The sequence below is a fragment of the Flavobacterium sp. CF136 genome (assembly GCF_000282055.1).
In the GTDB taxonomy this organism is placed as follows: Bacteria; Bacteroidota; Bacteroidia; order Flavobacteriales; family Flavobacteriaceae; genus Flavobacterium.
This window is the reverse complement of record NZ_AKJZ01000061.1, coordinates 1-57,671: the sequence shown is the minus strand read 5'-3', so window position 1 is coordinate 57,671 and position 57,671 is coordinate 1. Positions and strand designations below refer to the sequence as shown.

Here is a 57,671-nt window from a genome sequence, read left to right as displayed (position 1 = left end):
TCTAAAGAGAGTTTTCTTTTTAGCCCTGACATTACTGTCGTTTCAAAGCGGTTTCAGTACAACAAATGTTCTTAAAAATTTAAAAGTAGAAAATAAAATAGAAAAAGCAACTTTAGTTTCTATTTTTTCAAAATTGAGCCAGCAAACAGATTATAAATTTAGTTACGGACAAGCCATTATTACTGACAATACGGTTTATACGGTGAATTATACCAATGAGTCTGTTGCTTTAATTTTGAGCGATCTTTCTAAAAAAGCTAATTTCAATTACAGCATCAATGGTAAATTAGTTTTGATTCAGAAAACAGTGGTAAAAGCTGAGACAGGTGTTAAAGCAGCTGATAAAATTAAAGTAAAAGGGAAAATTGTAGATGAAAACGGTGTGCCAATGCCGGGAGTAACGATAATGGAAGCTACTACTAAAAATGCTGCTATTAGTAATTTTGACGGAGAATTTGAACTTTCAGTTACAGAAGGAAGGAGTCTTGAGGTTTCTTACTTAGGCTATAAAACTAAAACGGTAGCAGTTCAAAGGAATTTCATGACGATTCAGTTAGAGCCAAATACATCAGAATTAAGCGAAGTATTAGTAGTTGGTTATGGTAAACAATCCAAAAAAGACGTTACAGGAGCAGTTACTCAGTTAGAAGCGGCAAATTTTAAACAGGGAGTTAACGTTTCTGTAGATAATTTAATTCAGGGAAAAGTTGCCGGTGTTCGTGTTGTGAATACAAGTGGAGAGCCCGGAGCAGGTGTAAACGTTACGATTCGTGGAGTTGGATCTATCAGAAGCGGTAGTACGCCTTTGTTTGTTGTTGATGGTTTACCATTATCAAATGATGATGTGAGTCCTTCCGGAAGCAATGTTGGTTTTGGAACTTCATCAGCAAAAAATCCATTAAATTTTTTGAATACAAATGATATCGAATCGATTACCGTTTTAAAAGACGCTTCTGCAGCTGCTATTTACGGAGCGAGAGGATCTAACGGAGTTGTACTGGTTACCACTAAAAAAGGCTCTAAAGGGGAGGGAACATTAACTTTTGATTCTTATATGGGTGTTTCGACAGTAGCTCATAAATTAGATGTTTTAAGTGCAGATGAATATAGAAAAGCTATTAAAGATCCTGCTTTTGATCATGGTGGAAATACAGACTGGCAAGATGTAATTTACAGATCTGCAATTACTAAAAATAACTCTTTGTCTTTTGCAAAACAAACAGAATCAGGGAATTATTATGCATCCGTTTCGCAAATGGATCAGGAAGGGATTATTCATAACAGTAATTTCAAACGTCTTTCCGGCAGGATTAATGCCGCGGAATCATTTTTAGACAACAAACGTTTAAAATTAAAATTGAACCTTACGGCGAGTCAAACTACAGATAATGGAGTTCCTGTAAGTGATGACGGTGGTTCTAACGGACAATTGATCGTACATACTTTGATGGCAAATCCAACAAGATCTGTTTTTGATGCTAATGGAAATTATACAAACTTCAACATGAATGCGCATTATAACCCTGCTTATTTATTAAGTATTTACGAGGATCAAACGCGTACGTTGAGAGTTTTAGGGAATTTAGAGACTTCTTTCAGAATTATCAATGGATTAGAATATAAATTAAACATTGGTGTGGATCGTTCAACGTCTGAAAGAAACACGACTATTTATCCAAACATAACGGATTTAAATAAAATAGGAAAATATGTTCAGAATAATCTGGACTCAAAAAATTCATTAATAGAGCATTATTTAACCTATAATGTATCATTGGACAAACATAAAATCGAAGCTTTGGGTGGTTTCTCTTATCAAAAATTCGAAAGATCAGGTACAAGTTTTAGTATTGACGGAATCGCTGCTCAGGGAACAGGTGTAAAACCATCAATCAATCCCGGTTATGCAGGAACCCAATCCGGAACAACTGGTTTTGCTCAGGAAAACGAATTGCAATCTTACTTTGGCAGATTGAATTATACTTTCAATGAAAAATACCTTTTAACAGCTTCGATGAGAGCTGATGGTTCGACTCGTTTTGGTGATAATAATAAATACGGATACTTTCCTTCATTTGCTTTAGGATGGAATATTTCTAAAGAAAGTTTCTTAGAAAATGTAACGGCTGTAAGCAACTTAAAATTGAGAGCGAGTTGGGGACAAACCGGAAACCAGGAAGTTCAAAATAAACTTACTAAGGCAAGTTATTCTTTATCTGGCCCGGATGGATATTATTTGTATGATGATTTGAATTTGGTAAACGGAGTTACTGTAACCAGAACAGCAAATCCTGATTTAAAATGGGAGGTTGTTACGCAATACAATTTAGGTTTAGATTTTAGTTTATGGGGTGATAAATTGTACGGAACTTTTGATTATTTCAACAAAACAACTACGGATGCGATCTTAAACATTCCTTCACAGCCTTTAAGCCAAACAAGTGATATATGGGTAAATATTGACGGAGAAATTGTAAACAAAGGTTTTGAGTTTATGTTGGGTACAAAAATAATTAACACTAAAAATTTTAGCTGGAATGTTGATGTGAACGGAGCAACATTAAACAATAAAGTTGAAAACTTACCGGTTTCAGAAATCTTGGCAGGAACTATTTCAGGCCCTGGACAATCCGGAGTAAATGCTAACATTTACAAAAGTGGTTATGCTGCCGGGTCATTCTATTTGTTAAAGCATATTGGTTTTGATGCAAATGGAGCAAATATATTTCAAGATCAAAACGGAGACGGTAATATCGATAACAGCGACAGAATTATTATTGAAGGTGCTTTACCAACTTTTTACTACGGACTTAATAGTGATATGAAGTATAAAAACTTTAGTTTTTCATTCTCAATCATTGGCCAGACAGGCGGTTATTTGTTGAATAATACAGGGTTGAACGCCTTAAATATTAATAATCTGGCTTCTGACAGAAACGTTGCTACAGGTTATTATGAGTCTGGTGCAAATGCAACAAATTCACCAATTTTATCAACGCTTTTCCTAGAAAAATCAGATTTTATCAGATTAAATACGGCTCGTTTAGGTTACAGTTTTGATTTGAAAAATTTGAGATGGTTAAACGGATTGACACTTTATGTAACAGGTCAAAACTTAGTTACGATTACTAATTATACAGGATACGACCCATTGGTTAATAGTCCAAAACCTAACGGAGGAAACCAATCTATAGGTATTGATTACGCTGCTTACCCAACTTCGAGAACGTTCAGTTTCGGAGCAACTTTAAAATTATAAATCATGAAGACAAAGACATTTTTCAGCATAAAAATTTTAACAATATTCTCTTTTATTTTTCTCTTAAACAGCTGTACCGATTTGGATGAAGTTCTTTTAGATGAAAAACCCGGAAATAGTGTTTCAGACCCTGCCGGTTCGCTTGCCGCTGCTTATGACAGACTTGGGGACGGAACTTTTACAGATCACGGAGCTGTTTTTTCAATGCAGGAATATACTACAGATGAAGCTATTTTACCAACCCGCGGAAGTGATTGGGGAGATGGTGGAAAATGGAGGGATATGCACGAATTTACATGGAGTTCAAGTAATGCTATTGTAGTAGGTAACTGGAATTTATTGACAAGCGGAATTACACGTTCTTTGACTGCAATTAGTTCAGCAGAAGCAAATACTTTTCCCGAAAAGGCATTATTTTTGGCTGAAGCAAAAGCACTTTTAGCTTATTACACTTACACCACATTAGATCTTTACGGGCAAGCGCCCTATAGAGACCCAATGGATGCAAAAGCGCCTTTGCAAATATTAAAGGCTGATACTCAGATTGATAAATTAATCAGTGATGTTGAAGCTTTACTACCTGATTTAGCTGATATTGGTACACAGAGAACACATCACGGAAGATTTACCAAACAAGCTGGTTACGCTTTTTTAGCTACGATGTATTTAAATCGTGCGGTATTTAAAGATCGTTACAATGCTGCATCAGGTTTCAATTTTAATGAAGCTGCGGTAACCGGCAGCGCAGGAACAGATATGGACCGTGTAATTTATTATACCTCGTTACTAATCGATTCAGGGAAGTATAGTTTAGAAAGTGATTATTTCAAAAACTTTGCAAGAAATAACGAAAATGGTAAAGAACTTATATTTGCCATTTCTCAGAAGATAGATTATATCAGAAACGGTTCGAATAGTTTCGCCTATGTATCTATGGAACGTAACCAGAGAACATCTGCTGCAAACAGAGGAACAAATGCTGCTTGTATAACTCCGGAATTTTATGCGTCATGGAATGGTAATCATGATGATCCAAGATTTGAACAACATTACCAATATGCGGATGGTACATGGTTTATGAATGATGGTACAGATGTAAGTGTTCCAGCAACAGACATTGTACCTAAAAGTACAAACTTACCATGGTTCCATTTTAATAGAGGAATTCAGGCCGGGCTTCAATATGGTCCATTATTATTACCTTCAGGATCTCTTGAGATGGTTGGTAACCGGATTAAAGTTTCTCCATTATTTATGGAAAAAAAGACGACTTTAAGAATGGATTTTACACCATCATTAACGTTTGCAGATCCTACTAAATCTGTTTTTGCTCAAAATGAAATCAATCAGGGAGCCCGTGTTTTTAAATATGAATTTGATCCTGAAGGAGGAAACGGTAACAGTAATGTTGATATTCCGCTATTCCGTTTAGGTGGAATTTATGCAATGAGAGCTGAGGCTTATTTCAGAAAAGGAAGTGTAGGTCCGGCGATGGATGATTTAAATAAATTACGTACCGGCAGAAAAAGAGAATCATTATATGCAAATGCTCCGGGAAAAGCGCTTACTTCTTTAGATTCAGAGCAATTGTATAAAGAATTAGGTTTCGAATTGTACTGGGAATTACAAAGAAGACCACAAAGTATTCGTTTTGGGAAATTTGATTTAGCCGGAACAGCAAAAGCTGCTTCTCAACCTTTCAGAAGATTATTTCCAATTCCGCAAACAGTTATCGACCAAAAACTTTTTAAACAAAATCAAGGATATAATTAAATTTGTGTTGTTTTTTTTTATTAAAGCCTGTTCTGAAAATGAACAGGCTTTAGTTTTTATCCTGTCTCGTCCTAAAATAAATTGACACAAAACTCAGGATACAATGATTTCCGGAAGTATTTTTAATATTCAAAATAGTACATTTTGTACATTAATAAATTGCTTGCTGTTTTTATTGAAAAGGAGTAAATATTCTTATAAAAAATTATCAAAACGATATTTATCTGTTTTTTTTTAACCCAAACGATGCAATTATTTAAAAAATTAATAATATTGCTAATTCGAAACAAATTATTATACCATGTCATCGAATTCCAGTTTGGACCAAAAAAAACTTCTTCTTGAGTTATCTCAGGGAAGCGAACTGGCATTTACAAAATTATATAACCAGTATAAAAATATTGTTTATTCTACCGCCTTAAAAATAACAAAATCAAAAACTTTGGCTGAAGAAGTTGTACAGGATGTCTTTTTGAAAATTTGGCAAAATCATGAAAATTTAGCCGAAATAACAAATCTTGAAAACTATCTTTTTATCATTTCACGTAATCATATTTTTGATATGATTAAAAAAATAGCAAGAGAAACTAATTTGGTATCTGATATAAATTATAAAAATACTGTCTCAGATGATACTGACAGTGCTATTAAAGATGATCAGTATAATATTATTTTAAATCAAATTATAGAACAGCTTCCGCCTCAGCAGCAAAAAATCTACAAAATGGCGAAATGGGATGGTCTTAGTCATCAAAAAATTGGAGAAAACTTAGGCATCTCTACAGAAACCGTTAAAAAACATATGGCCCAGGCCTTAAAATTTGTTCGTTTTAAAATTTCTCCTTACATGAATCTTTTCATGTCAATCCTGCTTTTTTGGTAACACCTGTTTTTACTTTTAGCAGTATCAATTAGACTGTAAATTTTATTTTTTACGATTTTTTTACATTTTTTTTACTTTCAACTACTCCCTCCTCCTTTTTTAATCGTCTTTATAATAAAGATCATTATTAATTTGGTTTTGCCCCCTAAAATAATAGTGTCTTTTTAGGATAATAAATATTAACCTGCCCCAGGTTTACCATTTAATACATATAACTAAAACAACAAAACAAATGCAGCAAAAAACATTTGAAGAATTATTTGAAAGCTACTTACAGGATAATCTCTCTGAGGAAAACAGGGAGAAACTGATGGATATGATTCAACAGGGCGTCCATGATGATTTTATAAAAGAAAAAATCAGGATGTTATTAAACAAGCATGACAATGTTGAATTATTGGATAAGCAAAAAGGAGATAGTATTCTTAGTTATATTCTTTCAAATCCTTCTGAGAAAGTTATTCCGATTAGAAAAAAATCGTCTGGAAAAAGAGTCCGTCTTTTATTAGCGGCAGCGGCAACAATTACAATTTTATTTGCTGTCAGAAGTGTTTTCTTTTATAACAGCGCACCGGATCCTTTAAAAACCGAATCAGAAAAGGTGGAAGAAATAAACTCTGTATTGACTTTTAACGGAAAACAGCTTATTCATTTGCCTGACGGAAGTACAATTATCCTTAACGATAAGAGCAGCATTACCTATGATCAGAATGATTTTGATAACAAAACCAGAGAAGTTACTTTGTCAGGTGAGGCTTATTTTGATATTAAACGAAATGAGAAGAAACCATTTATTGTTCACACAGGAAAAGTAAACACTAAAGTTTTAGGAACTGCCTTTAATATTAATGCCTACAATACATCTATAAAAGTCACTGTAACTCGTGGTAAAGTTCAGGTTGGAGATTTAAAAAGAGTATATGGTATCATTACTCCTAATCAGCAAATAGTGGTAAATAAAAGCACATTGGCCTATGAGCAAAATAATGTGAATGCAGCAACTGCCGTAGAATGGAAAAGGAATTACCTGATTTTGGACGATCTGAACATGAAAGATGCAGTTGCCCTGATTTCTCAAAAATATAAGGTCCAGATTTTATTATCTAATGAAAAAATCAGGAATTGTAGAATTACTGCCAGTTTTCTTAATGAAGAAGACTTAGATCATGTCCTGAAAGTGGTATGCAGTGTTATTGAAACAGAATATCATTATGACCAAAATGGAGTGATTACCCTTGAAGGGAAAGGCTGTGAGTAAAAACAACTTAAATAATTAGTAACCTTTAAAATAAATATATAGAAACTAACCAATGAAATAAATACAAAAAAGCCATCCAGCTCCTACACCAGATGGCCACGATTCTTAATAATTATACCAGTAACCATTAAAAAACAAGCAAATTTATGAAATTACGCTGTAAAACCACCATGTTTGAAAGGGAAAAGAAAACTTCTTCATTCCGCTTTTCGAAAAAAACACTTATGATCATGCGAATCAGTTTATTCCACATTATTTTACTGACCTGCGGAACCCATATGGTTCTTGCGAATGAAATGAGTAGTCAGAATTTAGAATCAATATCTGTTGAAATAGAACTTCATAATCAGGATATTAAGACTTTATTTAAAACAATAGAAAATAAAACAGGATTGCTGTTTGCTTACCAGCCACAAATAATAAAGGATTTCCCTAAAATTAGTACACCCAAAGGAAGACGTTCTGTTAGTGATATTCTGAATGCTGTTTTTCAGGGCAGTAATTTAGTCTATAAGCAAGTAGATAAAAATGTGGTGATTTACAAAAAGGAGAATAGTGTCAGTAGTTCTTCTATTCCAAAAAAAGAAAACGCAGAGGATATAACCTATAATCTCGCTGGAAAAGTTTTAGATGAAAATGGTATACCGCTGCCTGGTGTTAGTGTTCTGTTGGTAGGCAGTAATAAGCATGGTGTATCTGATTTCGACGGGCAGTTTTATATTGAATTACCATCTGGAAAACATGTGCTTAGAATATCTTACTTAGGGTATAAAACACAAGAAATTACGGTTGAAAACCAAGTATCAATAACCATTAAAATGCAGCCTGATTTAGCAAAATTAGACGAGGTTGTCATTATTGGTTATGGTACGACAACCAAAAGAACTTCTACCGGATCTGTAGTTAAAATTACTTCTCAGGATATTGAAAAACAGCCTATTACTAATATTCTTCAAAGTTTGCAAGGAAGAACTCCGGGCGTTTTTGTTTCACAAACTTCTGGTTATGCAGGAAGTAATATGAACATCAGTATTCGTGGCCGAAATTCTATTGCAGGAGACAACCTGCCTCTTTATATAATCGATGGTGTTCCTTATATTTCAGACGATATAAAAGAGCAGGTACAGACAGATCGTGTAATAAGAGGAGCGCAAAAAAGATCAAGCCCATTAAATATTCTTAACCCAAACGATATTGAGAGTATCGAAATTTTGAAAGATGCTGATGCTACTGCTATCTATGGTTCAAGAGGAGCAAATGGTGTTGTGCTTATTACCACCAAAAAAGGAGAAGCCGGAAAAACAGAGTTTACTGTTAATACTGCTTCAGGTATATCTGATGTGGCACATATGATAAAAACCTTAGATACTCCTACTTATTTAAACATGCTTCGTACAGCTTTGACCAATGCAAATGCAACTCCAAGTAATTTCAGCACCGGAATAGCCCTTACGGATTTTGACCCAAATGCTTATACGGACTGGCAGGAAAAATTAATAGGTGGTTCTGCAACATTTAATGATTTTTCAGGAAGCTTAAAAGGAGGGAATGACACGACAAATTTTTTATTAAGTGCTGCTTATCATAACGAAACTACTGTTTTACCGGGAGATTTTGGCTATAATAAATTTTCTACGAATTTTAATATCAATCATTATACCTTAAACAAAAAACTGAAGATAGGAGCTTCTGTTATGTTTGCTTCTGATAAAAATAAACTTCCATTTTATGACATCACCAATTATGCTGTAAATACGGCACCAAATCATCCTATTTACAACCCTGATGGTACATATTATTGGTCACCTACTTATTCCAGCGACGTAAACCCAATTGCTGCTCTGGACAGAAGAGTAGAAGATAAGGGAACAAATTTAATTACAAATGTAAGTGCTACATTGGATCTGGCTAAGGGATTGTCCCTTAAAACAGATTTAGGGTATGGAAGAGCACAAACGACATCTGAACAATTTTTACCTGGATCAGGTATGAACAATGTTTATTATACAGCCAATAACATTTCGCTTAATGCGTCAAGATCTTATACTGTTTCCATAAACAACACTAATAATTTTACGATTGAGCCGCAATTAAATTACGTTACTTCTTTATGGAAAGGTAATTTTACTGCTTTGGTTGGAGGTTCATGGCAAAACAGAAAGTCAGAAATGCCTTCTTATGTAAGTTCATCAGTATATAGTTCTGATAACCTTATTGGTATCACAGGTTCTGCAGGAAACGTAACTTCTTATAACGGATCGTCTGAATACAAATATATTTCTCTTTTTAGCAGGATAAATTATAATATCTTAAATAAATACATTCTTAACTTAACCTTTAGAAGAGATGGTTCTTCCCGTTTTGGAGAAAACAAGCGTTATGGCAATTTTGGATCTATAGGTGGTGCATGGGTGTTTACAGAGGAAAAATTCTTAAAAGACAACTCATGGTTGAGTTTTGGTAAAATTCGTTCCAGTTACGGTAAAATCGGTAGTGATGATATTGGGGATTATGGTTATGCCTCTACTTATACCACCAGTACTTATGGAGTTGGAAATGCTGCTATGGCATCAGCCCGAATTGCGAATGCAAATTTTCAATGGGAAGTTACCAATAAATTTGAAGCAGCGCTGGAATTGGGCTTTTTGAAAGACAGAATTTCTTTTACGACGGCTTATTACAAAAACGTTTCTTCCAATCAGTTAGTTCCGTATACTCTTAGTCCGCAAGCAGGGTTTCTTAGTTATCAGGCCAATTTAGGTGCCAAAGTTGAAAATAAAGGATTGGAGTTTACCCTAACCACGACTAATATCCACAATAAAAACCTGAACTGGACAACTTCGTTTAATATTTCTAAAAATACAAACACGTTAGTTTCGTTTCCTAATCTGGCAACTTCATCTTATTTCACTACTTATATAGTGGGGAATCCATTAAACAGTTTGTATTTGTTAAATTATACAGGTGTGAATGCAGCTGGTGTTCCGCAATTTGAAGATGTTAACGGTGATGGAAGAATTTCTACAGGATTTGCAGATACAGGGGTTGGAGACAGAAAATACCAGGGGCCTACTTATCCGGAATATTATGGAGGAATCTCAAATTCTATTTCTTACAAAGGGTTTGCACTTGACTTTTTATTCCAATTTGTAAAACAAGAAGGAAGAAGCTTGTTGTCGTCTATTGCTGTACAGCCAGGATATCCGTACGGACTTGCTAATTATCAGGTAGATGAATACAGAGATTATCTGGCTCAGGGAAATGTATTGAGTTCAAATTTTCAGTCTAGTTTCTTTAATTACTTAGGATCCACAGCTACAGTTGTAGATGCATCTTACATCAAACTAAAAAATGTAAGTGCTTCATACACTATTCCTTTGAATGAAAGCACTAAAAAAGTAATACAGAATATTCGTGTTTCGCTACAAGGCCAAAATTTAGTGACGTTTACCAAATACAGAGGGTTTGATCCTGAAACGCAAGGTTTGGCATTACCTCCCTTACGTACTGTAACGCTTGGAACTCAGTTAACATTTTAAATCTAAAAACATGAAAAATAATTCTATAAAATACACGTATATATTTTCGTTTTTTCTTTTATTGGGATTAACGGGCTGTGATGAAATGCTTGAAGTTGAAATCCCTAGGGAACAGTTGGAATCTGAGAATATTTATGTCTCAGACGCTACTGCTGAAGCTACTGTAAACGGAATTTACCAAAGTATGGTAACGGGGTTAAGTTTTGTTAGTAACATACATTATATGCCCGGAGAAACATCAGATGAACTGATATTAAGAACTCAGCTTACAGATGTTTATAATACAAACGAAATCCAGGAGATTGATAGCGGTGTTATTGCTATGTGGACAGACTTTTATAAAACCATTTATAATGCAAATAAAGCTATTGAAGGTCTAAATGCCAGCACAGCACTTAGTCCGGACAAAAAGAAACGCTGGATTGCCGAAGCAAAATTCGTTAGGGCCTATTGCTATTTTTACATGACTAATTTCTGGGGTGATGTTCCTTTGATTTTAACTACAGATGTTGAAAAAACGGCTTTGGCACCACGAAATACTCAAACTGAAATTTATACTCAGATTAACCTTGATTTATCAGATGCTTCCAATGATCTTCCTGTTAATTACAGTAACTATGGTAATCTGCGTATCAGAGCTACAAAATGGGCGGCAGAAGCATTATTGGCAAGGGTAAATCTTTATTTAGGAAAATGGACAGAAGCTGCAGCTTATGCCAGCTCAGTAATTAGCCAAAACGGTACTTATAAAATAATTACCGGCTTAACAGCCAATAACAGTCCTTTTATTGCTGATAATACGGAAGCAATCCTGCAAATTCCGTATTTTAATACAGCTTATGCCTATGAAGGCGGTGGTTTGTTTACTTCGGGAGGAAAATATATACTTAGAAAAGGAACCGCTCTGTTTGAAACAGGCGATGCCAGAAAAACGAATTGGACAGATCCTGTTACGGGAACTACATTTTTAGCACCAAGAAAATATAAAAATGCATTTGTTGCTACTCCTGTAGAACGTTCAACAGTACTTCGTTTAGCCGAACTTTACCTGATAAGAGCCGAAGCAAGGGTAAAACTAAACGATATTACCGGAGCTCAGGAAGATATCAATGTAATCCGAAACAGAGCTTTATTAGGAAATACTACCTTAACAGATCCTAATCAATTGCTGGATTTAATTGCCTTAGAAAGAGAACGTGAACTTTTTGGAGAGTTCGGTCACAGATGGTTCGATCTTAAAAGAACCGGAAAAGCAGATGAGGTTTTAGGAGCAATTACCGGAAAAATATGGGCTGCAACCGATAAACTTTACCCTATACCGGATTCTGCAAGACGCTCTAATCCTTTCTTAAGTCAAAACTTAGGATACAACTAATCATTTAAAAATTTTACTCAGGAATGTTTTATAAGAAACATTCCTGAGATTTTAAAAAAAACTATGGAAACAACAATTGTAAGAGTTGAGGACTTGTCGCATCAATACAGTAAGGATTGGGCAATACAAAATATCAGTTTTGAAATTAAAACAAATAGAATTTTAGGCCTTTTAGGATCTAATGGCGCTGGAAAATCAACCACAATGAATATTCTTTGCGGTGTTTTAAATCAGACTCATGGAAATATATTTATTGACGGAATTAACCTGAAAGAAAACCCTGTTGAAGCTAAAAAACTAATTGGTTTTTTACCGCAGACACCACCTTTACATTTAGATTTAACAGTAAACGAATATTTAATACACTGTGCAGAATTGCGTCATGTTAAAAAAGAAGATTTACATGCTGCTGTTGAAAAAGCCAAAGAAAAATGTGGCATTGCACATTTTAGCAACCGATTAATTAAAAACTTATCCGGCGGCTACAGACAGCGTGTGGGAATTGCACAAGCCATTATTCACGAACCAAAACTGGTAGTTTTAGATGAGCCAACAAACGGATTAGATCCAAATCAAATTTTAGAAGTCAGAAACTTAATCAAGAAAATCGCTAAAGATAAAGCCGTAATATTTTCTTCGCACATTCTGTCTGAAGTTCAGGCAACTTGTCAGGACATCAGAATGATTGAGAACGGACACATGGTTTTTTCGGACACGCTGGATGCTTTCAACAATTATATAGAAGCTGATAAATTAACGGCAAGTTTCGAGAATCCGCCAACAATCGAGGCCTTAACTGCAATCGATGAAGTCACAGCTGCAGTTTATCTTTCTCCTAAAAAAGTACAAATTACTTTTAAAGGAACACAGGAAGTTGCTGAAAAAATTGTAGCACTCAGCGTTTCTAACCATTGGAAATTACGTGAAATTCAGTTCGAGAAAGTATCTCTGGATGAAATTTTCGCTCAATTATCTAAAAAAGCTCCTTCTAAAAATTCTCCTACTTCTTAAAAAATAAATAAATGAAAACAATATATAGAATAGCTAAAACAGAACTCAACACCATGTTTTACTCGCCTGTTGCGTGGGTCGTTTTAGTCATATTTTCAATCCAGTCAAACTGGAAATTCTTCGACTTAATCGATCGTTTTGAAAAATCGCAAAAGCTAGGCAATGGCATGAACAATTTGTCTCAGGTTGTTTTTTCAGGCTTTATGGGGTTGTTTACTGAGATGCAGAATTATTTATACTTGTACGTTCCCTTATTAACAATGGGTTTAGTGAGTCGTGAAATTAACAGCGGTTCTATAAAACTGCTGCTTTCGTCTCCTATAAAAATTAAGGAAATTGTGTTAGGTAAATACCTCGCCATTGCGGCTTACTGCTCGCTCTTTGTGGCCATATTAGGATTGCAGGTAGTGATTGCTTATTTCTCTATTGATAATTTAGATTTAAAATTTGCCATTTCAGGGCTCATTGGGTTGTATTTATTGGTTTGCACCTATGCTGCTATTGGTCTTTTTATGTCTTGTCTTACCTCTTATCAGGTAGTTGCTGCAATCAGTACTTTGGTGGTTTTGGCAGGGTTAAATTTTATCGGGAAATTATGGCAGGATGTTGCGTTTGTTAAAGATATTACCTACTTCCTTTCTATAGCCGGCCGTGCCAACGAAATGCTGCAGGGGCTTATTATTAGTAAGGATGTATTTTATTTTATTCTGGTAAGCATTCTTTTTATTGTTTTGAGTATCTACAAATTACAAACAGGAAGAGATTCACAAACGACTGCTAAAAGAGTTTTAAAATACACTTTGTTGGTTTCTGTTGTATTGTCACTTGGGTATATTACCTCAAGAGCACCTCTGACATTATATAAAGATATGACTCGCACAAAAGACAGAACCCTTACAGCATCAAGTTTGGATATAGTCAAAAAAATAGAGGGTCCGGTTAAGATAATAACATATGTCAACTTATTAGATATAAACTATTCCATGGCTATGCCGTATTCGCAAAATTATGATATGGCCCGCTTTGAACAATATACACGATTTATGCCTCAAATAGAGATGGAATATGTGTACTATTATGATACCTCAAACAATGAAGCTTTGTATGCTCAGAATCCGGGATTGAATGACAAACAGCTTGCCGAAAAAATGATCGAGACACAAGGTATGAAACTCGACAAGTTATATTCGCCTGCAGAAATTAAAAAAATTATTGATTTAGGCCCGGAGCAAAACCGCGTAGTCAGAACGATAGAATACAACGGACAGAAAACATTTTTAAGAATGTATGATGATTTATTCAAAGCGCCGAGTGAAAAAGAAATTTCTGCAGCTTTAAAACGTTTGGTGGTTCCTGCTCCTAAAATTGTTTTTGCAACCGGAAACATGGAACGCAGTGTTGACAAAAACGGAGACAAAAATTACAAAACCGGATTTAATGAAATTACTTTCAGATTTTCCTTGATCAATCAGGGATTTGATGTTTCGTCTGTAGATATCAATGCACAGAATATTCCGGAACAGACTAGTATTTTAGTTATTGCCGATCCAAAAACACAATTGAGCCAGGGTGCCATTGACCGCATCTCTAAATATATCGATCAGGGAAAAAACCTGATGCTTTTGGCTGAACCTGAAACAAATTTGGCATTGTCAGCCATTACAGATAAATTAGGAGTAAGCTTTACCAAACAAACATTGGTACAGGAAAGTGAAATTAATTCTCCTGATTATTTAGTAACCAATCTTCAAAAAAATATTGATTCTACCCTAATTAAATTCAGCCCTAATCCAAATAATAATCCTATTCCGCTTTTAGGAAGCAGTGGTATCAAAACCGTTAAAGATGCAGGATTTAAAGTAACGCCGCTTTTAAAAACAAACAATCAGCCGGCTTGGGAATCGCAAACAGGTATTACATCAGTTTCACCGGAATTGAAAAAACAGCCTTCTGTAACAGCAGTACCTTTAGTGGTTGCTCTAACCAGAAACATAAATGGTAAATCTCAAAAGATAATTGTGGCCGGAGATGCTGATTTTATGGGTAATGCCGAATTAAACAGAGGCGGTTCAGGAACATTCCAATTTGTAACCGATATTTTTAGCTGGTTTAGTAACTATCAATTTCCTATTGATACTACGCGTCCTGAAAACATTGATAAAAAGCTAACGATAACAGCCAATCAGGTTTTCATCAGTAAAATTGTCTTCATCGGACTGTTTCCTTTGTTGATTATATTAAGCGGTGCTTTTATTCTAATCAGAAGAAACAGAAGATAAAAATCAAAAAAATGAATACAAAAAAAAATATCATTATCGGGATTTTAGTATTGTCCTTTCAGGGTGTATTTTCCCAATTTAAAACCAATATTCCACTTAATAAAAATGTTATCAATGGTAAACTTCAAAACGGATTGACTTATTATATTCTGCATAACGAAGAACCAAAAGACCGGGCGAGTTTTTACTTTGTTCAAAATGTGGGTGCCATACTTGAAGATGACAATCAGAATGGATTAGCGCATTTTCTGGAACATATGGCTTTTAATGGAACGGAACATTTTAAAGGAAAAGGAATCATTAAAATGCTGGAAAAAGACGGAGTTAGTTTTGGAAAAGATATCAACGCTTATACTGCTCAGGACGAAACCGTTTACAACATTAGCAATGTTCCCGTAACCAATGAGACATTAATCGATTCTACGCTTTGGGTTTTGCACGACTGGTCCGGATCACTTTCCTTAACAGATGCTGAAATTGATGCAGAAAGAGGCGTTATCAGGGAAGAATGGAGAACCAGAAGAACAAGTGGTTTCCGTTTAAAAATGCAGACCGATCAGGTTTTGTATAAAGGATCAAAATACAGTAAACGTGATGTTATTGGCGATTTGAATATCATCAATAATTTTAAATATGCTGAACTTAGAAACTATTACAAAAAATGGTACAGACCAGATTTGCAAGCAGTAATCATTGTTGGTGATATTGATGTGAAAGTATTGGAACAAAAAGTCAAAACAATATTCTCAGGTATTCCGCTTGCAAAAAAAGCAGATGTAAGAACATATACAGAAATCCCGAAACACGATGAATTGTATTTTGGAACCGCAGCCGATAAAGAAGCTTCATCAACATCAATTACTTTGCAATATGTTCAGGATAAACCTTTTATAAAAGACAGTATCGTTACACGTAAGAACGTAATGAATTCTTTTTATACCAGTATTTTGAATAATCGTTTTAAGGAATTACTCTTAAAAAATCAAGGTTCGAGTTTGAATTTAAAAACATATTTTGAACCAATTTCAAGATTAAATACTTCGTTTAATATTTCGGCGCTATCAAAAAAAGGAAAAGTACTCGAAGCTTTTGAAGAAGCTTACACAGAAGCGGAACGCTTGAGACGTTTTGGAGCTGCACAGGCAGAATTAGACCGGACAAAAAAACTTTTTATCAGCTCGTATGATGATTTTCTGAGCAATAAAGATAAAATTGACAATGAAACATGGGCAGATAAATTAACTGATTATTTCTTAAAAGCAAAACCATTTCTATCGTCGGAAGAGGATTATAAACTGATTGTGGGCATCATTAAAAGCCTTTCACTGGAGGAATTGAACGCTTACGCAAAAACGATTCAGACTCCTGCCAATCAGGTTATTTTGATAACAGGTTCTGAAGATGACAAAAATAGTTTTCCGACTAAAGAAGCCGTTGTCAATGTAATGAAAAAGGTTGAAAGCATGACTTTAGTACCTTACACAAAAAAAGAAAACAACACGCCTTTAATAGAAAAAGAATTAAAACCTGTCGCTATTAAAAAAACATTTGATGTGGCTGGTATAAAAGATGCAAAAGGGTATATTCTTGAAAATGAAGCGAAAGTAATTGTGCTTCCAACAACATATTCTCAAGATCAGATTGTTTTCTCTGCTTTTTCAAAAGGCGGTAAATCTTTGGTCAAAACAGAAGATTTGACTTCGGCCGAAATTGCGGCAACACTGGCAAGGTCCTCCGGACTCGGTAATTTTGACAACATTGGTTTAAAAGAAAAACTAACCGGAAAAGTGGCGCAGTCTGCACCTTTTATTGGTGAAAACACACAAGGTTTTCAGGGGAGTTCAAACAAAGCCGATTTTGAAACCATGCTGCAATTGCTTTATCTCTCTTTTGAAGCACCACGCTTTGATGCGAACATCTTTAATATTCTAAAAGAGCAATATAAAAATCGTTTAGAAACCATCAAAAAAGATAATGGAAGCGCTTTTAAGGACACAGTTGATTTAGCCAATTCAAATCACAATCCGCGTACATTCATTTTCAATGAAAAATTCCTGGAGACTATAGATCTTAAAAAAGCAGAAAAGATCTATCGTGAGCGAATTAAAAATGGATCTGGTTTTACCTTTATTTTTGTTGGAAATATTCCAGACTCTGCTTTGGGATTAATTCAGAAATACATCGGAAATATAAAATCTGGCCCAGCTGTAAAAGAGAATTTTGTTGATCATAATATTGAGCCCGCAAAAGGAAAAACCGTAGTTCATTTTAAACGCCCGATGGAAGTTCCTAAAACAACTGTTTACCTAAACTTAACAGGAAAAACAGAATACAGCAAAGAAAATGCACTTAAAATGTATGTTATTGGGGAATTATTATCCAAACGATTCCTGCAGACCATCAGGGAAGAAGAAGGCGGCAGTTACGGTGTAAACGTTGGCGGTAATCTTGAATTGATTCCTAAACCTACTTTTAGCCTTGCTTTGACTTTTGACTGTAATCCTGATAAGCAGGAAAAATTAATGGAAATTGTCTGGAAAGAATTAAATGATTTAAAAACGATTCCGGTTAATGCAAATGATTTAGAAGACATAAAAAAAGCACTTTTAAAAAACTGGGAAGAATCGCTTAAAACAAATTCTTTTTGGAACAAAACCCTTTACGATAACAGTTTGAATGAGCTTCCGTTTTTACAGGATGATGAATATAAAAATTTAATTTCAAAATTTAATCAGAAAACTATTCAGCAGTTTAGTAAGCACGTTTTGGATAGTTCCAGTAGTGTTGAAGTCATTATGAGCCCGGAGAATTCATCGGGAAAATAAGAACTTAGCAACATTTTTTTTATTTTTAATTAGTTTTAAAGGTTGTCTTGCGAGACAACCTTTTTTGTTATCTCTCACCAAATTACAACAAACTCAAAGTCCAATTTTGTAATATATATAATTAATTATGTAAAGATAAAATCATATTTTTTGTCGAAATTTATAAATTGACCCCAAATAGTTATGCAGAAAAATTTTCCTCAATATCGTATTCTTATATTTAGTAGTGATGTTCAGGAAATTGAACATATGAGCGAATTGATTCATGACAGGATTTCTTCTCCTAAAATCACTATTGCTGCAAATTTTAAAAGTGTCTGCAAAATAATTTCTGCTTTTAACTTTGATGTGATTTTAGTATGTATAAATCATACAGACAGCGGTATCGAAATATTAGATTTTATTGAAAAGAACATAAGCAGAGCAGGAGTAATAGTCATTTCGGATATTATGGCAATTTCGGAAATTGTTGATTCGAAAAATGCAGATAATAGTGCTAATGTATTTGATTATTTGCCAAAAAGTGAGTTAAGTTCTTTGCTGCTGTTTAAAAGCGTTATTTACATTAGTGAAAAAAATAAATTTCATATTAAGTTAAAAAACCTGGAGCGTAAATACAGTAATTTATTTGAGATGAATCCTGTTCCTATGTGGATTTATGATTTAGAATTTTTAAAATTTTGGCGTGTCAATGATGCCGCTGTCCGTAAGTATGGATATACAAAAGATGAATTTAAGGAAATGACATTAAAAGATATACGACCTAAGGAAGATTTAGTAAAGTTGGAAAAAGCTGTAGGTATGGTACGAAAACATAAAAAACTCTTCACTAACGGAATTTACCGACATAAAAAGAAAGATGGTACCATAATGTATGTTGAAGTTGTAAGCAATATAATCTATATTGATAAGGTAAAATATGGACTTGTCCTTGCGAATGATATAACCGAAACCCTGGATTATATTCAGGCAATAGAGGATCAAAATTCTAAGCTGCAGGAAATAGCATTCAATCATTCCCATATAATCAGGGCGCCTCTTACCAATATGATGGGCATATTAAATCTGGTTAAAGAAATGGATCTTAATACTCCGGAAAGTGCCGAATTATTAGAACATCTTTTTACATCTTGTAATCAGTTGGATGAAAAAATTGCTGAAGTTGTAAAAAAAAGTGCTTCATATCCTCTTTCAAAAAATTAAGACGGGAGACTTCTTTGTTTTACTTATTTAAGATAATCAGATATTCCGCTTAGTGATTAAGGATAACCTTTTTTGTTTTTGATTTCGCCTTTGATGTAACTTTTGGGCATTAATAGGTTATGTCAAATTCAACATGTTTAATATACTTTCGATTGTACGTATATAAAACATGAATTTTTCCGTCTGAAGCCTGAATTATTGCCGGATAGCTGAATTCGCCTTCTTTTTGGTTTTCAAGATCAAATAATTTTGTCCAGTATAGTCCGTCTTTTGAATATTCCACGTCCAGTATATTTCTGCCATTGAACCAGTCTTTTCCTTGTTTTAGGGGATTATTCACCAATAAAAAAGATTTTTTTGATAAGGTCAGTGCATCAACACCTGAGTTAGAGTTTACCACATTCAGGGTATCGGTATGGTTCCAATTTTGTCCATTATCTTTAGACCAGCTGGTAATTAGTTTATTGTGTTTACTTCGACACAGCATCTGAATAATTTTATCAGAATGAACCAGAAATGTAGGTTGGATAATATCAAAATTTTTATTGTTTTCAATGTTAATTTTGGTCCACTTATCGGTTGCTTCAGTATAAGTTTCAATATGGCTTCTCCACTGATTATTTTCTATACTTTCTGTACTGCTTCCGCACAAAATAGTTCCCTGAGTTGTTTCTATGGGTTTATTTTTAATGGGACCCAGAATTCCCTCGGGCAGGTATTTCGGATTGCTCCATGTTGTCCCGTCATCATTAGAGGTAATCATGGCACCAAACCATTCCCTCGGATTTTTTCCAACTTTATAAAACAAGTATAATTTTTTGCTTTTACTTTTAAATAATACAGGGTTCCAGCACGGTAAAGTATCACCTTGTTTTATTAAGGGCTTAATAATATTTTGAGGCGATGACCATGTTTTTTCTTTATAAGTCGACAAATAAATCCCTACATCTTTAGCTCCTTCATGTTTTCCGCCAAACCAGGCAGCCATAAGTTGGCCGGGTTTGATTTCAACAAGAGTTGCGGCGTGGCTGTTGTTTGTTATTGGTTCGTTAGAAATATAACTTTGAGTGATATTGGTTGCTTTTGGATTTTTCTCTAACACGGAAGCACAGGAAAAACAGGCTAAAGCTAATAATACCAAGGGATAATTTAATTTAAAAATCATTGTTAATCGTAAGAGTTGATAAGTAGCGGTGTTTTTTACCTGAGATGATGATTAAGTGCTGTAATGAATATTATTTTTTGTCATCTAAGCTATTTAATTTTCCAACAAGTACTCCCGAAATATTCCAATGATTAGTACTGGGACCTTCATTAGGACCTTGTTCAATAACAACCTCCAGGACATGTTTTCCTTTTTTAAACTTAGTTAAAGGAATAATATAAGGAGAAGTCAACATTCCGGGACACCAATTTGACCGGCTTAAATCACTGGAAGAAAGACCGTCAGGGAAATTTCCCGATGCCGGATTAGATAAACGATACGATGCACAATCTGTTCTCCAGGGTATAATTTTAAAAACTTCTTCGCCATCAACAAATAGTTTGTTCATTCTGGGAGTAAATTCATCTCCGTTATCCCAGCCTCCATGCCCCGTAGTGGTATACAAAAGTTGTAGATTTTCAATATTTTCCTCTATTTCAAAATCTACCTTTAAAGTATCATTAGCAAAAAGCCCTCCATAGTTTTGTCCTGACATTTCCAGGGTATTTACCGTTGAGAATAATGGTGCTATATAATTTTTTTTAGCAGTATTCTCGTTTTTATTCATCGAAGGATAAGAGTCCAGTTCGAGACTTATTATATGACCACCTGCATCATAATTACCAATAAAAACGCCAATCCAGATTTCATCTTCATCTGTTGGAATTAAAGAAGTTACTTCTTCTTTATAAATGACATTTTCAGCCCAGTTATAATTATTTATTTTTCTCTTATCATTAAAATAATTAACCCCAAATGGTGTAAAAAAACTTAGTATTTCAATTGAAGGAGAATACTCTTTTTCTTTTATTATTCCCTGGTATTTATTTTTTTTATTGTCTGTGTAAACCGGCAACTTTTCTAAACCATACAAATAAGCGTCTAATGGTGTAGTCATTCCTTTTTTCTTCGTTGGAATAATAAATACAGAACCTGTTCGATCATAAGCGTCTCCATTAGACTTACAAGTTAGTTTTGCAAAAATGGCACTGCTGTTTTTTAATTCCGGAGTAATTTTTATTTTTTTGAGAACTACGCTTCCTTTAGAAAAATGATAAACCTTGTCTGTAATAAGGTCTTTTTCCTGGGGAATTGCAGAATTTGGGTCGAAGTTTAGAACTTCATTCTCAAAAACATGCAATTTATTATATCTGGAATTAATGATAATTTCTTCAAATTCTGACTTATTAACCAGTACTGTTTTGTCATCATAATTAACAAATGGTTTATAATTTTTAACTTTCGTTATAGAATTGGCTGTCAAAGTTTCATTCCCATTATAAACCAATTCAAGAACAAGTGCATTTTTATTTGGCAAAAAATTACTATTAGGTGTTCCTTTTGCAGCAGTCTTTTCAGTATACCAGACATCGATTTTATTTGAGAAATAAGAAAAAGAAACATGTTGGCACTTATATCCAAGTATAATTCGAGTGTCATTTTCTTGCTTGGGAATAGGTAAACTATCAAAAGGAGTTACTTTTTTAAATACTTTTCCCTCGTAATTAATCGCGCTAATATTACAATTATTCTTTAAATCAATGTATTGTTGAACCTTATCCTCTGGTTTTGACAAAAAAAGCATTTGATTTTGAAAAAAAATGGATATATCCTCATTTGTTTTTTTTCCATTGCTATATTGATCATAACTAATTTTAAATACCTCCGATTTATTTTGAGCAGCAAGAATCAAAGGCAAAAAAACTATTATAAATTTAAAAATTCTCATAATCTGTTTTTATAATTTTAAAGCTTAATAAGATTTTGTGGCGATAACTACTATATTTTTCTTTATACGTAAGCACAGGAAAAACGGCTAAAGCTAATAATATCAATGGATAATTTAATTTAAAAATCATTGTTTATGATAAGGATTAATAAGTCAATAATTAATTATTGCTGACGATTCATTTTTTGTTTATGGTTTTCGTACATGGAATCAAAACACAGTTGGCCCAGGCTACTAATCCAAGAATAAAGAAAAGTCCGGCTATAATTATAATGGGTATTAATGTATTATCATTGTTTGGATAAAATAGGATATTGCTATTGGCCATAGTTTTTATTATTAAATGTTTATATAAAACAAAAGGAGAGTGTTACCTCTCCTTTTGCTGTTATAAGTAACGAATCTCTTTATCTTTACTTATTAAATTTATTTTACATCCCACCAAAGTTTCGTTCCTCCTGTGTCCGGACCGCCTAATTTTACGATTCCATCAAGAACAGCGTCTTTGTTGGCAGAGTATTCATTTGTAGTGTAGATAACTCTTTTCATTAGGCTTTTACCAACACCTGCGTCAACGTTATCTGTGTTAAGTATCGGATAAATTACTTTTGCATCACTTCTGCGTAAGTCAGCCCAAGTTTCCCAAGATTCTGGGAACAATGCTAAATACTTTTGCACTGCAATTTGTGTACGTTGATTAGCTTCGGTAGAAGACCAAGCAACCGGAAGTTTTACTGGTACATCTGCTAATTCTGTTAAAGTAGGGTAAGATGCTAAAATTTGAGGTACAACCGGCAGTGTATTTCCTGCGATGTAAGCATTGATATCAGCGGTATTGGTAATACCCCATTGAGCCATAGACAATTTAATACCTGCTTCATATAAACTTTGAGCAGTTCCGCTCATATTCCATCCGTTCAAAGCACCTTCAGCTCTGTTTAAATAACACTCAGAAGCCATGAAAACTTCGATGTTTTTAGTTTCGCTGATAGTTCCTGTAGAACCATTACCTAATACATCATTATTAAATGTAGAGAACTTAGTTGTGCCAAACTGATCGTCTAAACCTCCAATAGGTTTTCCTTGATAACCTCCAGTTTCGATAGGAGAAAACCAAAGCGGTAATCTTGGATCATTATATCCTTTAAGGATACTTTCCATAGATGCAGTCATTGTATAACCCCATCCGTTTACAATCATGTTTAAGTTGTTTGGAGTAATGTTACTAACTTTAAAGTAAGCACTTTGATCGTTAGTTTCGATAACTCCTGCTGCTACAGCAGCTTCTGCTTGTGTTTTAGCTTTAGCGGCATCAACATCAGAAATTCTTAATGCGATACGTAATCTAAGACTGTTTCCAAATCTTCTCCATTTGTCTGTGCTGCCTTGATAAATTCTATCATTTGGTTGTAATAAACCAACTGTTGCAGAAGAACTGCTGCTTAATGTAGCATTAGATTCGTCTAACAATTTAAAGAAGTCTGCATAGATAGTCTCTTGACTGTCGTAAGCCACTTTTTCTTTACCATTTCCAGCTTCTGTATATGGAATTGGTCCGTAAGCATCTGTCATTTGGTTGTACATGAATACTTTCCAAATTTTTAATACAGCAAGTGCCTGCTCATCTCCGGCGGCAGCTTTAACAGCATTATTTAAAGCCGGAACAGCAACTGTGTAAAATCTAGTCCATCCACGAGCTTCAAAACCGCTGAAATCATTTCTTTCTGTACCATATCCGCAGCTTAAGTATTGGATAAAAGTAGATGATAATATCCCGGTAGCAATACCCCAGGTTCCTTGATCATCTACACCTGGTGAAGAGTACGATCCATTATGAATACCTGCATAAAGTGCAGATGCAAATGAAGGACCTGCTAGACTCGCATCTAATTGATCTTCAGTAAGAGAATTTTTATCTGTGTTTACGTCATCAAAATCGCTTGTGCAACTTGAAAAAACAGCAACCATCGATAAGACAACCCCCAGTGTTTTAATTTTATAACTATTTTTCATGATATCTTTTTTATTAATTAAAATCCAAATTTAACATTAACTCCATAATCTCTCGTTGAAGGAATGTTGAAAGATTCTATACCTTGTAAATTTCCTGTACCTGCACCTTGTTCTGGATCAAAATATTTTGCTTTATTCACGAAAAAGAATAAGTTTCTTCCCACTAATGAAAAATCAATATTTGAGAAACCTGAGTTGCCTAATAAACGTTTTGGTAAAGAATATCCAAATACAAGTTCTCTTAATCTAATGTTTGTAGCATCATAAATAAAAGGCTCTGCAATTGGAGTTCTTTGCCCTACAGATGTCCAGTATTGTTCTGCTGTTATACTTGTAGTATTAGGACTATATGTTCCATCTCCGTTAGCAACAACACCACCAACAACAATACCGCCTTCTCTTCCTGCCAATGTAATATCATTTACTCCTAAACCAGCTTGTCTGGCCTGAGTATAAGAAATAACTTCTCCACCGATTCTGAAATCAACTAGGAAACTTAATGAGAAGTTTTTGTATTTGAAATTATTTTTGAAACCTGCAGTCCAATCTGGATTAAAGTTTCCGGCACGAACATCAAAACTATTTGTAGCAAGTGGTAAACCAGCAGCATTTACAATAATTTGGCCATCAGCTGTTCTTTGGAAACCTTTAATATACAAATCTCCGTATTCTCCACCTTCAACAACTTTACTTCTTACTAACCTTCCTTCTCCAAGTACCAATTCATCTCTTCCATCATAGATAGATTTTACTAAAGATTTGTAAGTTGCGAAGTTTGTAGTAATATCCCAAGTAAAGTTTTCTGTCTGGATAGGAGTCGCAGTAAGCACAACCTCGTAACCTTTATTTTGAATTTCACCACCATTAACAACTCTTCTGGAATATGCAGAAGATTCAGGTGTGTTGATATAGAAAATCTGATCTTTTGTATTTGTTTTGAAATAAGTAAAATCTACTCCAATACGGTTTCTTAAGAATCTAATATCAGCACCAAATTCTATAGAATTAGACATCTCTGGTCTAAGATTTGGGTTTGCAGCAGTTGTTTGTCCGTATAACATACCTCCGTTACCACCAATGTATGATAATCTAGAACTTGTTTGGTAAGGATCTGTATCATTACCCACTTTTGCGTAAGAAGCTCTTACTTTTGCAAAACTGATTACTTCCGGCAATGTTGCCATATCTGAAATTACACCAGAAAGACCAACTGAAGGATAAAAGAATGATCTATTATCTGCTGGTAAAGTAGATGACCAGTCATTTCTTCCTGTTATATCTAAAAACAAATAGTTTTTATAACCAATTTGCCCGAATCCGTAAACAGAGTTAATTTGTTTTTCAGAAGCTGTACTAGTAGATGAAATAGTAGAAACATTAGATAGGGCAAAATAATTTCTTTTACTTAAAATACCTCCAGAACCTAAAGAAGAACTGTTTTGTTGCAGCATGTTTGCACCTGCATTAAGACTTACAGAAAAGTCTCCGAATTTCTCATTATAAGCAAGTAAGGCATCAGTATTAAATTCGCTTACTGTCTCATAAGATTCGCTGTAAGAACCTAAGTTATTATTAAATTCAGCAGTAGCATATCTGTTTCTTACTGCTTTATTTGTCATTTGATCCAAACCTGCTCTAACTTGTAAACTTAACGTTTTTGTAAATTCATATTTAAGAGAAGCTAAACCAATAAATCTATTTCTTTTGTCTTTACGAGAATCGTCACGTAATGCAGACCAATATGGATTTCCACCAGGAGCTCCGGTTTCATCTAAGAAGTAATTCTTTTGCAATTGTCCGGCAGCATCTCTATATTCAAAATCTCTGTAATCGTTATATTTAATACTACGAGGCAATAAATAAACTGATGTACCAATAGACTCTTCACCTGTTCTTAATAAATTATCAATGTCTTGAACAATATAATTTGTTTTTACATCTAAAGATAATTTATCAGAAAGTTTGCTTGTCAATCTTAAGTTAAGATTGTGTCTTTCTAATTTATTTCCTCCCACGATACCTTCTGCATGAGTGTTAGTATAAGAGAAATAACCTTGAGCTTTTTCATTTCCTGTAGTTACAGTTAATGTATTGGCTAAGTTATAACCTGTTTTAAAGAAATCCATTGAATTATTTGGCTGTGGTGAGTAACTTGTAGTTGCAGGACCAGAATAATTTGGATTACGAACTAACTGCCAAGCAGATACCTGACTTCCGTCTAATTTTGCTCCCCAGCTTGAGCTAGAGTTTGCAACGTAGTTTCCTTGAGTTCCTTGACCGTACTCATTTTGGAAGTTCGTTAAGTTGTAAGCTGTTGAAGCCATGAAATTAGATGACAACGAAACAGAAGTTTTTCCAGCCTGTCCAGATTTAGTAGTAATAACGATTACACCATTACTTGCTCTGGTACCATAAAGAGCAGCTGCAGACGGTCCTTTAAGAACTGTCATAGAAGCAATATCTTCTGGGTTGATGTTAGAAATACCATCAGGTTGTGTTGTTCCTCCTGTATCAATATCTGGATTTGTAGTCGTTGTTCCGTTACTAATTGGCACACCATCCACAACATACATTGGCTGGTTGTTACCATTAAGAGATCTATTCCCTCTTAAAGTAATTCTGGAAGAACTTCCTACACCATTAGAAGTCGTAGAAAAGTTAAGACCTGCAACTTTACCGGAAAGTGAGTTGGCAACGTTCAATGACCTTGCTTGGGAAATTTCACTAATCCCAACATTTTGAGCGGAATAGGAGATGGCTTTTTTCTCTCTCTTAATACCTAACGCAGTTACTACCACTTCAGATAATTGTTGGTTGTTGGCACTTAATGTTACATTAATACTAGTTAATCCTGCAACAGGAATTTCTTTAGTGGCACTCCCTACATAAGTAAATACCAAAATTGCTGATTGATTTGTAACACTAATACTGTATTTACCATCAAAATCTGATGATGTACTGGTTTTTGTCCCTTTAACAACAACATTTGCTCCCGGGATTGGCATTCCGCCAGCGTCTGTGATTGTTCCTGTTACTGTAGATGTTTGAGCCTGAAGAGTCTGAAATCCTAACAAGCAAAACAAAAACAGTAATTTTAGTACGTTTTGATTCATAGTTTAATTGTTTGTGAGTTAATAACATGTTAAATTTACGCAGAGCATTGTTAATTAAATCATTATTTCGACAAATGACAATTTTGAAAAGGTGTAGGGTAATTTTTTTATTTTAAACTACATTTTTATAATTAAAATCCTTACGTTTCCAATGTTGGCGCCTCATTAACTCACAACAATTATTATTTTCATTAGAATATTATCTGTTTTATACTTAAAAACATAAATTATATGTTTTTGGAATCAATTTACAACCCTGAAGCTTAGTTTTTGCAAATCGACAGAGTTTCCTCCAACCATAACTTCAAAATCACCAGGTTCAACAACTCTTTTCATTTCTCTGTTCCAAAGACTTAATTCTTCCGGAGTTAATACAAATTCTACCTGTTTTGTTTCACCTTTCTTAATAAATAGTCTTTTAAAACCTTTTAATGTTTTTCTCGGAGTTGTTACACTGCTGTAAACATCATTGATGTATAATTGTACCACTTCATCACCATCATAATTTCCTGTGTTTTTAACATCTACACTAACTTTCAGTTCGCCGTCAGGTTTAATTTCTTTAGTGTTCAGGTTAAAATTTGAATATTCGAACTTTGTATAACTCAGGCCATATCCGAAAGTATATAATGGATTTTCACTTTCAGAAACATATCTGTGTATGGCAGAAGGTTTCTGATTGTAATATATAGGTAACTGTCCCACGGATTTAGGAAATGTAACTGGAAGTCTTCCTCCCGGGTTATAATCTCCAAATAAAACATCAGCAACTGCTTTTCCACCAGCTTCACCAGGAAACCATCCTTCTACAATAGCCGGAATATTCTCGCTGATCCAATTTACCGAAAGCGGACGGCCATTTAGCAATACACAAACTACCGGAGTTCCTGTTTTTTGAATCGCTTCAATAAGTTCCTGCTGCATACCATGTAAATCTAAAGTAGCAACATCTCTGTTTTCTTCAACCAATTCATTGGATTCTCCTAAAACTACAATCGCAACATCAGCTTTTTTAGCAGCGTCTATGGCAGGTTGTAAATTGACTTTTTCTAAATTCCAGCGTAAGTGAGCTCTTGCTCCCCAGCCGCCTTCCCACATCTCAATGCGGACTTTGTATTTTTTACCGGCTTCAATATTTTTTGGCGTAGTTACCATATTAGTAGCTCCTTTTGTCCAGTTGTCAATCACTAACTGATCGTCAATCCACATTCTGATTCCGTCATCAGAACTTAAACCCAACCAGCCGTCAAATGCTTTTTCTGATTTTATGAAACCCGTCCAGCGAATAGAAAAATCATCATCTGCAACACCATCTCCGGGAGACCATGGCCAATCGAATTCTAATTGACTGTCAATACGGGTCAGGGCAGGAGTTCCTTCTAAATTCCTATTGTTGAAATATTCTCCTTTTAGTCCGTTTTGAGATTCATCAGGGGTAAACAAATAAGCTTTCGGAATAACCTGTCCCATCACGATCAAAGGCACACCTTCTTCATAAAGTACATTTGTTTTTGCACCCACAACCTGTTTTATACCTTCTAAAACTGTTGTTCCAACCTTATTTTTTACAGAATATCCACCCAATCTTGAAGCATTGGCGTTTGGGCCAATAACAGCGATCGTTTTGATATCCTTTTTTAAGGGCAAAATATTGTTTTCATTTTTTAATAAAACAATAGATTTATGACCTGCTTCTAAAGCGATATCCTGATTTTCTTTCGTATGAAAACGCTCTTTAATCAGGTTTTTATCAGTATACGGATTTTCGAATAAGCCTAATAAAAATTTAAGTCTTAAAACTCCTCCAGCAGCACGGTCTATTTGCTCCATCGTAAGTTTTTTTTCATTCACCAAATCAATAATCGTTTGCTGCCAGAACTCATTTGTGAAATCATAAAATTGCATATCAACCCCGGCAGAAATTGCAGTTCTGATGCTTTCTTTTGGAGAGTCTGTAACATAATGAGTAGTTTGGAGGTATTTGATAGCTCCCAAATCTGAAACCACGATTCCTTTGAAACCCCATTCTTTTCTCAAAACATCAGTCAAAAGCCAGTGATTTGCCGCACAAGGAATACCGTCTAATTCAGAGTAGGCACACATGGTTCCTAAAGCGCCACCTTTTCTAAAAGCTTTTTCAAATGATGGTAAAAAATCCTGACGGGCAGAACGTTCCCCAACCAAAACCGGAGATGCATTTCCTCCTGCCTGTGGGATACCGTGAACTGCAAAATGTTTTGGTTCTGCAATAATAGAACGATCTGATTTCAAATCTTCACCCTGCATTCCTTTTATCATCGCAAGGCCAATTTCACTGTTCAGATAAACATCTTCACCAAATGTCTCGGCAACTCTTCCCCAACGCGGCTCAAGACCAACATCTAAATTAGGGCCTAAACCAAAATGAACTCCGTGGGCTCTGGCTTCAGTTCCGATTACCTTTCCAACTTTATCCATTAGACTGGTATCCCAGGTAGAACCTAAACCAATGCTCATTGGGAAAGCAGTACTTCCGTCGTCTAAATAACCATGAAGCATTTCACACATAATCAGCGCAGGAATACCCCATTTGTTCTTTTTAATAACTTCACTCTGAAGATCATTAATCATTTTCGCCGAACGCGGATAAATATCATGAATAGCCCCAATGCCAAGATTTCCGATTTTAGCATCAGATTTGGTTTTGGAAAAATCTTCTTTGTCTTTAAAATACTCGCCTTTGTACATATCCATCTGACGAACTTTTTCCTCCAGGCTCATTCGGCTTAACAAGTCTTTTACTCTGTCTTCAACAGGCATTTTAGCATCCTGGTATGGATACTTTTTCTGTGCTGAGCTTTGGTTAAAAAAACCTAAAGCCATTACGAAAATAATGGCTGTCTTTTTCATTCTTAATTGTAACATAATCGTGTTTTTTAATTTTGAATCACTTTCAGTGTTTTTCCATTCACAAAATCTTCATGAGAGATAAAAAAACTATTAATCGTTTTTCCGTCTAATTCAATTTTATTGATTTTGCGATCATTATTTTTTTCCCGTTCAATTACAATACTTTTATTTTTATAGTATTTTGAATCTAATTGAATCGTTATTTTATCAAACATTGGGGTAGTAATCGTGTAAATCGGATCTCCGGGAGATATCGGATAAATTCCCATCATTGAATATACTAACCAGGCAGACATAGTTCCGGTGTCGTCATTTCCCGGTAACCCTTTTGGTTTGTTCTGAAAATATTCTTTTACCAGTTTTTTTACCATTTCCTGACTTTTAAATTCGTCTCCTTTGATGTAATTAAACAAATAAGGATAAGCAATATCAGGCTCGTTTGCCATATCAAATTGTTTAATATCGAATACTTTTTGCAATTGATTTGAAAAGCCTTTATCACCGCCCATTAATTTTATAAGCCCTTTGATATCATGCGGAACCATAAAAGCATATTGCCATGCATTACCTTCTATAAAACCAATATTTTCTTCAAAATTGGCTCCCGATACAGGATCAAATGGTTCGTACCATTTTCCGTCAGCTGTTCTTGGGCGAAGTAATTTTAAATTTTTATCGAATAATTTTCGGTAGGATAACGAACGGTTTTTAAAACGTTCCTGATCTTCTTTTTTTCCTAATGCTTTCGCTAAAAGTGAAATCGAATAATCAGATGCATTATATTCCTGTGTTGTAGAAACGGGTCCACGATCACTAGTTGTTAAAAATCCTTTTTCGATATAATCTTTAAGCCCCGGACGTAATGGATTGTTTTCGATTTGGTCGGCACCTTTCAACATCGCTTTGTAGGCTTTTTGCACATCAAAATCCTGAATCCCTTTTAGGTAAGTATCGGCAATAACAATACTTGCAGGATCGCCAACCATAGTAAACGTTTCTGTAGAATTTAATTCCCATTTCGGCAGCCAGCCATTTTCATCATACATTTCCAGCATGCTTTTAACCATATTTGATTGTTGCTGTGGATATACCAATGACATTAACGAATGTAAATTTCTATAGGTATCCCAAAGCGAAAAAACAGTGTATCGCGTTCCGTCTGTTTTACCAATTTTGCCTCTTTTTATTTCAGGATATTCCCCATTGAAATCATTTAAGGTATTTGGATGAATCAAAGTATGATACAATGCCGTGTAAAAAATAGTCTTATCGTCTTTTGAACCGCCTTCTGCCAAAATCTTAGAAAGTTCCTGGTTCCATTCGTTGTACGTTTCCTTATAAACGGTGTCGAATGATTTGTTTCCGGTTTCTTTTTCTAAATTTTCGCGTGCATTTGCGATGCTTACGTACGAAACTCCAATTTTAACTTCAACCGTTTCTGGTTTGTCAAACTGATAGGAAAAATAAGTTCCGATGCTGTCACCAACAACCGTTTTGATTGTATTTTCCATCATTCTGGTTTTTCCGTTATACGTCATCCATTGTGCTTCTGTACCTTCGTATTTTGATGGTTTTTTCCAAACCCCAAACTTGTTGGCAGGTTTAGAAAATTTCGCAACAAAATATACCGGATATGCATCTTCCGGACTGTTGTAACAAAACGAACCAACGCTTCTCATTCCTTCAATTTCAGATGAAGAAACCACTTTTACCATAGCGCCTTCTTCATTTGTCAAACCTAAACCAAGATTTAATAAAATATTAGATTCTCCTTTCGGGAAAGTAAATTTGCTTACACCAACTCTTTTAGATGCTGTAAATTCTGCTTTGATATTATATTTATCAATGTTTACACTATAATAAGCTGTTTTTGCAATTTCGTTTGAATAAACAGAACCATATTTCAAATGATTGGTTTCTACAGCTCCGGTAGTTGGCATCAATAAAATAACACCCAATTCAGGACAGCCGACACCACTTAAATTTACCTGACTGAAACCTGTTAAAAATGTATTTTCGTTTACATATGGATTAGATAACCAGCGGCTGTCTTTTTCTAAGGGCAAATTTTGAGGTCCCGCTACGTTAAACGGACTGATACTCGCCATTCCTCTTGGCGCAATAGGTCCGGGGAATGTAGCTCCGTAATTAGAAGTTCCAATAAACGGATTCACATAATCAGCCGGCTGTTGTGCAAAAATAGTTACGCTAAAAAACAGCATGCAAAATAAGCATGCTGTTTGTATGGTTATCCTTTTATCTAAAAACATATTATTTTGTCTATCTGTTAACAGCTTCAATCTTTAATGTCCAGGCTTCTTTTGCCGGTAAATTATTTCTTAAGCTTTCCGGAATTACAACTTTAAATCCTTCCGCTTCTTTTGTCCATTTTAATGATGTTTTAGAACCTAACATCGAGATTTTTGTTCCTTTTTTAGGGTTGATGGATTTTACGACAACTTCTGCAGGAATTTTAGTTTCTCCTTCTTTAGCCAAATAAAACAAGAAAACATTTCCTTCTTTATTTTGAGTCATACAAATGTTGTTTTCTTTGTAAGGAGCAATTGGTTTTGTATTATAAATTGCTGTGCTGTTTACTTTCATCCAGTCTCCGTAGGCTGTCAATAAATCATAAGCGCCTTGCTGCCATTCACCTTCCGGGCTTGGAGCTACATTTAATAATAAATTTCCACCTTTGGCCACAACATCAATAAGCATATGAATACCTTCTCTGCCGGTTAAATATTTGGCATCCGGAGTATAAGACCAGCCACCGCCGGAAGTAATACAGGATTCCCAAGGATAAGGTAATGTTTTTTCGGGAACTCTGTTTTCCGGAGTTAAGTAGTTTTGGTTTTTACCATGAACTGCTCTGTCAACTACAATTAAACCAGGTTGTTTTTGGCGCGCTTCTGCAACCAATTCATCCATTTTAACGTCTTGCTCAACCACTCTGTGTTTGATAAATCCGTTTTTTGATTCGTTTTCTGTAAATTTCTCCTCGTAGTTTTCTTTAATATTTTGCTGATCTCTTTTTCTTACCCATCCGCCATCTAACCACAAAATATCAACTTTACCGTAATCTGTCAATAATTCTAAAATTTGGTTATGTGTAAAATCAACATATTTTTTCCATTTCTCAGGATATAACGTCGGATCATAATTTACGTTTCTGTCAAAAGGAGGGAAGTAAGGATCCCAGTAATTTTCGTTATGCCAGTCAGGTTTAGAGAAATAAGCACCAATCATTAAATTTTCATTTCTGAATGCATTAAAGACTTCTTTAGCAATATTTGATTTAGGATTACTGCTGAAAGGACAATCTTTGTCAGTTACTTTATAATCTGAATATTTGGTGTCAAACATATTAAAACCATCATGGTGTTTCGTGGTAAAAACCATGTATTTCATTCCGGCATATTTCGCTGCTTTTGCCCATTTTGCAGGGTCAAATTTTACAGGATTAAATGTTTTTTTCAAGCCTTCATAATCTTTTACATAATCATTATAATTAGCAGGATTACTTCCTTTTTTGCGCTCACACCATCCATAATCTTCAGGGCATATTGACCATGATTCTACAATTCCCCATTGACTGTAAGTTCCCCAATGCATTAGCAAACCAAACTTTTTGCCCTGCCATTCATCTAAATTTTTCAATACCAACGGATCTGTTTCCGGAACATATCTTTCATCTTCATAAATGGCTTGAGAAAACATTTGAACTGAAAATAAAATGGCGATTATGAATATTCCTCTTTTCATTTTTACTCTATTTATTGTTTATTATTTTTTGTTTTAATTATGAAATTCTTATTTAACACATAGAGACATAGTCTTCATAGTTTAAAAAAGCGTCTCACTTGCATTAACACACACATAACTATGTGTGAGAAACTAGTTTCTTTTTAGATTCTTTTTTTAATTCTAAATATAAATCTATGTTTCTATGTGTTAAATAATTGTACCCAATGGGTTTTAATTCACTAAGATTTCATCTACAAACAACCAGGAATCTTCTCCTTTTGGGCTCTTTTTTAAATTTCCTGCAATTACTTTTACATACCTGGCGTTCTGTTTTCCAAAATTGATTTTAAAATCTTTCAATTCCGAATTTGCGTTTACAGCAAACGGACGCGATATTTTTCCGACTTCTTTATAAGTAATGCCGTCAGTTGACAACAGTACTTTAATTTGTATTGGAAAATAAACTCCCGAACCCTGATTTTCTAAAGTACCAACGATTACCTGTTCTACACTTTCCTGTTTTTCAAGATCAATAACAAGTTCCATATCGTTTATCAGCCAGGCCTGCCATTGCCCATCATGGAAATTTTTAGAACCTCTGATAGTATTTACCATTTGAAAAGGGCCGTCACCTTTATAATTTTGATTGTAAGGTGTTAAATACATTACTTTGTGTGCAAATGCCTTATGGAAAATAATAGTATCCGTAAAAATTTTGCCCACTAGTTTTTCATTTTGATACAAAGAAGCTTTTAAAATAGTAGTTTCTTTAAATTGAATCGGATTTGTATATTTTACAGCATTTCCTGCCAGAGTTTTATTACCCAAAACATAACGAATATCCGGATTTGGAAATTCATTTTTTAAAGTAATATTGATTTGCTTTTGAACTAAATCAGCTGTTGAAGAAGCAGTAACCAAATAGGCACTTTTTGAATAATTGATACCTAAATAATCATAACGTTGCAACAAAGGAGTCAATCTGGTTGTAAAATCATTCCAATTACGACTTTCTTTAGGACTCCATAATGCTTCAGATAATGCAGCCAGCCTCGGAAAAATCATATACTCCGAATCTTTTGGTCCGGGAAGATGTTCTGACCATAAATTAGCTTGTCCGCCCAAAACATGTTTGGCGTCTGCAGGAGATATTGCTGATACAATTGGATCAAATTCGTACACTTTGCTTAAAGGCGTATATCCGTCAAAAGCCAAAGGTTCTTCGTTTTGAGGCCCCTGATAAAAATTAAAATAACAATGTGATTCCGGCGTCATAATTACATCATGGCCTTTTTGTACCGCTTCAGCACCAATTTTATCTCCTCTCCAACTCATAACGGTTGCAGTAGGATCGATTCCGCCATCCAGTATTTCATCCCAGCCAATTAATTTTCGTCCTTTTGAATTGATGTATTTCTCCATTCTTTTAACGAAATAGCTTTGCAATTCATGAACGTCTTTTAAGCCATTATCTTTCATTCTTTTTTGACAATAAGGACATTTCTCCCAATTGGTTTTGGTTGCTTCATCTCCACCAATATGAATGTATTTTGAAGGGAAAACAGCTATGACTTCATCGATTACATTTTGCAGAAACTCAAACGTCGTTTCTTTTCCTGCACAATAAATATCGGTAATAGGCCATAATCCGCCAGACGGAACTCCAATACGCTGATTAAAACAAGCTAATTCCGGATACGATGCAATTGCGCTGCTTACATGAGCGGGCATCTCAATTTCCGGAATGATTTCGATGTTTTTGGTTGCTGCGTATTTTACAATTTCTTTTAATTCATCTTGTGTCAAAAAGCCTCCGTAAGTTCCTTTTTCATCCGGATTTACAGTAAGTCTGGCATTCCAGATTACGTTTTCCTGATCGACCCTCCAGGCACCAACTTCAGTTAATTTTGGATATTTTTTAATTTCCATTCTCCAGCCCTGATCGTCTACCAAATGGAGATGCAGTACATTCATTTTAAGCATTGCCAAACGGTCAATAGTCTCCAGTACGTAATTTTTATCGAAAAAATGACGTGACAAATCCAACATCAAACCTCTCCATTGAAAACGGGGTTCATCTGTAATGATGACATTTGGAATTTCCCACTTTATATTCGATACGATATTTTTACTTTCAATAGCACTCGGAAGTAACTGTCGGATACTTTCTAATCCGTAAATAAAACCTGCATTTCCTTTGGCAGTAATCGTAATATTTTTAGCATTTACTTCTAATTTATAAGCTTCTTTATTTAGGGTTTGATCTACTTTAAACTGAATATAATTACTTTGTGGAATCACATTTGAAATCTCAGGGCGCCATCCGGCAGCCTTTTCAAATTTGGTTATTAAAGCGGTTGCAATTTCTTTTTGAAAATCATTGTTTACAACAAACTTCGTGTTATTGGAGAATTGGAATATTCCTCCCTGAATTACCAAATTCATTGGCTTCGGAATTATTTGAATATCCTTCTCTGTGAATATTTTTTGACTGTATCCAGAACTTAAAACACTTAGAAAGATTACGACAAGGAATGGTTTTAATACCCTCATAATAAATTATTTTATAGATGGTGTAATTGTAAATTGATATTGATAGCTTTTGTCTCTCAGCAAATATTTTTCCATTGGCCATGCCTGCCAGCTGTCAATACCGCCGACACCCATTTGTTTATAATCAATTTTTAAACTTGTTAAATCTCTTTCTTTAAGTTCAGCAGCATGTCTTTGGTCTTTTTTCAGACCGTCATCCAAATCTTCATTTAAAAAATGTAATGCTGTAACCGCCAGTAAATCATCTGACTTAACGGTTATTTTTAGATTATTATTTGATAACTGATACCATCTGATATCTGTTTTATTTCCGGTTTCCTGCGGACGGATATAAGGATAATATTGCTCAGAAACCGTTTGATTATAAATGCCAACCTGAGCACTGTAATTTCTGTCGATATAATTTTCATGCGGCCCTCTTCCGTAATAACTGATATTGCTGAAATCTTTAGGCAGGATAATTTCCATTCCAAATCTTGGAAGTACCGGCTGCTCTTTAGTTTTATCAATATTCAGTTGTTCTTTTACGCCTAATTCCCCGTTACTGTTTATCTCATAATTTAGTTCTAAAGTCGAAGAAACGGAAGATAAATTATACATTGCTTTTACTAAAATTTTATTATCTTTTGTAACAGAATATGTCCAGCTAACCAATGTTGGATTATCTGTAGCATCTTTCCATGCTTTTAAAATTACCTGAAGATTAGCTCCAAAGTCATTATCGTTCGGTGCTCTCCAAAAGTTAGGGCGTAATTGATATCCATCTTTTAAAATAGATTGATTATTGAATGAATATCCATTTATAAATCCTGTTTTTTTATCAAAAACTATTTCAGCTTTATCACTTTTAAATATAGTACTGTTTTCTTTTTTCTCTACTGAAATTTTTGCTGCACCTTCAATTTTTATATCATTTTTCCAGCTTCCTTTATACGCAAGCTGTTCTGTAGCAATTTCGAAACCTTTTGGTAAAAACGGCTCGTCTTGTTTAATATGATAGGTCACATCTATAAACGCTTCTTTAAATTGTCTTCCATCTAAATTAATTGGAAGCGTGTACGATTTAGATTCGTTTGGATTGATTTCTAAATTATCGATAACGCCGCTAATATCGTCTTTTCCGTCTAAAACTAATTTCCAGTGTAAACTGACATTGCTTAAGTCTTTAAATGAAAATTCATTATAAACTTTAATGGTTGCAGTTGAAGCATTTTCCCAGGAAGTCAAAATATTTTGCAGCACATTTCGCATTTCAAAAGCATGCGGATTTGGTTTTCTTTCTACAGTAAATACCCCGTTGTTGACAAAGTTATTATCGCTTATTACATCTTTTGGTCCAAAATCACCTCCATACGCCAGAATACGGGTTCCGTCAGGTAAAGTTTTATAAACTGACTGATCGATCATATCCCAAATAAAACCTCCCTGAAAATTTGGATGTTTTCTAATCACATCCCAATAATCTTTGAAATTTCCCATAGAATTCCCCATTGCATGTGCATATTCACATTGGATATAAGGACGTGTCGGATTTGGAATTGCCTCAATATATTCTTCCATTTTATTTGGTGAACTGTACATTGGGTCTATAATATCAGAATCCCAGTCAAATTTTAAGGTTTTTCCGTCCCAGCCACCAACAGTAGCTCTCTCGTATTGAATTGGTCTTGATTTATCGCGGTTTTTTATCCACAAATAACCTCTGTAAAAATTATAACCGTTACCCGCTTCATTCCCCATACTCCAGATAATGATTGAAGTATGATTTTTGTCTCTTTCAATCATACGCTGCATACGCTGAATGTGCGCCAATTCCCAATCGGGTTTATTCCCCAATGTTTTGGTAATATCATAACCCATTCCGTGCGATTCTATATTGGCTTCGTCAACAACATAAATTCCATATTTATCGCACAATTCATAAAAATATTCATCATTTGGATAATGTGACATTCTCACTGCATTGATATTAAATTCTTTCATCATTTTAATATCCTGCTCCATGCGCTCTCTTGAAATTGTTTGTCCCGTAACAGGATCAGTTTCATGACGGTTAACGCCTTTTATGTAAATAGCTTTTCCGTTTACTAAAAGTTGACCGCCTTTAATTTCTACTTTTCTAAAACCAACATTTTGATTGATCACTTCAACAATATTTCCTTTTTTATCTTTTAAAAGAAAACTAATTTGATATAAATTCGGAATTTCTGCACTCCATTTTTTAGGATTGTTTACTGCAAAATCAAAGGTTTGTTTCTCGTTTAACGCCGGAATAACTTTTGAAGCAACAATTGTTGAACCATCCTTAAGCTGAACTTCTAAAGTATAATTATCTTTTTTATTTAAATCCGAAAATGCAGTTGAAATTTTTAAAGTCCCGTTTACATAAGAAGCATCCAGATCCGGAACAATTTCATAATCTTTTAAATGTGCTTTATTTCTGGCAACCAAATAAGAATCTCTTGTAATTCCGCTCATTCGCCACATATCCTGACATTCTAAATACGAGCCGTCGTTCCATTTCATTACTTTCAGAACGATACTGTTTTTACCGGTTTTTACATATTTATTTATGTTGAATTCAGACGGAAGTTTTCCATCTTCGCCATAACCTACATAAACACCGTTTACCCAAACCGTCAGATTTGATTTTGCCGTACCAACATGAAGAAAAATATCTTTTCCTTCCCAGGATTTATCAATTGTTACTTCTCTTCTGTAAACTCCTGTCGGATTATATTTTGTGGGAACAAATGGCGGATTTGGGGCCATTATATAATCAAAATCATAAGTAGTATTTACATAAACAGGATATCCATAACCATTTACATCCCAACTGGCCGGAATTTTAAAATTATCCCAGGCTGAGTCGTCAAAAGTGCTTTTTTCAAATTCATTTGGTAAATCATTCGGACTGTTGACATATTTAAATTTCCATGCTCCGTTTATATCCAGGTAATTTTTAGATTGTCTCCAGTCATTTTTGGATGCCAATGCTTCGTTTTCAAAAACATAATAAGCAGCATGCATAGGTTCTCTGTTATCTTCATTGATTTTTTCGTTTTGCCAGAAAGGAACTTTTTCCTGTGCGTTAACAGATAAAATGGAGATAATTAGTATTGATAATATGGATATTTTTTTTTTCATTATTTGTTTTTTTTTATTCTCAGTCTGCCTGAAACTTGCAAGCTTTGTCAAAGTTTGTCATTCCGAGGGACGAGGAATCACACATGAAACTCCTCATAGCAAATCGTTAATCTTTGTCGATTAACTAGTGCGATTTCTCCTTTCGTCGAAATGACAATATTGTGTGTAATTTATTTTTCCCAGGCCATTTTAAATTTAGCATCTTCCATTCGGTGTCCTTTTTCATCATCAGAAACAGCATAATTAAATCCTGATCTTAAACTGTAACCAGCATGTTCACCATTTTTATTTAAGGCAATAAATCCAACTTGCAGATATTCCATGTCTTTATGGTTTTTATGCTTGTTGTAAATACGTTCTGTAATTTCTTTACAGGCATCAAAAGGTGATTTTCCCTGACGCATTAATTCAACTACCATTGCACTTCCGGCAGTTCTGATTACTGCTTCTCCCAAACCGGTTGCAGCAGCAGCACCCACTTCATTATCCAGAAAAAGCCCCGCGCCGATGATTGGGGAGTCACCAACGCGGCCATGCATTTTCCAGGCTGCGCCACTTGTTGTACAGCCGCCGGCAAGATTTCCGTCCTGATCCAGCATCAGCATACTAATTGTATCGTGATTTTCTATATTTATTACAGGTTTGTATTTTGAATCTTCCAGCCATTTTTTCCAGTCTTTTTCAGATTCCGGAGTTAACAGGTTTTCTTCTTTAAAACCTTCAGACAATGCAAATTGAAGCGCTCCCTGTCCTGCCAGCATAACGTGAGGCGTATTCTGTAACACTCTTTTTGCCACCGAAATAGGGTGCATAATGCCTTCCAGAAAACAAACCGAACCACAATTACTGTTATGATCCATAATACAGGCGTCCAGAGTTACTTTCCCATCACGATCCGGATATCCGCCATAACCAACACTGCGGACATTTGGATCAGCTTCTGGAATTTTCATGCCGGCTTCGATAGCATCTAAGGCTGGTTTTCCTGCTTTTAATTGTTTCCAGGTTTCTTCATTAGCGGGTAAACCATGATTCCATGTCGAAATGATAATTGGTTTTTTTTGCTTTTTTCCTAAGTCTTCGATTTCCGGAATTTTTTCCTCTTTTGTATTCTTAGCAAATCCGCTGTAGCCTAAAACAGAACTCACGGCAAGTGTGCCTAAAGTTGTTTTTTTTATAAAATCTCTTCTATTTGACATATACTTATTTTTTTAATGAAACATTTCTGAAGATAATGCCATGTAATTTTTCTCTTTTTTAGGGAATTTACCCATTGTAAAAATTAAGGTTCCTCCTTGAGTAATCTCTTTATGTGTGATATAATTTCTGTCTGTTTTTTCTCCATTCAATTCAATAGATTGGATATATATATTCTCATTGCTGTTGTTCCTTGTTTTTATAACAAATATTTTATTGTTTTCTAAGTTAATTGTGGCTGTGTCAAATAATGGTGATCCAAAACTATAAATCCCCTGAGCCGGATTTACAGGATAAAAACCTAATGAACTAAATATATACCAGGAAGACATTTGCCCACAATCTTCATTTCCGCAATGCCCGCTGGGAGTGTTTTTATACTGAGTCCCTAAAATTTCCCTAACTAATTTTTCCGTTTTCCAGGGTTGATTAATATAGTTATACAAGTAAGCCACATGGTGACCTGGCTCATTGCCATGCGCATATTGCCCAATCATACCTGTGCTAAATATAGGTAATTTGTCTTCAGGTAAAGGATTTAAGGTAAACATTGAATCCAATTTTTTTTCAAAAGCCAGATTTCCGCCAACGACTTTTATTAACCCTTCAATATTTTGAGGCACTGACCAAAAATATTGCCATGCATTGCTTTCGCAGAAATAAGGAGTATATTCTTTTGGGACAAATTCTTTTATAAATTCTCCATTTTTCAATTTTGGACGCATAAATGTACTTTTAGAATCGTACAGGTTTCTCCAATTCTCAGAACGTTTTAGGAAGTATTTGTAATCATTTAATTTATGTAATGCTTTTGCAAACTGTGCCAAACACCAATCATCATAGGCATACTCCAGCGTTTTTGAAACTGACCAGTTTTCATTATTTTCATCAGCAGGAACATAGCCTAATGTTTTATAACTATCCAATTGTCTTGAGTCAACCATGGAGCTTTCTACGCAGGCTTTATATGCCAATGCTGCATCAAAATGTTCAATTCCTTTAAAATAAGCATCGACAATAACGGGTATTGCGTGGTTGCCTATCATCATATTAGTTTCATTTCCCTGCATGGACCAAACGGGTAACAAACCTGTTTCTTTATAATGTGCCAATAAAGAATTAATCATACTGGAAACACGTTTTGGATGCAAAATAGTATACAATGGGTGCGCCGCTCTATAGGTATCCCATAACGAAAATGTATCGTATCTGTCAAACCCTTTTGCATTTTCAATAGTACCGTTGGCACCTTTATAATCTCCGTTACAATCACTTAACAATGTGGGAGCCAACATCGACTGATACATCATGGTATAAAAGATTTTCTTTTTGGTATCGTCTGGTGTTGTAATCTGAATTTTTTGTAATTCTTGTTCCCAAAGGGCTGAGGCTTTAGCTTTATAATTTTCAAAATTAAAATCAGAAGCTTCTTCTTCTAAGGATTTATAAGCTCCTTTAATTGAAGCTGTGGAAAGTCCTGTTTTTAGAATTATTTCATCTTCATCAATTGTATTATAATTTAAAACGACTTTGGTCTTAATTGCTTTTGATGGATTAGCTGTAAGCGAATCGTTTTTAAAAATCTGATATGACTTAAAAGGTTTTGAAAGTTTTATAACAAAATACACCCGTTGTTCATTGGCCCAGCCTGTTGATTTTCTATACCCTTCAATAGTGGTCTGATCCACGACATTGATATAGGTTTCTATGGGAGCATCCCAATTTAAGGCATAGCCTAAATCAATATTAATCTGCGAAGCATCATCTTTAGGAAAAGTATATTTATGAATACCTGTCCGTGCTGTTGCTGTAAGTTCTGCCTTAATTCCAAAATCTAATAAATTTACGGCATAATAACCCGGAACTGCTGTTTCTTTATCATGTGAAAATCTTGAAAACGGTATAAAGTTATTGTCCTTAATCCGTTTTGTAAATCTGCTGTTGGTCGGCATCACTAAAATGTCATATAAATCTCCTGCGCCGGTACCTGATAAATGCATGTGAGAAAATCCGGAAATAATAGAATCTTTATAATTATATCCTGCAATTCTATCCCAACCGGGTATTCCAATATCCGGACTTAGTTGTACCATCCCAAAAGGAACTGTTGCCCCTGGATATGTATTCCCGGGACCAGCTGTACCAATGAATGGGTTTACATAATCAGTCAATTGAATCTCTCCTTTTTTATGTAGCCCACAATTAGATAACAACAATACAAATAGTACATATATCAGATACTGTTTCTTCATTATTTATTTTAAACTTGCTTTTGTTTTATTTCCACTCTGATACAGCGTGTTTAATAATTCTTGGTTATTGTCTAAACTATATTCCCAAAACATAGCACCACCTAATTTTTTTTGCTTAATGAATGCTGCTTTTAAAGCAATTTCTTTTGGAGTTTCATAAGAAATAAAAATATTATCCTGAGCATTCCATAAATAAGATGCTTTTGCCGAATCATCATATAATTCCTGAAATTTTCCTGATTTTAATTCTGCTGCAATTTCCCAGGATGCCACAATAGAACTTCCCGTTAGAGCTGATTGGTACAAGCCATTATTTGTTGCTGTTACTTTTTCCCACTTTCTTCCATAAAAAGGAATTCCTAAAATAAGCTTGTTGGCAGGAACACCTTCTTTTAAGAATTTATCTACTGACTCACTAATACTATTTCCTCCAAATTTTTCTTCTTTTGAAGGATATAAATTAGCATGATGTCCTGTTTGATAAAACCAACCGTTATAAAAATCGTAACACATTAAATTTATAAAATCAAGATATTGATGTGCCTTTTTTAAATCAGTATGATTGATATATTCCTGATCTGCTCCTGCTGCAATACTGAGTAAATAATGCTTATTATCTACTTTAGTTTCAATTTCTAATTGTTTACGTAATTCGCCTAATAATAAGGTGAAATTTTCTTTGTCTGAAGGTCTGAAAGCATTGTCCTCGGCACGTTGTCCGGGAAATTCCCAATCGATATCAATCCCGTCAAAACCATAAACTTTCAGTAGTTTAACAGCACTTTTAGCAAATTTTTCTCTTGATTCAGCATAAGCGGCTATATTTGAAAATTGATCTGACCAAACCCAGCCACCAATAGAAAACAATACTTTTAAATCAGTATTTTGCTTTTTAAGGGCCATTATACTTTCTATTTTAGCCTTATCAGTAGCCAACTCAAATTGAACATTGCCATCAATAATATTAGCAAAAGCATAATTAACGTGAGTTAACTTGTTTGCATCAATTTTTGCCGGATCAAAATTCTCATAACCAGCAACATAACCAATTGTTTTAAATTCTTCCTTCGGTTGATTTTGTTTTCTTTCTAATGAAGAGCAAGCAAAAAACATACTGATAATCAGGATTAAGAAAACTGATTTTATTGCCATATTGTGTGGTTTAAAATGAATCATTAGTTATAATTTTACCATCCTGCTTAATAATGAATGTTTTATTAGAGAAAGGGCTTTTTACTGAAATATTATATCCTGCTGCATGATTTTCGAGTATCGGTTTTAAAGTTTTATTATCAACATTAATCACTTCTTTAGTCAAATTTGCAAGAGACACAGCCCATGTTTTGTGCTTTTGATAATATTCTTTTTGTGCTCTGTATAAATTGTACAATTCCCATCTTACTTTTTCATCTTGCGGAATTGTAAAGCTGTCTTTTCCTTCTTTCGAAGAGAAATAAACATAACCCCATTTTTCGGGTTCATGCATATTGATGACTCCCATTGGTGACCAGACCCAATTGTATTCAGGTAAAAATTTTCCATCAGTGCCTTTCTTGCGTTCATAACCTTTATCGGTTATGGCATGCTGCCAATTTACCCTCGAAAAATTGACTCTCCAGAATTTATCTGCGGGTACATTTTTGTCATTATAGGAAGTTTTATAAGATGCCCAGGGAATCGCCATTTCTAATACCCAGCCTTCATCTCTGTCGTTTGGATTATTTAGCGTTCCTTTGATTTTAATCGCCGATTTCAGGCCCGGAATATTCCAGTCATTTAAAACAACATTATCATTTTCCCGGTAAGGTTTTGACAGAAACAGATCCCACGCTGTATTTAAAGCATTAATTTCTAATTCATAATAGTTAAAAGTGTCGCTGTCGGGATCAATAAAAACTTCAAAATCATTGTTGTAGAAGATAATGGTATCACGTTGTTTCAAATTTGCCCAGACGTCAGGCTCATCAAGTTTCGCTAGTATATAAAAATTGGTTTCATCCCAGAGCATTTTAACTTTTGTTCCATATTTTGGTTTCTCGTTATTGGCTATATCTTCAAAAAGATCTGTCCAGTCTGCTTTACTCCACGAAGCATCAGAATCATCTCCATCAATCACAATTGGATTTTCCGTTTTTGATGCCACATAGGTTTTAGGTATAATCGTATTTTTTGATTGTGAATAACCAATTATCGAAATAAACCCTAAAGCGATTGTTAACCATTGAATTTTTAAACGCATGCCTTTTTTTATAAACTGTTATCTTTTGTAAATTGTATTACTTCGCTTAATTTACCAAACGCCATAGCAACAACAGTATCTGCTGCTCCGTAGTAAACGGCTAATTTATCTTCTTCAATATTGTGTAAAGCAGCGCATGGAAAAACTACGTTTGGTACGTCTCCAACCATTTCATAAAGTTCAGCAGGTCCTAATAAATAGGGCTGTGTTCTGTATTTTACATTTTCCGGTGCATCAACTTCTAAAAGTGCTGCTCCCATTGCATAACGGAAACCGTTACAGGTATTGATAACTCCGTGGTACAGCATCAGCCAGCCTTCATCCGTTAAAATAGGAATTGGTCCCGCACCAACTTTTGTACACTGCCATGCACTGTCTTCAAAAGGAGTTGGCTTCATTACCAATCTGTGCTCTCCCCAATATTTCATGTCCGGACTGTAGCTGATCCAGATATCTCCAAATGGAGTGTGTCCATTATCACTCGGACGGCTTAACATCGCATATTTTCCGTTTATTTTTTGTGGAAATAAAACGCCATTTCTGTTGAAAGGTAAAAAAGCATTTTCACATTGAAAAAATTCTTTAAAATCAAAAGTATACCCGATACCAATTGTTGGCCCGTTGTAACCGTTGCACCAGGTAATCCAGTAACGGTCTTCGATAAAAACAACACGTGGGTCGTATTTATAAGCAGATTCAATCATTTCCGTATTACCAGCTCCCATTACAATTGGTTCATGGTTAATGTCCCAATCAATACCATTTTTACTGAAACCGACAAAAATATTCATTTGTACCGCTTTGTTATCACATCTGAAAACACCTGCAAATCCATCTCCAAATGGAACAACTGCACTGTTAAAAATACTATTTGACGAAGGTATGGCATATCTTTCAATAATAGGATTTTCAGAATATCTCCACATTACATCATTATTGTTTTCGGGTCTGTCTTGCCAGGGAATTGTACTCATTATAGTTTGTTTATTGTTTGTTGTTTATTGTTTGTTGTTCGAAACTTTGTCTTCATTTTTTAACACATAGATGCATAGGTTCCATAACTTGTAAAAGGCGTTTCACTTTGCATTAATACACATAGCTATGTGTGAGAAACAAGTTTCTTTTTGTATTCTTTTTTTAAACACATACAAATCTATGTTTCTATGTGTTTAAAAATATTACTCTGCATATTCCGCACAATCTTGTCATCCTTGTAAAACTTTGACAAAACTTTTATATCTTAATTAATCTTCTATTTTTCGAACTTTATCTAACCAGGTGAATTTTAAAATAGTTGTGGTTACCAAAAACACAATTAACGCAACTATTGCTTTTGGATAATCTCTGATAATGAAGAATATTGGAAGCAAAATCATACTTGACTGCCACACAATACCAATAGCACAATTCAGCATATCTCTATAGAAATCATTATTTTTTTCGAAAGACTGATCTTCTAATTTTAATGTTTTATAAACCGGATTCCACCAACCCCAGGGCCTTACATTGGTGTAGAAAGATCTTAAAACTTCTATATCTGTTGGTTTGCTTAGGAAAGTTCCCAAAAGACAACCCAAAATAGAGAATCCAAATATTACCGGAAATAAATAAATTGCCTGCATTTCTGATAAATCATACAGGAATGTTCCAATAGGAAAATTCCCTTTGTTCTGACCTAAAATAAATTGTAAAGAAGCAACGATCAGTCCGGCAAACATTCCCCAGAAATATCCCCAGCCATTAAAACGCCACCAAATCCATTTTAAAAAGTTGGCTGCAACGTAACCTCCGTACAAAGCGCTGGTAATCCATAAAGTCAGAGAGTTAATGGAGTCTGCAAAGAATCCCATGAAAACTCCTAAACCAACAACTAAGAAAGAAGAGATCTGACTAACTTTTATGTAATGTGCATTTGTTGCAACGGGTTTGAAGTATTTTTTATAAATATCATTTACGATATACGCCGGTCCTGCATTTACAAAGGCAGAGAATCCGGACATAAATGCGGCCAATAAACCTGCTAACAATATTCCTTTAATCCCGACAGGGATATATAAATTAACAACTTTTGGCATTAATAATTCTAAATCAGCTCCTGTTAAACCTGTATTGGCATTCAGCTCCGGTGCTAAATTCACCAAAGCGATTACTACAATTCCGGTAATTAACAAATATCTCGGAATGAATAAAATTAAGTTGGTAAAACCACTCATATATGCTGCCTCTTTTACCGATTTGGTAGAAAGAATTCTCTGTAAATCATAACTTGGTGTTGGGCCTGCCACACTCGCAAAAAAACCTTTGAACAATGTCATTCCGATAAAAGCCCCAAACATTTTGTAACCTTCAGAATCTATTAAATGATTGAAGGTTTGAAATTTATCACCCCATTGGGTTTCAAATTGCCACCCGAAAAAAACATTTTTCCATTCTTCGGTAATAACAGAATTAATCTGAATATCGGTATAATTGATGAAAGCATAACCTGCAATAAGGACACCCGCCACAATCATAATTAAGTATTGTACTACTTCTGTAGCAACTACAGAGAACATTCCGCCTTTAACCGTGTAAATAGTAGTTAAAAATATGATTATAAGAGCATAAGAACGCTCTGAAGTCAGTAAAATTAAATCTCCATAATGAAGCGTTAAATCCCATGGAAGAATGATCGTTATAAATTTTCCGATTCCTTCAAAAAAGTAAGCTATAAAACCAATTGTAGAAATGATTGCAAAAATGGCTACAATAATATGTGATGCTTTTCCGGCCCTGTCACTTCCAAAACGAGTCAGAATCCATTCAGAACCAGTCATTACTTTTGATCGTCTTATCCAGACTGCCAGGAACATCATTACAAAAATCTGATTCCAAATAGGCCAAAGCCACATAAACATAAAACTTTTTACTCCATACAAAAACAGTACTCCAATCATCCAGGAAGTTCCTGAAACATCAAACATTCCCGACCCGTTGCTCAGACCCAGGAAATACCATTTAATTGTTTTCCCGCCAAGAAAATAGTCATCCAGACCTTTTGATGCTTTTCTTGAAATCCAGATTCCTATACCTACTGAGAGCAGAATATATGCTACGATGATTGATACGTCAATGATATCCATTAATTTTATTTATTAGTTTAGTTAGTTACTTGGTATGTTTGTTTTTTGCCCCCATTTTTTATTAGGTTCCGGTCCCATTACAAAATGTAAAACCCCTCCTTTTACAATTTGTTGATGTGTGATTGCTGTATGGTTAAATGCAGCACCGTTTAATGTTGCCGATTGGATATAAAAGTTTTTCTCTGAAACATTCTCCGCTTCAATTATAAAAGTTTTTTTGCCCGGAAGATTGATAGTTGATTTTTCAAAAATTGGACTTCCTATTTCATATTCGCCGGAAGCCGGGTTCATCGGATATAGCCCCATTGAACTGAAAACATACCAGGCAGACATTTGCCCGCAGTCTTCGTTTCCGCTCAGACCATTTGGTGTTGTATTGTATTGTGTGTCTAAAATATGACGTACCCAATATTGCGTTCTCCACGGCTGATTGGCATGGTTGAACATATAGGCAATATGATGACTTGGTTCATTTCCGTGTGCGTACTGACCAATTAATCCAGATATATCAGCAGAAACATTATTTCCTGTTATCTCGGAACTTTCGGTAAATAATTGTTCTAAACGGCTTGCAAAAACTTCATTGCTTCCATGTAACTTAATAAAACTTTCAACATCCTGTGGTACAAACCAACTGTGCTGCCACGCATTTCCTTCCGTATAATCGGTATGTTCCCTATGATTTGAATGTTTGGGATCGAAAGGTTCGTTCCATGATTTTCCGTCTTCCGATTTACCTCTCATAAACCCTGTTTTTGGATCAAATAAATATTGATAGGCTTTAGAACGTTTTAGAAATAATTCATAATCATCATTTTTTCCTAAAGCTTTTGCCATTTGGGCCACACACCAATCGTCATAAGCATATTCTAAAGTGATGGTAACCGATTCGTCTAATAAGTTGTATGGAATATAACCGTATTTTTTATAAAAATTTAAGCCGCGTTCGTCCTGCATCATGGTTGTTTTCATGGCTTCGTATGCTTTTTCGGCATCGAAACCTTTAATGCCTTTCAGGTAAGCATCTGCAATTACCGGAATCGAATGATAGCCAGTCATTGTGTTGGTTTCATTGGCATAAAGTGTCCAGACCGGTAATATCTTTTTAGTCTCGTAATAGGCTAACATAGAATTTACTAAATCAGAAACTTTATCCGGGGCAACTAAAGTCAATAAAGGGTTTTCGGCCCTGAAAGTATCCCATAACGATAGGGTAGAGTAGGCGGTATAATTATTTGCTGTAATTATTTTATCATCTTCTCTTCTGAATTGTCCATTTTTATCGCTGTAAGTTACCGGTGCTAATTGTGAATGATATAAGGCGGTGTAGAAGATTGTTTTAAGGGAATCTACAGGAGTTTCAACTACAATTTTATCTAAAGCGGTATTCCAAATAGTTTGTGCCTGCGATTTTATACTTTGAAAATTAAAATCCCCGGTATCCAGATTGTCTTTTGCATTTTCTACACTTACCGAAGACAAAGCCACTTTTACCAGTAATTCAGGGTTGTTATCTGAATTAAAAAATAATTGTAATGACGTATTTTCTCCTTCTGCTGTTTTACCTTCAACTATCTTTTTATCAGCAACTAATGTGGTTTCTGAAATAGGTTTTGAAAATTTGGCGACAAAAAATACTTTTTGGTTTTTTGCCCATCCGGTACTAAAACGGTAACCACTTATCGTATATTCATCTTCAATTTTCAGGGCTGTTTTTAAAGCTTTGTCCCAGTTAATGGCAAAGCCAAGGTCGATAACAACGGATTGCTTATCATTTTTTGCAAATGTATATTTATGAAAAGCAGTACGTTGTGATGAAGTTAACTCTACATTGATTTTAGGATCTTCAAGAAAAACCTGGTAAGAGCCCGGTGTTGTTTTTTCGTTAGCATGACTATATTTTGATTTATACGGAAGGAAATCGCGCGAAGTGGCTTTGGCGGTTAAATCTACTTTTTTGTTAATCGGCATAAATAAAATATCTGCCAAATCACCGATCCCTGTTCCGCTTAAATGTAAATGACTGAAACCTGTTACGATTGAATCTGAATAATGATATCCTGAACACCAATCCCAGCTCGAAATACCATTATCAGGACTTACCTGTAGCATCCCGAAAGGAACTGTTGCGCCAGGATAAGTATGTCCATGGCCGCCGGTTCCGATAAAAGGATCTACATGATCAGTAAAAACAGTTTTTTGGCTGTTATTTTTATTTATCTTTATTTTACAACTTGCAATAGAAATTACAAATAAAATAAGCAGGATAAAATTCTTCATATAAAACAATCTTAATTTAACTTTAAATTTAGATAAATTTGGTTTTTATTAAAACTAATTTAGACGGATAACGTATAAACTTAGATAAACATCAAAAAAATCATAAAACATAGCTAATATCATGATTTCACATTCAGGCAAATTGTATAAAATACCATTACGCTATCACATCATTTTCTGGTCTACTTATTTCTTGTTTAATACCTTTCGCTGGGGAAGTTATTTCAACAATTATTTTTACTCGTTAAAAACAAATTTATTAGGATTTCCGATTCATATGTCATTATGTTATTTGAATATTTTGATCCTTATGCCTTATTTGGTTTACCGAAAAAAATACCTGCTGTATGTCATTTCTATTTTAGCTGCCATATTTATTATGGTAGTTGTAAAATTCAACATGACTTATTTGTTGATAACGCATGAAGTTTGGCCTGAAGGGCCTGAAACAATAGACAAATTAACACTCAATTATACTATTGATATGATGATGGGTGAGCTTTATGTAATGACATTTGTTACGGCCATCAAGATTACATACGATTTTTTAAAAGAACAAAAAAGAGTGACAGATCTTGAGAAATCTCAACTGGAAACCGAATTGCTTTTTCTGAAATCTCAAATATCCCCCCACTTTTTTTTCAATACACTTAATAATATTTATTCCTTGTCTGTAGAAAAATCGGATAAAACGCCAAAGATTGTTCTTAAACTTTCTGAACTCATGCGCTATATGCTTTATGAAACAAAGAGTAAAAGACAATCCTTAAAAAATGAAATACTTTGTATTCAGAACTATCTGGATTTAGAAAGGATCAGAAATGGCGATCGGCTGGAAATAAACATGTCTATTTCCGGAGATATACACGATAAGAAAATTGGTCCTATTATATTACTGACTTTTGTTGAGAATGCTTTTAAACATGGTGTTAACAAAAACACCGGAAATGTAATAATTGATATTAATTTTAAGATTAAAGGAGATTATCTTTATTTCACTATTTCAAACCCAACCCCTGAAATTACGAAGCATAAAGACAATTTTAGCAGATCAGGTGGTATAGGAATCGAAAACGTCAAAAAAAGACTTGAATTAGGTTATAATAAAAATGATTATAAGCTTTCTTTTAAAAATAAAAAGAATATTTTTGTCGTTAAGCTTGTGATCAAAGTGTCTTAGGATAACTGATTTCTCTTTTTTAAAATTATGCCTGCTAAATTATTTTCGCTAAAACAATAAACCGAAATGAAAATAAAGTGTTTGATTATAGATGATGAGCCATTGGCTATTAATGTTATTAAAAATTACTTAGAGCCTATTGAAAATTTTGAATTAATAGACACCTTTAGTAATCCGATTGAAGGTTTAAATTTTTTAAAAAACAATAAAGTTGATCTGATTTTTCTGGATATTAATATGCCAGTCCTGGATGGTATAAATTTTATAAAAAGTTTAGAAAATCCTCCTTTGCTTATTATTACCAGTGCCTATAGTCAATTTGCTATTGAAACATACGAATTGGATGTTTTGGATTATCTGGTAAAACCCATAGAGTTTTCGAGGCTGATGAAAGCATTGAATAAAGTCAGTAAAAGACTTAATACTAGTAGCAGCGCCAGTCAGGAAAGTACTCAGGAAAATCCTTTTATTTTCGTTAAAATTGATAAAAAGAGAATGAAGAAAATCTTTTTTAATGAAATATTGGTTATCGAAAGTCTGAAGGATTATTTAAAAATAAATACTTTATCAGGCAAATATATAATTCACAGCACACTGTCTGATTTTACAGACTTATTACCCGAAAGGAATTTTTTAAGAATTCACAGATCATATACCATAGCCATTGATAAAATTGATGCTGTTGAAGGCAATAGTATAGAAATTGAAGGTCTTAGATATGTAATCGGCAGATCTTATATTGATCAGGTAAAACAAAGAATTTTAAATTCTTCTATTTAATACTTGAATTAAACAGGTGTCAGGCTGAGCGGAGTCGAAGCCTCTTTTGAGTTTTACGAGCCTACGACTAAGTTTATCCTGAGCGAAGCCGAATGGGCTCAGGACGACACTATTTTAAATTTTCCTTATTCTTTAACCCGTCACGTCAGGTGTGATTCAAAATTGATGTCTGGCTAATTAAACAGGTGTCAGGCTGAGCGGAGTCGAAGTCCTTTTAAACGACCAAGCCTTCGACTAAGTTTATCCTGAGCGAAGCTGAATGGGCTCAGGGTGACAATTATTTCCAGAAGTATAATCAAGGTTTGTCAATTTATACTTTCCTCACAAAAAAAATGCAACCGATTAAGGTTGCATTTTCAACATACAGGTAACTAACCAAAATAAATTACATGAAAATATAATTTACTGTATTTTATAATTTCAGATAAACTAGAAAAAATAGCGTTTGAATGCTTCAATAGCCGAATAATCAGCCAATCCTAAAGCATGGTATTTTTCTGCAGTTAATCTGTTTCTGTCTTCGACTCTTACCCAGAACTCTCTGTTGTCATCGCCCTGAAACATAACACCGTCTTTTTGGGATTGATGATAAAAAATAGCGTGACGTTTTTTAAGAACCTGATCAGGACTCATAGGAACCGCCATCTCAATTTGGTAAGATTCCCATTCATGCCAGGCTCCGCGATACAGCCAAACCCAACAATCATCCATATAACTATTGTGTTTTAATCTTTTTAATGCTTCAAACAAACTATCCAGACAAACTTTATGGGTTCCGTGCGGATCTGCTAAATCTCCTGCTGCATAAATCTGATGTGGTTTTATTCTTTCAATAATAGCACACATAATATCAATATCGGCTTCTCCCAGATTATTTTTCTTCACGGTACCTGTTTCATAAAAAGGCAGATCCAGAAAATTAACATTAGAGTCAGGTAAGCCTAAATATCGGGTAGCTGCAAGGGATTCACTTCTTCTGATTAATCCTTTTAGTTTTCTAACTTCAAGCGAATCAATATCATTGTCCTTTTTACTCCTCAAAAAGTTGATGATGTTTTCAGATTCGCTGGAGTTAGTATTTAATGCCATCGAAATCTCAGCAAATTTTAAAGCTTCTTCATTAGAAACAGCAATATTTCCTGATGTTTGATAGGCAATGTGTACATCGTGTCCTTGTTCTACCAGTCTGTCAAAAGTTCCTCCCATCGAAATAACATCATCATCAGGGTGTGGACTGAAAATAATAATTCTTTTTCTTTCCGGAGTTGAACGCTCTGGTCGGTAAGTATCGTCAGCATTAGGTTTTCCTCCTGGCCAGCCTGTGATAGTCTGCTGCATTTTGTTAAACATTTTGATGTTTAAATCATACGCAGTTCCTTCTTCTGTCAAAAGACTGGACATACCGTTGTCGTTATAGTCTTTATCTGTTAGTTTAAGAAAAGGTTTCTTTGTCAATTCGCTTAACCAGGCAACAGCCTTAAGTTTTAACTCCTCTGTCCAGATAACCGATTTAACTAACCATGGGGTTTTTACTCTTGTTAATTCTGATGAAGCTTCTGTATCTAAAACGAATGTGGTGTTGCTGTGTTCTTGCAAATAAGTAGCCGGTACTCTGGAAGAGATTTCACCTTCGATAGTATTTTTTATGATACCGGCCTTGCTGATTCCCCATCCAAGAAGTACAATTCGTTTAGCATTTTTTACAGTACCAATTCCCATTGTAATAGCTTTTCGGGGTACGTTATCGATACCTAAAAATGAAGATGCAGCATCTATACGGGTTAAATGGTCAAGTGTAATACTTCTAGTTCCTGAATTTACGTGAGATCCGGGCTCATTAAATCCGATATGTCCGGTTCTGCCGATTCCTAAAAGCTGAAAGTCCAATCCGCCATAAGACTTGATTTTCATTTCATAATCGATACAATATTGTTGCAAATCCTCATTGCTTATATTTCCGTCAGGAATATTAATATTTTCAGGAAGAATGTTTACATGATTAAAAAGATGCTCATGCATAAAATGATAATAACTCTGGATATTGTTCTTATCCATCGGATAATATTCATCCAGATTGAAGGTAACTACATTTGCAAAACTTAAACCTTCTTCTTTATGTAACCGAACCAGTTCTTCGTAAACTTTTATTGGCGAAGATCCTGTTGCCAGACCTAATACACAAGGTTCGTTTAATTCTTCTTTTCTCTGAATTATATTAGCAATTTCTTGTGCTACTAATATGGAAGCTTCCTGAGATGATTCAAAAATTACATTGTGAATTTTCTCAAAACGTGTTTCTTCGAATTTTCCTGCTTCTTTAAAATTTATACCTTCTCTAATCATTTCCCCGTAGTTTCATTTAATTAATAGTATAAAATTAAGGTATTACGATCTTTATGAAATTAAAAATTCGACTAATGACCTGTAACCTTCGGCAAAAGACATAATTGAAATGTTAAAAAAAAATCAATATTCGTTAAGGCAGGTTTTACTGTTTTTCTATTATGTTTATTTCTCCAATAGAAGCGGTTTGTCCTTTTCCTTCTGCTGATTTGGCAACAAAACGTAGATATCGGGCTTTAACAGTACCAAACATTTTAATTTGTTCTATTGGATTGTTTTTTATATTTGAAAATTCGCCTTTGGATTGCAATGTCCATTTTAGATTATCTGTGCTGGTATAGAATTCGTAATTGGATATTAAATTAAGAGTATTCCCTGTTTGCTGCGGAACGTAGGTAAATCCATTTATTTTAATAATGGCTCCCATATCAATCGATACTTCCTGAGGTAATTTATGAGTATCACCGCCAAAGGCCCAATCAGTATTTGGATTGCCGTCTATAATTCTGTTTACGGTATTCAGGTCACCACTCGAAGCAGAAATTATTTTCCATTTTTCTTTTGAGGCACCATACTTTGCTGTTTTGATTGCACTGCTTATATTTTCTTTTATATCTAATGCAATAGCTTTTATCTGAACAGCTTTATTATAATTGAAGGGATCTTTGTATAATCTGCTTTTTACTGTTGGATTAGTTCCGTCCAGGGTATAATAAATACTGTTTCCATCTTCAGCTTTCATAGTAATCTTTCCGTCTTTATCACGTTCGATTTCGGGAATACGCAAAAGGGTAGGGGCGTTGTATGCCTGGATAGTAGAAATAACGGGACTCGCTTTTGAGTCGGTAATATTTATTTTAAGTGCTGAGGCTGTGACTCTGTTTATTCTCAAAATTCTTTTATACCCAATAGTGGTTTCGCTGGCAACAGTCACCCATTTTCCGTCAACTTTGGCTTCGACAGTAAAGGCCTTAACACGTTGTCCCAGTTTTATATATTCCTGAAGCAGAATACGGTTAATTGCTGTAGGCTGATCAAATTCAAATAGAATAGAGGTTGCTTTTATATCATCATCAGTAGCCCAATAAGTATTTTTATCTCCGTCAATTACATTTTTGGAAGCAAATTCAGTATTGTTGTCTCTTACATTGCCAGCACTTGTTTTGCTTTTGGATAATAATTCAGTTTTAAAATCAGCTTTTATGGCAGCGACTAATTCTTTTAATCTTGCTTCATCATTTTCATGAACCAGTCCTCTTCGGTCAACAGGCAGATTTAGTAACAAGTTGGCATTTCGTCCTATCGATTCATAATAAATATCGATCATCTCATCCAGAGAACGAACCTTGTCGTCCTCAACAGCATGATAAAACCATCCTGGTCTTATAGATACATCTGCTTCCCCCGGAACCCATTTCTCTCCATCCTCATGCCCGGACATGAATTCTGTATAATGTACTTTTCCGGCCAGCTCATCTTTCTGGCGTAAAAGGCTCCAGTTTGTTTTACCTGCACGACCTTCTTCATTTCCGATCCATCTTGCTTCAGAAGGGCCAACTCCCCAAACCAGCGTTTTTGGTGCTATTTTATAAATTAATTTATAGGTTTCTTCCCAATTATAATACTCCAGAGTATTTATTTTTCGGGTTTCATTTGCACCTCCATAATAGCCATCACCTCCGTTGGCACCATCAAACCACATTTCGAAAACATCACCATAATTGGTAAGCAGTTCTTTTAGTTGATTTCTGAAATAAGTAATATATTCCGGTTTACCATATTCGGGATGGTTTCTGTCCCAGGGAGAAAGATATAAACCTAACTTTAAATTGTATTCTTTGCAGGCAGCGGCCAATTCTTTAACCAAATCGCCTTTACCATTTTTCCATGGAGAATTTTTTACTGAACGTTCGGTATAGGCAGAAGGCCATAAACAAAACCCATCATGATGTTTTGCAACTAATATAATTCCTTTCATGCCTGCTTCTTTCACAACACGAGCCCATTGGCGCACATCTAAAGCAGTTGGGTTAAATAATTGCGGAGATTCATCGCCATAACCCCATTCTTTATTGGTAAACGTATTTAATGAAAAATGTACAAATGCATAAAATTCCATTTCCTGCCAGTCAACTTGCTTTTGTGTTGGCAAAGGACCGAATGGCTCAGGTGATTTTACTAATTTCTGACTGCTGATAGGTGTTAGTACGCAAAAAAAACTCAGTATTAGAAAAATATTTTTCATCAGGTTTGTATTAATAATATGTTGGTAAACAGATTAGAATATAAATTTAAGATAAAACAATATTTTTTGAAACATAATTTCGACCAACAACATTTTTAAAAGAGTTTTGGGGATAATTAAGCTCTGAAGAAATTAATATTAACTTGTTAGGTGTAATTATTAAAAACGTCAGTTCGAGTGTTTTTTGAGCAGAGAAACGGAACAAAAAATGTATCGAGAACCGTTTTTAATGA

The 57,671-nt window shown here is 34.6% G+C and carries 30 protein-coding genes (1 of these 30 running past the window's edge); 12 read left to right on the top strand and 18 right to left on the bottom strand.

Annotated elements, in window-relative coordinates; all coding sequences use genetic code 11:
* The 10 genes from PMI10_RS17155 to PMI10_RS17110 all read left to right on the top strand — a co-directional run.
* Positions 1-3,259 carry the 3' portion of a SusC/RagA family TonB-linked outer membrane protein gene (locus PMI10_RS17155; RefSeq protein ID WP_007810338.1) on the top strand. 26 nt of this gene lie to the left of the window's left edge, so 3,259 of the gene's 3,285 nt are visible here — the last part of the coding sequence; its start codon lies off the left edge, out of view; the stop codon is at positions 3,257-3,259.
* A gap of 3 nt (positions 3,260-3,262) precedes the next feature.
* The gene (locus PMI10_RS17150) at positions 3,263-5,032 is read left to right on the top strand and encodes a RagB/SusD family nutrient uptake outer membrane protein (RefSeq protein WP_007810336.1); all 1,770 of its coding nucleotides are present in this window, start codon (positions 3,263-3,265) and stop codon (positions 5,030-5,032) included.
* A 301-nt stretch (positions 5,033-5,333) separates the two neighbouring features.
* On the top strand, positions 5,334-5,915 hold the full coding sequence (locus PMI10_RS17145; RefSeq protein ID WP_007810334.1) for an RNA polymerase sigma factor: 582 nt from the start codon (positions 5,334-5,336) through the stop codon (positions 5,913-5,915).
* Positions 5,916-6,147: 232 nt separating this feature from the next.
* Complete coding sequence (locus tag PMI10_RS17140) at positions 6,148-7,173, top strand: FecR family protein (protein WP_007810332.1); 1,026 nt, start codon at positions 6,148-6,150, stop codon at positions 7,171-7,173.
* Between the two features lie 146 nt (positions 7,174-7,319).
* Positions 7,320-10,712 (top strand): TonB-dependent receptor, encoded by a 3,393-nt coding sequence (locus tag PMI10_RS17135; RefSeq protein ID WP_007810330.1) that lies wholly within the window; start codon positions 7,320-7,322, stop codon positions 10,710-10,712.
* Between the two features lie 10 nt (positions 10,713-10,722).
* Complete coding sequence (locus tag PMI10_RS17130) at positions 10,723-12,087, top strand: RagB/SusD family nutrient uptake outer membrane protein (protein WP_007810328.1); 1,365 nt, start codon at positions 10,723-10,725, stop codon at positions 12,085-12,087.
* A 63-nt stretch (positions 12,088-12,150) separates the two neighbouring features.
* A complete protein-coding gene (locus tag PMI10_RS17125) occupies positions 12,151-13,098 on the top strand; it encodes an ABC transporter ATP-binding protein (RefSeq protein ID WP_007810327.1) in 948 nt (315 codons plus the stop codon).
* A gap of 11 nt (positions 13,099-13,109) precedes the next feature.
* Positions 13,110-15,377, top strand: a complete 2,268-nt coding sequence (locus PMI10_RS17120) for a Gldg family protein (protein WP_007810326.1) — start codon at positions 13,110-13,112, stop codon at positions 15,375-15,377.
* An 11-nt stretch (positions 15,378-15,388) separates the two neighbouring features.
* Positions 15,389-18,202 carry a M16 family metallopeptidase gene (locus tag PMI10_RS17115; RefSeq protein WP_007810325.1) on the top strand — a complete coding sequence of 938 codons (2,814 nt, stop codon included), beginning with the start codon at positions 15,389-15,391 and terminating at the stop codon, positions 18,200-18,202.
* A 183-nt stretch (positions 18,203-18,385) separates the two neighbouring features.
* Positions 18,386-19,405 carry a PAS domain S-box protein gene (locus PMI10_RS17110; protein WP_007810324.1) on the top strand — a complete coding sequence of 340 codons (1,020 nt, stop codon included), beginning with the start codon at positions 18,386-18,388 and terminating at the stop codon, positions 19,403-19,405.
* Positions 19,406-19,514: 109 nt separating this feature from the next.
* On the opposite strand, the gene PMI10_RS17105 is transcribed toward PMI10_RS17110, so the two are convergent.
* The 16 genes from PMI10_RS17105 to PMI10_RS17030 form a co-directional block, all read right to left on the bottom strand.
* On the bottom strand, positions 19,515-20,570 hold the full coding sequence (locus tag PMI10_RS17105) for a sialidase family protein (protein WP_007810323.1): 1,056 nt from the start codon (positions 20,568-20,570) through the stop codon (positions 19,515-19,517).
* 70 nt (positions 20,571-20,640) lie between these two features.
* Positions 20,641-22,185 carry a PNGase F N-terminal domain-containing protein gene (locus PMI10_RS17100; protein ID WP_238539479.1) on the bottom strand — a complete coding sequence of 515 codons (1,545 nt, stop codon included), beginning with the start codon at positions 22,183-22,185 and terminating at the stop codon, positions 20,641-20,643.
* A gap of 579 nt (positions 22,186-22,764) precedes the next feature.
* Positions 22,765-24,351, bottom strand: a complete 1,587-nt coding sequence (locus PMI10_RS17095) for a SusD/RagB family nutrient-binding outer membrane lipoprotein (protein WP_007810316.1) — start codon at positions 24,349-24,351, stop codon at positions 22,765-22,767.
* Between the two features lie 17 nt (positions 24,352-24,368).
* Entirely contained in the window at positions 24,369-27,464 is a 3,096-nt protein-coding gene (locus PMI10_RS17090) for a SusC/RagA family TonB-linked outer membrane protein (RefSeq protein ID WP_007810314.1), read from the bottom strand.
* Positions 27,465-27,707: 243 nt separating this feature from the next.
* Positions 27,708-30,368 carry a glycoside hydrolase family 3 C-terminal domain-containing protein gene (locus PMI10_RS17085; protein WP_007810313.1) on the bottom strand — a complete coding sequence of 887 codons (2,661 nt, stop codon included), beginning with the start codon at positions 30,366-30,368 and terminating at the stop codon, positions 27,708-27,710.
* Positions 30,369-30,379: 11 nt separating this feature from the next.
* Positions 30,380-32,623, bottom strand: a complete 2,244-nt coding sequence (locus PMI10_RS17080; RefSeq protein ID WP_007810311.1) for a GH92 family glycosyl hydrolase — start codon at positions 32,621-32,623, stop codon at positions 30,380-30,382.
* A 10-nt stretch (positions 32,624-32,633) separates the two neighbouring features.
* Positions 32,634-34,118 carry an alpha-L-fucosidase gene (locus PMI10_RS17075; protein WP_007810309.1) on the bottom strand — a complete coding sequence of 495 codons (1,485 nt, stop codon included), beginning with the start codon at positions 34,116-34,118 and terminating at the stop codon, positions 32,634-32,636.
* A gap of 213 nt (positions 34,119-34,331) precedes the next feature.
* Positions 34,332-36,653 carry a beta-N-acetylhexosaminidase gene (locus PMI10_RS17070; RefSeq protein ID WP_007810306.1) on the bottom strand — a complete coding sequence of 774 codons (2,322 nt, stop codon included), beginning with the start codon at positions 36,651-36,653 and terminating at the stop codon, positions 34,332-34,334.
* 6 nt (positions 36,654-36,659) lie between these two features.
* Positions 36,660-39,800: a glycoside hydrolase family 2 TIM barrel-domain containing protein gene (locus PMI10_RS17065; protein WP_007810304.1), complete on the bottom strand. Its 3,141-nt coding sequence runs from the start codon at positions 39,798-39,800 to the stop codon at positions 36,660-36,662.
* A 170-nt stretch (positions 39,801-39,970) separates the two neighbouring features.
* On the bottom strand, positions 39,971-40,999 hold the full coding sequence (locus PMI10_RS17060; protein ID WP_007810302.1) for an isoaspartyl peptidase/L-asparaginase family protein: 1,029 nt from the start codon (positions 40,997-40,999) through the stop codon (positions 39,971-39,973).
* A 12-nt stretch (positions 41,000-41,011) separates the two neighbouring features.
* Positions 41,012-43,249 carry a GH92 family glycosyl hydrolase gene (locus PMI10_RS17055; protein ID WP_007810301.1) on the bottom strand — a complete coding sequence of 746 codons (2,238 nt, stop codon included), beginning with the start codon at positions 43,247-43,249 and terminating at the stop codon, positions 41,012-41,014.
* Positions 43,250-43,252: 3 nt separating this feature from the next.
* Positions 43,253-44,401 carry a glycoside hydrolase family 18 protein gene (locus PMI10_RS17050; protein ID WP_035632080.1) on the bottom strand — a complete coding sequence of 383 codons (1,149 nt, stop codon included), beginning with the start codon at positions 44,399-44,401 and terminating at the stop codon, positions 43,253-43,255.
* Positions 44,402-44,411: 10 nt separating this feature from the next.
* On the bottom strand, positions 44,412-45,488 hold the full coding sequence (locus PMI10_RS17045) for a carbohydrate-binding family 9-like protein (protein WP_007810299.1): 1,077 nt from the start codon (positions 45,486-45,488) through the stop codon (positions 44,412-44,414).
* Positions 45,489-45,496: 8 nt separating this feature from the next.
* On the bottom strand, positions 45,497-46,462 hold the full coding sequence (locus tag PMI10_RS17040; RefSeq protein ID WP_007810298.1) for a glycoside hydrolase family 130 protein: 966 nt from the start codon (positions 46,460-46,462) through the stop codon (positions 45,497-45,499).
* A 270-nt stretch (positions 46,463-46,732) separates the two neighbouring features.
* Complete coding sequence (locus PMI10_RS17035; RefSeq protein ID WP_007810297.1) at positions 46,733-48,610, bottom strand: sodium:solute symporter family protein; 1,878 nt, start codon at positions 48,608-48,610, stop codon at positions 46,733-46,735.
* A gap of 21 nt (positions 48,611-48,631) precedes the next feature.
* The gene (locus PMI10_RS17030; RefSeq protein WP_007810296.1) at positions 48,632-50,890 is read right to left on the bottom strand and encodes a GH92 family glycosyl hydrolase; all 2,259 of its coding nucleotides are present in this window, start codon (positions 50,888-50,890) and stop codon (positions 48,632-48,634) included.
* Between the two features lie 121 nt (positions 50,891-51,011).
* Here PMI10_RS17030 and PMI10_RS17025 point away from each other — a divergent pair, with 121 nt between their 5' ends.
* Positions 51,012-52,070: a sensor histidine kinase gene (locus tag PMI10_RS17025; protein WP_007810295.1), complete on the top strand. Its 1,059-nt coding sequence runs from the start codon at positions 51,012-51,014 to the stop codon at positions 52,068-52,070.
* A 66-nt stretch (positions 52,071-52,136) separates the two neighbouring features.
* Complete coding sequence (locus tag PMI10_RS17020) at positions 52,137-52,850, top strand: LytR/AlgR family response regulator transcription factor (protein WP_007810294.1); 714 nt, start codon at positions 52,137-52,139, stop codon at positions 52,848-52,850.
* Between the two features lie 429 nt (positions 52,851-53,279).
* Here PMI10_RS17020 and nagB read toward each other — a convergent pair whose 3' ends face one another.
* Complete coding sequence (gene nagB, locus PMI10_RS17015) at positions 53,280-55,193, bottom strand: glucosamine-6-phosphate deaminase (RefSeq protein WP_007810293.1); 1,914 nt, start codon at positions 55,191-55,193, stop codon at positions 53,280-53,282.
* Positions 55,194-55,338: 145 nt separating this feature from the next.
* Positions 55,339-57,438 carry an alpha-L-fucosidase gene (locus PMI10_RS17010; RefSeq protein ID WP_007810292.1) on the bottom strand — a complete coding sequence of 700 codons (2,100 nt, stop codon included), beginning with the start codon at positions 57,436-57,438 and terminating at the stop codon, positions 55,339-55,341.
* Between the last annotated feature and the right edge of the window lie 233 nt (positions 57,439-57,671).

What these genes read in the sequence shown, in the direction of transcription:
- PMI10_RS17150 (WP_007810336.1), top strand. Translation starts at nt 3,263, where the DNA reads ATGAAGACAAAGACATTTTTCAGCATAAAAATTTTAACAATATTCTCT.
- PMI10_RS17145 (WP_007810334.1), top strand. Translation starts at nt 5,334, where the DNA reads ATGTCATCGAATTCCAGTTTGGACCAAAAAAAACTTCTTCTTGAGTTA.
- PMI10_RS17140 (WP_007810332.1), top strand. Translation starts at nt 6,148, where the DNA reads ATGCAGCAAAAAACATTTGAAGAATTATTTGAAAGCTACTTACAGGAT.
- PMI10_RS17135 (WP_007810330.1), top strand. Translation starts at nt 7,320, where the DNA reads ATGAAATTACGCTGTAAAACCACCATGTTTGAAAGGGAAAAGAAAACT.
- PMI10_RS17130 (WP_007810328.1), top strand. Translation starts at nt 10,723, where the DNA reads ATGAAAAATAATTCTATAAAATACACGTATATATTTTCGTTTTTTCTT.
- PMI10_RS17125 (WP_007810327.1), top strand. Translation starts at nt 12,151, where the DNA reads ATGGAAACAACAATTGTAAGAGTTGAGGACTTGTCGCATCAATACAGT.
- PMI10_RS17120 (WP_007810326.1), top strand. Translation starts at nt 13,110, where the DNA reads ATGAAAACAATATATAGAATAGCTAAAACAGAACTCAACACCATGTTT.
- PMI10_RS17115 (WP_007810325.1), top strand. Translation starts at nt 15,389, where the DNA reads ATGAATACAAAAAAAAATATCATTATCGGGATTTTAGTATTGTCCTTT.
- PMI10_RS17110 (WP_007810324.1), top strand. Translation starts at nt 18,386, where the DNA reads ATGCAGAAAAATTTTCCTCAATATCGTATTCTTATATTTAGTAGTGAT.
- PMI10_RS17105 (WP_007810323.1), bottom strand. Translation starts at nt 20,570, where the DNA reads ATGATTTTTAAATTAAATTATCCCTTGGTATTATTAGCTTTAGCCTGT.
- PMI10_RS17095 (WP_007810316.1), bottom strand. Translation starts at nt 24,351, where the DNA reads ATGAAAAATAGTTATAAAATTAAAACACTGGGGGTTGTCTTATCGATG.
- PMI10_RS17090 (WP_007810314.1), bottom strand. Translation starts at nt 27,464, where the DNA reads ATGAATCAAAACGTACTAAAATTACTGTTTTTGTTTTGCTTGTTAGGA.
- PMI10_RS17085 (WP_007810313.1), bottom strand. Translation starts at nt 30,368, where the DNA reads ATGTTACAATTAAGAATGAAAAAGACAGCCATTATTTTCGTAATGGCT.
- PMI10_RS17080 (WP_007810311.1), bottom strand. Translation starts at nt 32,623, where the DNA reads ATGTTTTTAGATAAAAGGATAACCATACAAACAGCATGCTTATTTTGC.
- PMI10_RS17075 (WP_007810309.1), bottom strand. Translation starts at nt 34,118, where the DNA reads ATGAAAAGAGGAATATTCATAATCGCCATTTTATTTTCAGTTCAAATG.
- PMI10_RS17070 (WP_007810306.1), bottom strand. Translation starts at nt 36,653, where the DNA reads ATGAGGGTATTAAAACCATTCCTTGTCGTAATCTTTCTAAGTGTTTTA.
- PMI10_RS17065 (WP_007810304.1), bottom strand. Translation starts at nt 39,800, where the DNA reads ATGAAAAAAAAAATATCCATATTATCAATACTAATTATCTCCATTTTA.
- PMI10_RS17060 (WP_007810302.1), bottom strand. Translation starts at nt 40,999, where the DNA reads ATGTCAAATAGAAGAGATTTTATAAAAAAAACAACTTTAGGCACACTT.
- PMI10_RS17055 (WP_007810301.1), bottom strand. Translation starts at nt 43,249, where the DNA reads ATGAAGAAACAGTATCTGATATATGTACTATTTGTATTGTTGTTATCT.
- PMI10_RS17050 (WP_035632080.1), bottom strand. Translation starts at nt 44,401, where the DNA reads ATGGCAATAAAATCAGTTTTCTTAATCCTGATTATCAGTATGTTTTTT.
- PMI10_RS17045 (WP_007810299.1), bottom strand. Translation starts at nt 45,488, where the DNA reads ATGCGTTTAAAAATTCAATGGTTAACAATCGCTTTAGGGTTTATTTCG.
- PMI10_RS17040 (WP_007810298.1), bottom strand. Translation starts at nt 46,462, where the DNA reads ATGAGTACAATTCCCTGGCAAGACAGACCCGAAAACAATAATGATGTA.
- PMI10_RS17035 (WP_007810297.1), bottom strand. Translation starts at nt 48,610, where the DNA reads ATGGATATCATTGACGTATCAATCATCGTAGCATATATTCTGCTCTCA.
- PMI10_RS17030 (WP_007810296.1), bottom strand. Translation starts at nt 50,890, where the DNA reads ATGAAGAATTTTATCCTGCTTATTTTATTTGTAATTTCTATTGCAAGT.
- PMI10_RS17025 (WP_007810295.1), top strand. Translation starts at nt 51,012, where the DNA reads ATGATTTCACATTCAGGCAAATTGTATAAAATACCATTACGCTATCAC.
- PMI10_RS17020 (WP_007810294.1), top strand. Translation starts at nt 52,137, where the DNA reads ATGAAAATAAAGTGTTTGATTATAGATGATGAGCCATTGGCTATTAAT.
- nagB (WP_007810293.1), bottom strand. Translation starts at nt 55,193, where the DNA reads ATGATTAGAGAAGGTATAAATTTTAAAGAAGCAGGAAAATTCGAAGAA.
- PMI10_RS17010 (WP_007810292.1), bottom strand. Translation starts at nt 57,438, where the DNA reads ATGAAAAATATTTTTCTAATACTGAGTTTTTTTTGCGTACTAACACCT.